Below are 44073 nucleotides of genomic sequence, written 5' to 3'. Positions count from 1 at the left end.
TGTTATAGGCGGCAAAGGTATCAAATGAAATCGTCGTGAAATCGTCGCGCTCGAAAAATCTCTGTAACTAACTAAATTTCAAACATTTCAAAGAACTATTTTGGATTTTAATGGGACAGCAATGACAATGTATAATCTATAAATGGGATATAAAACAAGGTGTATGAATTCATAGAACTCACTTTAAATAAAACTCTTTCGTCAATTCACGATACCACAGCGATCTCTCCCCTGCCGCATCACACAGGCACTCTTCAGCCGTCTCCACATTGCAGGGATGTTTTCTGAATGCCAACAAATAGCGGCGCGGCTGCTTGCGTGGTGTGGTCTTCACGGCACATATACGCGACACGGACAATCCGGACATCACGGCTGCCTGCTCGAACTTTTCACGACAGTCAAACGGTATTATGGCAGAGAACACGCCGTTGTCGTCGAGAAGGCGCGATACACCGGCAAACAAGTCGGCATATCCAAGCGTTGAGGCATGACGGGCAACACTGCGCGAAGCGTCGGGACACTCAAGTGCATCCACAAAGAAAGGGGGATTGCACACAATGGCATCATAGCTGCCGCGGGAAAACTGCTGCAACGGTTCGTGGAAGACGGACACCCGTTCGTTGAACACCGACCGTTGCACATTGCTTCGTGCCTGGTTGCATGCGCCTTCCTCTACGTCTATCGCCGTCACATCTGCCGAAAGAAACCTCTGCGCCATCATCATTGCGACAAGTCCCGTACCGGTACCGATATCCAATATACGCATGCCGCCCTCCGCCCATGCACCCAGCAAGACCCCGTCTGTACCAACCTTCATGGCACAGACATCCTGCCACACGGTGAACTGCTTGAATTTAAAAAAGCTGTTAGACATATTACATGCAAAAATAACCATTTATTTTCACATCGCACACCATATTATATAATTTTATCTGTCGTGCATCACACATTATCAATTTAATTACTTAACTTTGCATCTCAAAAACAAGAGACGACCATTATATGAAAAGAAATCAAAATAGTGCATTTTCGATGATAGCCGACTACGAGGGAGATGTTACGAAATTATTGGAAGAAAACCACGAAGGCAAACTGCCGATACTTGCTACACGCAACCTTATTTTATTTCCGGGCATAGTCTCGCCTATACTTATAGGCAGGGAGGCCAGCCTGAACCTGATAAACAAACTTAAGGAAAAGCCTAACGCCGTATTCGCAGTATTCTGCCAGAAAGATGCAGACAAAGAAGAACCCGGTAAAGACGACCTGTATGAATACGGTGTCTATGCCAGAATAATACGCATACTCGAAATTCCAGGCAGTGGAAACAATATCTCTGTAATTGTACAAGGACTCGGCAGATGCCGTCTTACGGAGATAAAGAAGACACGTCCTTACATGGAAGGAATGGTGGAAACGGCTGCAGAAGAGTTTCCGGACAACGGAGACAAGATATTCGAGGCTGCCATCGACGACTTGCGCAAATGTGCGGCAGGATACATCAAGCTGAACGAGGATATTCCGGACGAGGCACAATTTGCAATACAGAACATCACCAGCAGCATCATACTGCTGAACTTTATATGTTCGAGCATGCCGTTTGATATTACAGACAAGATCGAACTATTGGAAGTGAAATCTCTGAAAGACAGGGCTTTCGGCATATTAAGAATATTGAACCGCGAATTACAGCTATTGGAGCTGAAGCAAGACATACGCACGAAAACACGTGAGGACATAGACGAACAGCAGAGGGAGTATTTTCTGCAACAGCAGATAAAAAACATCAAGGAAGAACTTGGCAACGGTGACATGTCGCCCGAGCGCAAGGAGCTTATCGAAAAAGCCGAAGAAAAGATGTATAACGAAAACTTTGCAAAAGTATTCGGTAAGGAAATAGACAAGCTCGACATCCTGAACCCTCAGAGTCCGGAATACAGCATACAGCTCAACTATCTTCAGACACTTGTAAGTCTGCCGTGGGACGAATGCACTGAAGACGACCTGAACCTTAAAAGGGCTCAGAAAATACTGGACAAGGATCACTACGGCATGGAGAAAGTAAAGGAAAGAATTCTTGAGTATATGGCTGTCTTAAGCCTTCGTAAGGACCTTAAGTCGCCGATAATATGCCTTTACGGTCCTCCCGGAGTGGGAAAAACCAGTCTCGGAAAGAGCATAGCCAAATCCATGAAGCGAAAATACGTGAGGGTTTCGCTCGGAGGTGTGCATGATGAGGCTGAAATAAGGGGACATCGCCGGACATATATCGGTGCCATGCCGGGACGTATAATAAAGAGCATGCAGAAGGCAGGCTCGTCAAACCCCGTGTTCATACTTGACGAAATAGACAAGGTTACACAGAACACTGTCAACGGCGACCCGGCATCCGCCCTGTTGGAAGTGCTGGATCCGGAACAGAACAACGCCTTTCACGACAACTATCTTGACATGGACTACGACCTGTCGAAAGTGTTGTTCATAGCCACGGCAAACGACATAACAACCATTCCGCGACCGTTACTCGACCGTATGGAACTGATAGAGGTTAGCGGATATATAACCGAGGAGAAAATTGAGATTGCCAAACGTCACCTTATACCCAAAGAAAAGGAAAATACGGGTATGGACACAGACAAGGCACTGACGTTCAACAAGGCGGGAATAGAAAAGATAATCGAACAGTACACACGTGAAAGCGGAGTAAGGCAACTTGAAAAACAAATAAACAAGTTGCTGCGCAAGGCTGCTCTGATGAAAGTCAGGGACGGCAAGCTGCCTTTTACAAAAATAACACCTGCCGAAGTCGAAACGATGCTTGGCAAGGCTCCGTTCAGCCGCGATATATATCAGGGCAACGAATACGCCGGTATCGTTACAGGACTGGCATGGACAAGCGTAGGAGGCGAGATACTGTTCATCGAAACAAGCCTGAGCAAAGGCAAGGGAGGCAAACTTACACTGACGGGAAATCTGGGAGATGTCATGAAAGAGTCGGCTATGCTGGCACTGGAATATGTAAAGGCACATGCCGACGATCTGAACATAGATTACCGCATATTTGACAACTGGAACATACACATACATGTACCGGAGGGTGCCACGCCCAAAGACGGACCTTCTGCCGGCATCACAATTGCCACATCTATAGCATCCGCCATAACACAACGCAAAGTCCGCAAGAACACGGCAATGACAGGTGAGATAACTTTACGCGGGAAAGTGCTGCCGGTAGGTGGTATCAAGGAAAAGATACTGGCTGCAAAACGAGCAGGCATAACAGAGATTTTAATGTGCAAGGACAACAAGAAGGACATTGACGAAATACCTGACATATATCTCAAAGGTGTCAGTTTCCACTATGTGGAGAATGTGGGGGATGTATGGAACTTTGCACTCACGGATGAGAAAGTAAAGAATGCCGTTACATTTGAAATAGAAGAAAAGGAACAGAAACAGTAATCAATGAAATTCGAACTACAACATACCGACCCCGCAAGCGATGCACGCACAGGACTTATCACCACATGCCACGGGCAGATAAAGACACCTATATTCATGCCGGTGGGAACATGCGGCAGCGTAAAGGGTGTTCACTTCAACGAACTGCGCGAACAGGTAAAGGCACAGATAATACTTGGCAACACATACCACCTGTATCTCAGACCCGGACTTGACACGCTTCGTGCTGCAGGAGGACTGCATAAGTTCAATACATGGGATCGTCCGATACTGACAGACAGCGGAGGTTTTCAAGTCTTCTCGCTCACTGGCATACGCAAACTTAAAGAAGAAGGTTGCGAATTTCGCTCGCACATAGACGGTTCCAAGCATATCTTCACACCGGAAAACGTCATGGACACCGAACGTGTGATAGGTGCAGACATCATTATGGCATTCGACGAGTGTCCTCCGGGAGACAGTGACTACCAATATGCCAAAAGAAGTCTGGGACTTACAGAGAGATGGCTCGACCGTTGTATAAAGCGTTTCAACGAAACAGAACCTTTATACGGATACGACCAGAGCCTTTTTCCTATTGTACAAGGATGCACTTACAAGGACTTAAGACGTGAGGCGGCAAAGTTCGTTGCAGACAAAGGGGCAGACGGAAACGCCATCGGAGGGCTTGCCGTGGGCGAACCTACAGAAGTGATGTACGAGATGATAGAGGTGGTCAACGACATACTGCCAAAGGACAAGCCGCGTTATCTTATGGGTGTGGGAACTCCGCAGAACATTCTTGAGGCGATAGAGAGAGGGGTGGACATGTTCGACTGCGTGATGCCGACGAGAAACGGGCGCAATGCCATGCTCTTCACATACAACGGCACAATGAACATGCGCAACAAGAAATGGGAAAAAGATTTTTCTCCCATAGATCCGGACGGATGCGAGACAGACATCATATATACAAAGGCTTATCTTCATCATCTGTTCAAGGCACAGGAGCTGCTTGCCATGCAGATAGCAAGTATACACAACCTTGCTTTCTATCTGCGGCTGGTGACGGATGCAAGGCACCACATTGAACAAGGAGACTTCGTTACATGGAAAAAGTCTGTTATCGAACAACTTGGAAAAAGAATATAGTATAAACGACGATGAATATCAGGACGATAATAAACAAAGGCAAGAACAATGCGTCATACAGAAAGACAGCAGAGCTTGCCGGACGGCTGGGCAACAGACTCGGCTGGCTGGGATATGTCAATCCTAAAAGGTATGTAAAACTGCTCGACCTGTATATCATCAAGAAATTCATTGGTACATACTTCTATTCAATCGCCCTGATTATCTCAATATCCATTGTTTTCGACATCAACGAGAATCTGGCAAAGTTTACACAGTATCATGCGCCACTTAAGGCTATCGTTTTCGACTACTACATGAACTTCGTACCATACTTTGCCAATCTGTTCAGTCCTCTGTTCGTATTTATCGCCGTAATATTCTTCACATCAAAACTTGCAGGAAACTCCGAGATAATATCAATGCTCGCCGCCGGTGTAAGTTTCAAAAGGCTGATGCGTCCGTACATGATTTCGGCTGCAATCATTTCCATAATGACATATTATCTTGGCTCATACATCATACCTAAAGGAACAATCGTAAGACAGAACTTCGAGACGATGTATAAGAACAAGAAAAGAAACACATCGGCAGAGAATGTACAACTGCAGGTGGGCAAAGGTGTCATAGCATACATACAGCACTACGACAACAACCGCAAGAAGGGATATGGCTTTTGTCTTGACAAGTTTGAGAACAAAAAGCTTGTAAGCCACATGACTGCTTCAGAAATACAATACGACACAATATCCGATGCCAAATACCATTGGAAAGCCATAGGCTGGAGAATACGCCAGCTAAAAGGTCTCAGGGAGCATATTACAAGCGGAGCATCCAAAGATACGGTGATAATGATGGAGCCTACAGACCTGGTGTTTTCCAAGGGACAGCAAGAAACATTCACAAGTCCGCAGTTGCGCGAGTATATAGGCAAGCAGATAGACCGCGGTTCAAGCAACGTGGTACAATATGAGGTAGAGTATCACAAACGCATAGCCATGTCCTTCGCATCGTTCATCCTTACAACCATAGGACTGGCATTGTCTTCACGAAAGCGCAAAGGAGGCATGGGACTATACCTTGGTATCGGACTTGCACTAAGTTTCGGATATATACTTTTGCAGACGGTATCGGCGACATTTGCGATAAATGCCAATACTCCGCCTATATTGGCGGCATGGATACCAAATATTATATTTACATTTGTAGCATACTACTGCTACAGAAAAGCACCTAATTAAAAAATGGATTTTTACGATTTAGATTTGAACGACAATACATTGGATGCACTTGATGACATGAATTTCACCACGTGCACCCCAATACAGGAGAAATGTATACCAGCAATACTCGACAGAAAGGATGTGCTCGGAGTGGCACAGACCGGCACAGGAAAAACTGCGGCATATCTTCTGCCTATACTAAGCATACTCGATGACGGAGGTTTTCCGCAAGATGCTATCAACTGTGTCATAATGAGTCCGACACGAGAACTTGCCCAACAGATAGACCAGGCAATGCAAGGCTTCTCCTATTATATGCCTTCGATAAACAGCGTTGCCGTATATGGAGGCAACGACGGCAACAGGTATAATCAGGAACTTAAAGGCATGCAGCTCGGTGCCGACGTGATAATAGCAACACCGGGACGGCTGCTCAGCCACATAACCATGGGAAACGTCGACTTCAGCAAGGTTTCTTTCTTTGTTCTCGACGAGGCAGACAGGATGCTGGATATGGGATTTTCAGAGGATATCATGGCTATTGCGAAACTGTTGCCGGATACTTGTCAGACGATAATGTTCTCTGCAACAATGCCCGACAAGATTGAACAGCTTGCCAAAAGCATACTAAAAAATCCTGCTATAATAAAGATTGCCGTAAACAAGCCGGCTGAGAAAATAAAGCAGACGGCATACGTATGTCATGACAACCAGAAACAGAGGATACTGAAAGACATCTTCGGCAAAGAAAAGTTAAGCCGTGTAATAATATTCTCTTCGTCAAAGATAAAAGTAAAGGAAATAAACAGGACACTGAAACAGAACGGCATAAACAGTGATGAGATGCACTCGGATCTGGAACAGAGCCAGCGCGACGACGTGATGTACCGCTTCAAGAGCGGACAAGTAGACGTGCTCGTTGCAACAGACATTGTATCGAGAGGCATAGACATAGACGACATATCCATGGTGATAAACTATGACGTACCGCATGATGTGGAAGACTATGTGCACCGCATAGGTCGAACGGCACGCGCCGACCGCGACGGAAGGGCTATAACACTGATAAGAGGCAAGGAAATCGGAGCATTCATGAATATAGAGAAGTTTATCGGGCGCACCGTTGAAAAGATACCGCTGCCACAGGGTATAGGCGAATCACCGGAATACAAAGTCTATGCAAGGAATGAAAACAGAAAACGCAAACCGTATAACAAGAACAAGAAACAAGGATATAAAAAGAGAAACGGAAAAAGGTCAGAACGTAAACAGACCAATGTATAAAGTCTGAAAAACAGCCGGTAATTTATAATTGAAAGTCCGTTACCTTGCCCGACAGCAAGCAACCGTCAATCATAAATTACCGGCTTTGTATATAGCATAAGTAAGCATGAATTTGTCCGTCATATTATAATATATGTCAAATTCAACATTACGTTTAAGGTTCTCTGCTTTCACAACACCGGTATTTCCGTTTAAGTCACACGGAGAAATACGAATATCATGAAAACCAAGATTATCGGCAGAAAACAATTTATAAGCTGTCTCTTTTGCACACCAGCACAGCAATTGCCCGTGCAGGGACAAGGCATTTTCATCGTCTCTCAGGAATTTAGAGGCTACACGCCCCACCCTTTCACTTACATATTCTATGTCTACGGCAACACGTTTAACCGAAGAAACGATTACGGCAACATATCCACGCGTGTGGCTTATGCTTATTTCCGCACCGTTTGAAAGCAGGGGCTTGCCGTTTCCGTCATGAGATATCCGTATGTCATCCCCTTCCATGTGAGACAATAAAGCCCTGACGGCAAGATACTCCAGACAACGTGCTTCCGACTTGAAAGTATCAGTCACCGGTTTATGAACAAGTAAATGCGGATATAATTCAAAGAAAACGGACGTTGTTTCAGTTATATTCCACAACCCGAGGCAGACATCTGCGGAAATTTTTTCTATCCTAATCAGCGGCATTGCCTTCGATGTTTTCTTTCTTTTTGTCACCTATAGCCACTTTCACGCTTGATATACGACGCTCATCCATGTCCTGAATTTCAAAAGAATAATTCTTATATTCCAGTTTCTCGTTCATAACAGGGAAATCACCTTTAAGTTCAAGCAACAGTCCGGCAACGGTATCGGCATCGCCTTCTATATCTTCAAACTCGTCACCGTCAACATTCAGTATCTTATAGAAATCGCTCAGAAGAGTCTTTCCTTCAAATATATAAGTATTATGCCCTATACGCTTGTAGGTTTTCTCATCGTCATCATATTCATCGTTTATCTCGCCTACAATTTCTTCGAGTATATCCTCAAGCGTAACAATACCACTTGTTCCTCCGAACTCGTCCACAACAATGGCAATGTGCACCTTTCCTTTCTGAAACTCACGGAGAAGATCATCGATTTTCTTCGTATCCGGAACAAAATACGGCGGACGTATAAGGCTCTGCCAACGGAAATTGGCAGGTTTGTTTATATGCAACAGCAAGTCTTTTATATAAAGCACTCCGCGAATGTTGTCCGTATTGTCCTGATAGACGGGAATACGGCTGTAATTGTTTTCCACAATACATTTAAGAACGTCTGAGAACGAACTTTTTATATTAAGGTCTACAATATCCTGGCGGCTTGTCATTATCTCCTTTACAGTCTCCGCGCCAAATCTCACAATGCCTTTTAGCATGCTGCGCTCATCCTTTATGTCGTTTTTGTCGGTCAATTCAAGTGCCTGTCCCAGTTCATCCACACTCAGGACATGATTTTCCTTGGCAAAAATCTTCTCCGCCAAAACCCCACTCTTAATGAGAACTGTCCCCAAAGGCCAGAACAATTTGCGGAAAAACAGTATTCCGCCTATCGTACGCCTGCAGAACTTCAACGAAGACTGCCTTGCAAATATCTTCGGCATAATCTCTCCGAACAGAAGAAGAAAGAAAGTAAGCAGTACGGTTATACACACGAATTGCAGCCAATACGCATTTCCGAAGTCAATAATCTTGCCGAAAATATAGTTACATATCATGATTATCATGACATTGACAAAATTATTTGTTATAAGAATTGTAGCTAAAGTACGCTCACTGTCGTTACGCAGCAACTCTATGTTCTTGTCACTTTGATTATGTTCCGGCGACAATTCATTTAAATCGGATGGAGCCAGACTGAAGAAAGCTATTTCAGACCCGCTGGCAAAGCCCGAAACCAGAAGAAGGAATATTGCAAGCAATGAAGCTACAACAACTCCTGTGTCGGGAGCGTTAAGATGTACTTCCGACAAAGTAGTGCCCAAATACGATATTATGTCCAAAACCATTTTTTATTTCAAATATCACCTGACATCAGAATGGCAGATCTTGTGTTGTTTTATCCTGCTGCACCGAGGGTTCCGCCGACTTTCCGGCAGGCGATGATACAGCAGTCTGTTTAGGAGTAAGCATTTCCATATTCTCGGCAAGTATCTCCGTAACATAACGACGCATACCTTTCTGGTCGTCATAACTTCTGTAACGTATACGCCCTTCTATGTATAGCTTGTCGCCTTTATGAATATATTTCTCTGCCACTTTTGCCAGTCCGCGATACAGCACAATGTTATGCCAGTCTGTACGGTCGGGAACCTGTGTACCGTTTTGCAGAGTATATCCACGCTCGGTTGTGGCAAGAGGAAAACTTGCTACAGCCTGGTCTTGCTCATAATAGCGCACTTCCGGCTCTTTTCCTACATTTCCGATAAGCAGTACCTTATTCATAAGATTATTTCCAAAGTCCCAAATACTTGAACTTGAAGTTTTTTCCCTTTGCCGACGGGAACTGACTCCTGCCGTCAACCCTGCTTCTGAGATGCTCCACTATGCGATTGTAGCAGTCCATTCCCGAATGAGCCTTGCAATTGGCAACAAAATGCGTGTCACGATATTCATGCTTGCCCGTACCCGGTATCATTACAACACGCTTAAAGTCAAGAGTGCCCTCATACCACCCCGGACGTTCCTCGCCGAGACGCAGCAAAGAAGATGATGCATTCTCCTTGGGTTCATTGTGCACAGCTGTCCCCGATGAGCGCAAAGCCTTCTTCTGCTTGAAATCAAGCATTGTCGCAGCCTCGGTCTTTATCACTATAAAATAAACACGGGGACGTATTTTATAACGCTTAGGAAAATATACGTCGCTTGCTACGTATGAACGTATATCTGCCTCCAACTCGGGATTCATCCCTATTTCCTGTATCGAACCTAAAAAGAATATGGCATCATCGACATTATTTACTAATGTCTCTCTATCGAAATATCTTAAATATAAATTCATGATTTGTATTTTTCCTGTTCCTAAAAAACCGAGCGGAAAACGGGACTCGAACCCGCGACCCCAACCTTGGCAAGGTTGTGCTCTACCAACTGAGCTATTTCCGCAACAAAAAAGTGTGAAGAGGAGGAGACTCGAACTCCCACGTCGCAATTGACACTACCCCCTCAAAGTAGCGCGTCTACCTATTCCGCCACCTCTCCAACACAAAAAGCATTCTGAATAAAATTGTGCCCAGAACAGGACTCGAACCTGCACGCCGTTAAACACACGCACCTGAAACGTGCGCGTCTACCAATTCCGCCACCTGGGCAAAAAGGCGAAGATTGCTCTTCTTTTTTTATTCAGAATGTCCGAGCGGAAAACGGGACTCGAACCCGCGACCCCAACCTTGGCAAGGTTGTGCTCTACCAACTGAGCTATTTCCGCCTTTATCCTCTACCTTGACAGTAAAGAGCATTTCTCTAAATGCGGTTGCAAAGGTAGTATATTTTTTTTATACAGCAAACTTTTTCGGTATTTTTTTCACTTTTTTCTCTATTTTCAGTGCTGAACGCATGGTTAAACCGAAGCAGAACATGAACTTTCAAAAGCCGGTAGAAAACAGACAACTATATATGCACGCGAGTTCGGGATAACGGCATAGAGATGTGTTAAAATAATATTAATATGAAGGAAATGGTTGGATTGTAGCATAGAAAGCATGAGGAGAACACGAGTGAAGCTATTGTTTATTATCCCAAACTCACCGTATATGTTTACGCATCATAAAGCTATGAGTTACGTGTCATAAAGCTATGGGTTATGACAGTCAATACTTTGCAAACCAGCAACTTAAGATATTACGGCGTACGTCAGGATATATTATATGAAGCAGTGTAGGGTTGCAAGTTTTTAACGATAATCCCCTGACTGTATGTGTGTTGCATGCGTGGAATGTTTAAAACAAGGCTCCACATTTCCGGCATATCCTCTATATAACTAACGCTTTCTATGTTTAAATCCACATTAAACCGACAGCGATTGTAAGGCACGGTTATTGCTTTATCCTTATAACAATTTCATGGCAATAAAAGCACACGCTTCCGCATCGGACAAAGCATGGTGATGATGTTCCAGATCATAGCCAAGATATTCTGCCACGGTTTCAAGTCTATGATTGGGTATTTTGTTACGAAGCACCCGCCTCGACGCACGGCACGTGCAATAAAACTCATAGTCCGGATATTCCATTCCATATTCTTTAAAGACAGCTTTCAGACATCCTTCATCAAAAGGACTGTTATGGGCAACAAGCGGCAACCCTTTTATATAGCAGGATATCTCAGCCCATACATCCGGAAAAGCTCTCGCATCTTCAACATCTTCCATAGGAGACCATGTACTCGTGTTGTCCAATATGTAAAATAGTCAGGTCTGGGATAAATAAGGCTGTATGCCTCATCCTCTATCACCCCGTTTCTCACAACCACAATACCGACACTGCAGACACTGCTCATGTGTTGATTGGCTGTTTCAAAATCTATCGCCACAAAATCTTTCATCGCACTTCTTTATTAAGCTTTCAATTACGCAAAAGCAAAAAAGCCGGTATTATTTCATGATTTATCAAACCGTTTTCCTTGTCTCTTTCGCAAATCAATCATCTGCGTTTTCTGCTTTTTATCAAGGAATATGAATCGGAAACCATACGCTTAATCATCTCATCCGGCATATCTTCGTTGAACCGGATACTGATCCAATATCTACGATTCATATTATATGGCAAGCCAACAGCCATATAGCTTGCCTTCAATTCATCTATAATATCTGGACTGCACTTTATCGTGCATGCGTCAAATGTATCTATATCCAAGAAACAGAATATCTTTCCACACACATAGAATGCCAATATCGACTGTGCCGAACAAAAATCCTGAAACGGCATCTTCTCGCTACTGTCGGGCAGCGAAAGGCAAAAATCTCTGAATTCTTCTACATTCATACATCTATAATCGCAATATTCGAACTAATCCATGCGGCTTCTGTAGTCCTCATATCCGTATATACGGAGCATCTCGAGAGTGCCGTCGCTGTGTGCCATGGCTATCGAGGGATGGGTAATCCCGTTGAACATATTGGTCTTTACCGTGGTATAATGCAGCATATCCTCGAATATCACCTTATCTCCCACGACAAGCGGCTTTTCAAAACGCCACATTCCCATAAAGTCACCGGAAAGGCAGCTATTGCCCCCAAGCCTGTATACGTTATCATCAGACGAAGAAGCACAATCGTCCAGAACTTCCGCTCCACGCACAGCCGGCATGTAAGGCATTTCAAGACAATCAGGCATGTGACACGTAAAACTGACATTCAATATGGCTGTCTTTATTCCATGATCTTCCACAATGTCCACCACCTGCGACACAAGTGCTCCGGTCTGCCAGCCGAAAGCACTGCCTGGTTCAAGAATAATACGCAGATGGGGATAACGGCGGTGAATGTCGCGCATCATAGAAACAAGCAGTCCGGTGTCGTAACCTTCCCTCGTCATAAGATGACCTCCGCCAAAGTTTATCCACTTCAATTGCCCGAACCACTTTGAGAACTTTCCCGTTATGTGCTCCAACGTGCGCTGAAAGACATCCGCCCCACTCTCACAATGACAATGGCAGTGAAAGCCCTCGACATCTTCAGGCAGCACATCCGGAAGCTTGTCTGCCACAATACCAAACCTCGTGCCCGGCGCACACGGATTATAAAGGTCTGTTCCCACCTCCGAATACTCGGGATTGACACGCAGTCCTATACTTACCGCAGGATTTACAGCCTTGACTCTTGCATGAAGACGTGAATACTGGCTGGGCGAGTTGAACGTAAGATGACTTGAACAACGGGCAATATCGTCTATCTCATAGTCTGTATAAGCCGGAGAATAGGTATGTGCAAGGCTCCCGAATTCGTCTCTGGCAAGACGTGCCTCATACAACGAACTTGCCGTGGTGGCACTTATATACTCGCGAAACAAGGGAAACGTTTTCCACAGGGCAAACGCCTTGAAGGCAAGAATTATATCTATGTCTGCCTCGTCAGAGACTCTGCGTATAAGCTCAAGATTACGACGGAGGCGTTTCTCCTCTATAATATAAGTAGGTGTGGAAACGCTTTCGAATGTATTCAAATCTATCTTCATTACTGTAAATTATCAATTTTAAAGTGCAAAGATAAACTTTTATCATGGTTAAATTGTATGTTTAATAGAAAATTCATAATTTTGCATTTGCAAAAGAAAAAGCGATGAAACTCGTTATAATGACCAAGCCCACTTTTTTTGTGGAAGAAGACAAAATACTGGCGTCTCTTTTTGAAGAGGGCATGGAGTGCCTGCACTTGTACAAGCCGGACTCGTCCCCACTATATTCCGAACGGCTGCTGTCTTTACTGCCGGAGGAATATTACAGAAAAATCATCGTGCACAATCATTATTACCTCAAAAACGAGTACGATCTGGGAGGAATACACATCGACAGTCCTTCCACTCCCCTGCCCGACAAGTATAAAGGGCGTTTCACACGCACATGTTCAACGGTAGAAGAACTGAAAACAGCCAGGAAAAAGGCTGAATATGTCTTTCTCAAAGGTGTTTTTAACAGTTGTTCGGGACGTCATGCCACAGCATTTTCTGTCAATGAACTGCAAGCAGCGGCAAGACAGGGACTTATCGACAGACATGTATATGCACTTGGGGGTATATGTCCGGACAACATTAAAGCGGCGAAAGACCTCGGTTTCGGAGGCGTAGTGGCATGCGGAGACTTGTGGAACAAGTTTGACATTCACAACGAACCCGACTACAAAGAGCTGATAAGTCATTTTGACAAACTGAAAAAAGCAATATCATAAATTATAACTAATAATATAAACAATAAGAAAATGAGTGCGCAAAACTCTTTCATGGTATTTTCCGGTACGAATACAAGGTATCTTGCCGAGAAGATTTGCCAAAGTCTTGAATGTCCGCTGGGAAATCTGGTTATCACAAAGTTCTCTGACGGCGAGTTCTCCGTATCATACGAGGAGTCAATCCGTGGACGCGATGTGTTCCTTGTGCAAAGCACATTCCCTAATTCAGACAACTTTATGGAATTATTGCTCATGATAGATGCCGCAAAACGTGCATCGGCAAAGAGCATCAATGCCGTAATTCCATACTTCGGCTGGGCAAGACAAGACAGGAAAGACAAACCGCGTGTAAGCATCGGCGCAAAGCTCATCGCCGACATTCTCGGTGTTGCCGGCATAGACAGACTGATAACAATGGACCTGCACGCCGACCAGATACAGGGTTTTTTCGACGTACCGGTAGACCACCTGTACGCATCAGGCGTAATACTGCCATATCTGCAGAGCCTCAAACTTAAAGACATAGTAATAGCATCGCCGGATGTCGGCGGCAGCAAGCGTGCCAACACATACGCCAAATATCTTGGTTGCCCGCTCGTATTGTGCAACAAGACACGTGCAAGAGCCAACGTTGTTGAAAGCATGCAGATTATCGGTGATGTAAGAGACAAGAACGTTGTGATAATCGACGACATCGTGGACACGGCGGGAACAATCACCAAGGCTGCCGACATAATGAAAAACGCAGGTGCAAAGAGCGTGCGCGCGTGTGCATCGCACTGCGTAATGAGCGGTCCGGCAAGCGAACGTGTACAGGAGTCGGCATTAGAAGAGATTGTCTTCACAGACTCAATCCCATACACACAGCGTTGTGCCAAGGTAAAGCAGTTGTCAGTGGCAGACATGTTTGCCGAGACTATACGCCGAGTTCTCAACAACGAGAGTATAAGTTCGCAATACATTGTATAACATGAATATACGTAACATTATCGGACCGGCAGCAATAGCTCTGATGCTTGTTGCATGCCGGTCCAATTCTCAAAAGCCCGAAATGCCTGCTGCCCCGTCACAAGTGCAGACAGAAGAAGCATCGACATCCATTCCCGATTTCAGAATGAATGATATCGACGGCAATGAGGTATCGGCACTGGAAGAAGCTGCAAAGCACAAGATTACGGTAATAGACTTTTGGGCAAGCTGGTGCGGTCCGTGTCTTCGTGAAATGCCGGAAGTGGTGGGTATGTACAATAAATACAAGGACAAAGGACTGGGCATAATAGGCGTGTCGCTCGACAAGGATGCGACAAGTTGGAAAGAAGCCGTAAAGCGTATGGGCATGAAGTGGGTTCAGGTTTCCGACTTGCAGGGCTGGGACAATGCCGCAGCACAAATGTTCGGAGTACAGTCCATACCGTTTACAGTAATCATAGACCGGGAAGGAAAGCTCATCGATGCCGGACTAAGAGGCAGCGAGTTGGAACAGCGTGTGGGTGAGATATTAGAACATTAATATCTCACACGGTTCCGAAATAAAGACCGATGCTCCGTGCTCTTCAAGAAAAGCGCGGTCGCGAAATCCCCACAACACACTTATACAGGGCAAACCGCTATTTGCAGCCGTTGCAACGTCCACGTCGCTGTCGCCTATATATACTGCATTGTCGGAAGACACGCCAAGCAGACGCATAGCCTCTATAACTGTATCGGGTGCCGGTTTGCGCCTTATGTTTTCGCGTTCGCCTATTGCCACATCCACATAATCGCCGAAAAAATGCCGGCAAAGTTCTTGTGTGGCTGTATAGAACTTATTGCTGACAACGGCTATTTTCTTTCCTCTGCATTTCAATCCGTTGAGCATATCCGGTATGCCGGGATATGGTTTCGTGGTATCAAGCGAATGTTCCATATAATGTTCACGAAACGTTTTAAAAACTTCTTCAAATCGAGGATTAGCCATACCGTCGGGAACCGAACGCTCCATAAGCTTCTTTACACCGTTGCCGACAAACCAGCGTATGTCTTCTAATGTATGTTCCGGCATACTATATCGGTGCAAGGCATAGTTTACACTTGCAGCAAGATCGCCCAACGTATTAAGCAACGTACCGTCAAGGTCAAATATATACGTATCGTATTCTCTCATCTTTCCTTTTTATATTTCTGTTTTAATCAAAAGAGTGCAAGCCAAGCGCAACAATACTTGTTTCTTATTGCTGGTGTTCTGCTTGTCTTTGCACAAGTGCAAAGATACGAATAAGTCGAATACAAAACTAAACTTGTTTAAGTTTTGTTGAGCGTGAGTATCTTCGGCGAAGCCAAAAATACGGATAAGTCGAAAACAAAACAACAAATGCATTTGTTGTTTGCAGAGCGTGAGTATCTTCAGCAAAGTCCAAGATACGGAAAAACGAAATAACATATACCTGCTGTTACACATAAAGTTACTAATTATACAGCACGTATGTTATTTTTCCGTAACAACACACGTTATTTTGTCGGTTTTCCGTATCTTTGTAATAAGATAAAACAACTATGTCTATGAAAAAAATACTTATTTGTGCCGCCCTGCTGTCGGCATTTGTCGTAAACCCGGCAACGGCACAAAAGAAGAAGAAAAGGGTCAAAGCGCAACCCGTAATACAACTGTCCGAGGAAGAACTGATAAAACAGGCAAGACTCGAACAGATGACGGACGCCACACAAAAGATAATGTTTGTCGACAGCATTGTCGTGGACAAAGACATGTTTCTCGGCAAATATGCCATCAGTCCTGAAAGCGGAACACTTTGCAGATACAATGAAATGTTCAAGAACGGCAGTAAGCCCGAATCTTATCTGCACATAAACGAACTTGGCAACAAATGCTATTTCTCCGACAAGGATAAAGCCGGCAATATGAAACTTTACACCAGCGACCGTCTGGGCAATCAATGGACGGAACCTGCTGCCATTACCGTGCTTGACGATGACAACGAGCTTGAACAGATGAACTATCCGTATATAATGACTGATGGAACGACCCTCTATTTTGCTGCACAGGGCAGCGGAAGCATAGGAGGATATGATATATTCGAGACAAGATACGACTCGGAAACAGGAACATATCTCAAACCGGAAAATATAGGTATGCCTTTCAACTCCACGGCAAACGACTATATGTATGCCATAGACGAGACCGCCGGCATAGGTTGGTTTGCAACTGACCGCAATCAGCCCGAAGGCAAAGTGTGTGTATATATATTCGTTGCACCGGAAACAAGGCAGGTATATTCTGCCGAAAACTATACAAAAGAGCAGATTAAACAGTTTGCAGACATATCAAGCATTGCCGACACATGGGGAAAGGGCGGCGAAAGGAACAACGCATTGAACAAAGTCCGGGAAATAAGAAACGGTAACGGACATAAAGAAGATGCGAAAAACAAGATATCATTCGTCATTAACGACGATGTGACATACAACTCCATATCCGATTTCAAGGTTTCCGGAAACATGGAAAAGTTCAAACAACTGAACGAGATGAGAGCTTTGGCAAAGACATTGTCCGACAAAATAGAAAAAGCAAGGGAACAATATGCCAATGGAGACATGACCGTACGCAACAGGTTAAAAGCCACAATATTGGCAAACGAGAAAGAGAATGAGAAACTGGAAATGCAAATCAGACAACTGGAAAAAGATATCAGAAACTCTGAAAATATATTGTTGAACCAAAAAAGAGCAAATCATTATGAATAAACACTTTGCAGAATCAGAACTTATAATAAACGGAGACGGCAGTATATTCCATCTTCATGTAAAGCCGGAACAGCTTGCAGACAAAATAATACTTGTAGGCGACCCCGGACGTGTGGCGCTTGTCGCCTCTCATTTTGATACAAAAGAATGTGAGGTGGAGAGCCGCGAGTTCAAGACGGTGACCGGAACATACAAAGGCAAGCGCATAACCGTGACCTCAACAGGCATTGGATGTGACAACATAGACATTGTGATGAATGAGATAGATGCACTGGCAAACATCGACTTCAACACACGTATGGAAAAGGAACATACACGCCAACTGGAAATAGTACGTATTGGCACATGCGGAGGTCTGCAGACATACACACCCGAAGGGACGTTCATCTGTTCCGTAAAATCTGTCGGTTTTGACGGACTTCTGAATTTCTATCAAGGACGCAATGCCGTGTGCGACCTTGCCATGGAGCGTGCATTGCTCAACCATCTCGGGTGGTCCGGAAACATGTGCGCACCGGCACCATACATAATAGATGCGGACAGCGAACTTGTTGAGCGCATAGCCGGAGACGACATGGTACTCGGTGTAACCGTGGCATGCGGCGGTTTCTTCGGACCACAGGGCAGACAACTGCGCATACCGCTCGCCGACCCTAATCAGAACGAGAAGATAGAGAACTTCGAATATAACGGTATGAAAATCACCAACTTCGAAATGGAAAGTTCTGCCCTCGCCGGTCTGTCACGGTTAATGGGACATAAAGCCACCACCGTGTGCATGGTTATTGCCAACCGCAGGGCAGGAAGGGCAAACACCGGATACAAAAATCAGATTGACGACCTGATAACGCTTGTGCTGGAAAGGATTTGACAATACCTGTTGTAGTCTGGACATATAAAAGGATATGTCCATACATAGCGGATTCGGATGTCCTTATCCCAAGCTCGCGTAATCAATGTGACTAAAAACAAGGAAGATAAAAGACAGTGCCTTTGTACTTATCGACAAGACAAACGTCTTTTATCTTCCTCTGTTTTACCTTACTTTACTCTATATTCTTTTGACAAAGTCTATTCTTTATATCAAAAGAAACAAGAATATTATTATTTTGTCACTCTGAACCAATCGGCATCAATCCAGCCTCTGTTTGTCTTTCCCGCCGGTTCGATGGCAACAAAACCTATCTTGGCACCTATCCACTTGCCCTCGCGCATCTTGAACTCGTCGCCTACAGACTCGTATTTCTTACCGTTCTTACTGTAAGCGAAACGACATTTACCGTCATTGACGGTCATTCTGAGATAAATATCCTCGTGTATGGCAGGCTGATAGTCTATCTTGTCCACAGCCGTAGGTTTGAGAGTGGCAATCACCTTGACATCTTCCTTCTTGCCCTTGTCTGCACTGCGGCATGTTATCTGCTGCAACTGGAATTCGTCGCCCACTCTTTTCACCACCAATGCCGAATAGTCAAGTCCCATCATGATTATACCGCCCTGCTGATTCTGGTCTTTTGAAGTGAAACGTATCTTTGCCGTTGCAGTGAAGTTATCCGTGGGAGTCTTCTGCAACAGGAGATTGGGAACTTCCCACAGATTAACAAAGTTCTCGCTTACCTTGTGCGTATATATGCGGTATGTGCCGAAAGCCGTGGGCATTCCGAACTTCTGATCATAGTTTGCGTGCCATTGCCACTGCAATCCTAACTTTGGAGAATTGAACTCATCGCTCTCCACCGGGTTCATTACAACAGACTTGGCGGCAGTCTTGGGCTTACGGAACTTCAGAACAGGCTCACCGCAATAATCTCCGTCCTTGTCAACACCCATTACGGGCCAGTTGTCTTTCCATGTAACAGGCTGAAGATGAACCACACGACCGTAGCAACCCTTGTCCTGGAAGTGCAGGAACCAGTCTTCTCCCTGCGACGTATGCACCCAGCCGCCCTGATGAGGACCGTTTACACTTGTCTTGCCCTGTGCAAGCACGACCTTGCTTTCGTAGGGTCCGAAAGGACTCTTGCTGCGCATTGCCAACTGAAATCCTGTAGGCACGCCGCCGGCAGGGCACATTATCCAATACCAGCCGTCACGCTTGTAAAACTTAGGACCTTCAACGGTGCGGTTGGCGTTTCCGTTTCCGTCAAAAACAATTACAGGGTCACCAATCGCCTTTGTTCCCTCGGCATTAAGTTCACGCACGGTGAGCACCGATGCAAAGCGCGAACGGCTGTTTGCCCAACCGTTGGCAAGATAACAGCGACCGTCTTCGTCCCAAAGAGGCGTCGTGTCTATCATTCCCTCACCCGGTATGACACACACCGGCTCTTCCCATTCGCCAGCCGGGTCTTTGGTCTTTACCATAAACACGCCATGATCCGGGTCGCCCCAATATATGTAGAACTCGCCGTTGTGATAGCGTATGCACGGAGCCCACACACCGTTTCCATGCGAAGGCTTGTCAAATTTCTCTGCCGGCTCGAGCTTTTTCAAGGCATATCCGATAATCTCCCAATTGACAAGATCCTTGGAGTGAAGTATCGGCAACCCCGGAATACAGTTGAAAGAACTTGCCGTCATATAATAGTCATCACCGACAACACATACGTCGGGGTCACTATAGTCGGCATCTATTACGGGGTTGGTGTAGGTTCCGTCACCGTTGTCGGGACACCACACGTCAGAACGATACTGCGCACCGGACAGCAACGGCAGCATCATCAAGCATGACAATAATGTTTTTCTCATAAATCATTAATATTAATAGTTTTAATCATAAAGTCTTTACAAAATATTTATCCAGAGGAATCAACTTGAGACAATAGTTCACATCGTGGACAATGCGCATTGCATAAGAAGAGTCTTCTGCCAATGAGGACAGCGAAAGGGCGACATGCCCCATGGTACGACGCAGATTTACCTCAACACAAGGATGAACAACAAAGCCGTCCATATCCTTGCGTGCGACAATCATCATGTCCACCCCGAAAGGTCCTTCATACTTATTACGGAACAATCTCTCAAAATACTTTATACACCTTTGTTTTATAATATTTATTAACTCTTCCGTAACAAACCGTTGCAGAGCCTCGAGTTTGCGTTTGTCGTCGGCAATGATGTTCCCCATGTAGGCACCGTTCAATGTTTCAAAGAGAGAAATGCCGCAATACTCCACCCTGCCATCGCCATGAGAAAAGAACTCCATGCCAAAGTCTTTCACCTTATCATAATAAGGCTCTGCCATCACACCGCCCTGCGCGGATATAGTCCTGCCTATCCAGCCCGCCGTAGAGTCGCTGCAAGCACCGTGGACATATCTCAGTCCGCGACCGCTGCTGCTCCACGGAGCCTTTACCACAACATCGCCGACTGCATTTATAAATCCGGCTACATCCTCTGCCGTGGTAAAATAAAAACTTTCACCGCATGTGTCGTCTTCAATGTCTGCACGGATAAAATCGAGGGCACCGCCGGTATGCACCCTGCTTGAAAGCGAACGGATATGTTCCAAACCGTCTTCGGAAGGCAACAAGTCCGCCAACACACCGGCATCATGCAACTGAGTGGCGATACACCGGTCCCACCCCCACGGCTCAATCTTGTCAAAGGCAACACCTTTAAGCTGTTCTGCCGACAGAAACAGCACGTCGGCATGACCGCGTCCGAGCTTTGTCGCCGCCTTTACGGCATATTGGACATCATCTACAAGTATACAATCCCCGTCGTCTGCCCACAAACACGGGATAAAGCCTAAATTCATGCGCAGTTCCCTTGCCGCGTGAGGCACAACCAGATAGCGTTTGTCGTATGCCAGAGCTATATCATGCTCCGGATTAAAAATATGTAACTTCAAAACTTAAATATATTTATACCGATTAAACAACACCAAACCATTCATATCATATTGGATTATACATTCCGACAACGACCAGAACATGATAAAACAATGATTATTAGAACAAAGATAATGCAAGCCGAGAGCAATAAAACTTGTTTTAGATTGCTGAGGCGAAGCTTATCTTATGCAAAGGTAATAACAAAAAAAGTGAAACTAATAAAAAGGATTGAATATTTTTACGTTGCAGAAGGGACACCTTAAAACAAACATAATGGGTCTTTACAAAACTAACAAACCTCTAAAAAAAGATATCCACGACACTACAAATCACATTGTCACATATTACATCTTTTCCCTTTCTTTCTGATTTCCCATATCCTCTATATACGGAGAAGATTTGAAAATAAAATCTCGAAAAACCGTAAAGACGGGCAAAATCAGTATGCATAGATAATACACTATGTATCAATTCGTTATGTGACAAATCTCATATCTGTGCAACAAAACAGTGCTTTTCCGCCATGAAAAATGCCGGTTTTCAATGCAATATATGCCGTTTTAGGGGCTGAAGGTAGCTACTTTACGGTGCAATATGCCGCACTTTAGGATGCAAAACACGCCCTTTTGCACTGCAAAATGGCGCATATCGCAAACTTTTCCGCGCGGTTTTGGCAAGCGAAGCATCGTTTTAAGAAGCGTTAACATCTCTTTCAGAAAAAACCACGAACGTTTTCCTCATGACACATTGCAACCGTTCATACAACATGGCGTTACAATATGTTACATCATGAAAGCGCAGACACCTTTTGTTTCCCACTCCTTTCACTCCTTTACATCTTTTATCCCCCTGCTTCCTTTACTCCCGGAAGTATATGGAAATAACAACAATAAAAATGTTTTTTTGCAATGTATGGTTTGCAAATAAAGAATAAAATAGTATCTTTGCAATTGAAAAACTAATTAAATCGTAATGGACGCTTTCTTTCGCACGCACAAATATTTAGTCGAGCACACGAACGCTCCGGTTCATCGCATGCTTATGGATGAAATAAACTGGAACGACCGTATGATCGGCATCAAAGGGACGCGCGGAATTGGCAAGACAACATTCCTTCTTCAATATGCAAAGAAATACTTTCCGGCAAACGACGGGCAGTGTCTGTATATAAACATGAACAACTTCTATTTTCAAGGAAGGGGCATAGCCAACTTTGCAGGGGAGTTCTACAAGAGAGGGGGCAAAGTGCTGCTTATAGACCAGGTTTTCAAAGAACCAGAATGGAGCAAGGAGCTGAGAATGTGTTACGATTTGTACCCCTATCTTAAGATAGTATTCACGGGAAGCAGCGTAATGCGTCTGAAAGAGGAAAATCCGGAACTGAACGGAATAGTAAAGAGCTACAATCTGCGCGGCTTCTCTTTCCGCGAATTTATCAACCTTCAGACAGGAAAGAACTTTCCGGCATATTCTCTTGATGAAATATTGGGCAACCACGAACAGATTGTACGTACCATATTGCCCCACGTATCTCCTCTAAAATATTTCGAAGACTACCTGCATCATGGTTTTTACCCGTTCTTTCTTGAGCATCGCAACTTTTCGGAGAACCTGCTCAAGACAATGAATATGATGACAGAAGTGGACATTCTGCTGATAAAACAGATAGAACTGAAATATCTTACGAAAATAAAGAAACTGTTCTACCAGCTGGCGGTAAACGGATTGAAAGCCCCCAATATCAGCCAGTTGGCAATCGATATAGAAACAAGCCGTGCAACAGTGATGAACTATATCAAATATCTTGCCGATGCAAGACTGATAAACATCATATACCCCGAGGGACAGTCTTTTCCAAAAAAGCCGTCGAAGGTAATGATGCACAACACCAATCTCATGTATGCCATTTACCCCATACAGATTAAAAGACAGGATGTAATGGAGACTTTCTTCGTCAACTCCATGTGGAAAGACCACAAGGTAAATCAGGGGAGCAAGGACAACTTCTATGTAGTGGACGGCACAAAGAGATTTAAGATATGCGATGCAAACAATTCCGGCAAGACAAGAATAAGCCAGGACGTCATATATGCACGGTATAATACAGAAGTGGGAAAAGGAAACCAGATACCTTTATGGTTATTGGGATTTCTTTTTTAAACATAAAAACACAGTACACTAACATTAATATTTTATTAAAATGGCAAAAGAAAAAAAGTTTATTACTTGTGATGGCAACCAGGCCGCAGCACATATCTCGTATATGTTCTCGGAGGTTGCAGCCATCTACCCCATCACTCCGTCGTCTACAATGGCAGAGTATGTGGACGAATGGGCTGCTCAAGGTCGTAAGAACATCTTCGGCGAGACCGTTCTCGTACAGGAAATGCAGTCTGAAGGCGGTGCAGCAGGTGCCGTTCACGGTTCTCTGCAGGCAGGTGCCCTGACGTCAACCTACACAGCATCACAGGGTTTGTTGCTGATGATACCTAACATGTACAAGATTGCCGGCGAGTTCCTGCCCTGCGTGTTCCATGTATCGGCACGTACACTGGCTTCTCACTCACTGTGTATCTTCGGCGATCATCAGGACGTTATGTCAACCCGTCAGACAGGTTTTGCAATGTTGGCAGAGGGTTCCGTACAGGAAGTTATGGACTTGGCTGGTGTTGCACACCTCGCAACAATCAAGAGCCGCGTACCGTTCGTAAACTTCTTCGACGGTTTCCGCACATCTCATGAGATCCAGAAGATAGAGATGCTCGAGAACGACGACCTCGCTCCGCTGGTAGACCAGCAGGCACTGGCAGAGTTCCGCAGCCGCGCCCTCACACCCGAGCACCCTGTTGCACGCGGTATGGCAGAAAATCCGGATACATTCTTCACACACCGTGAGTCTTGCAATTCTTATTACGATGCAGTTCCTGCTATCGTAGAGGAATATATGGAGAAGATTTCGGAGATTACAGGTCGCAAGTACGGACTGTTCAACTATTACGGAGCAGAAGATGCAGACCGCGTTATCATCCTGATGGGTTCTGCTTCTGAGGCAGCACGCGAGGCTATTGACTACCTGACAGCCCAGGGCGAGAAGGTAGGTCTCGTTTCAGTACACCTCTACCGTCCGTTCTCTGTAAAGCACCTGCTCGCTGCAGTGCCCAAGACAACAAAGCGCATCGCCGTTCTCGACCGTACAAAAGAACCGGGAGCAAACGGAGAACCTCTGTATCTTGATGTCAAGGAAGCATTCTACGGCGTAGAAAACGCTCCTGTTATCGTTGGCGGACGCTACGGTCTCGGCTCAAACGACACGACACCTTCACAGATTATCTCAGTATACGAAAACCTTGCACTCAACGAACCGAAGAATCACTTCACTCTCGGTATCGTAGACGACGTGACATTCACATCACTTCCCAAGAAAGAAGAGATTGCTCTCGGCGGCGAAGGTATGTTCGAGGCTAAGTTCTACGGACTCGGTGCAGACGGTACTGTAGGTGCAAACAAGAACTCTGTGAAGATTATTGGCGACAACACAAACAAGCACTGCCAGGCATACTTCTCTTACGACTCGAAGAAGTCCGGAGGTTTCACATGCTCTCACCTGCGTTTCGGCGACACGCCTATCCGCTCTACATATCTGGTAAACACACCTAACTTCGTGGCTTGCCACGTACAGGCTTACCTCAACATGTACGACGTGACACGCGGTCTGCGCAAGAACGGTACATTCCTTCTCAACACAATATGGGAGGGCGACACACTTGTTGCAAACCTGCCGAACAAGGTAAAGAAGTATTTCGCAGACAATAATATTAAGGTATACTACATCAACGCCACCAAGATAGCACAGGAGATTGGTCTGGGCAACCGCACCAACACTATCCTCCAGAGTGCGTTCTTCCGCATTACAGGTGTTATTCCTGTAGACCTGGCTGTAGAACAGATGAAGAAGTTCATCGTCAAGTCTTACGGCAAGAAGGGTCAGGACGTTGTTGACAAGAACTATGCTGCTGTTGACCGCGGCGGCGAGTACAAGGAACTTGTTGTTGACGCTGCATGGTCTAACCTGCCTGCTGACGCAGTTAAGGAGAACAACGACCCTGCATTCATCAACGAGGTTGTACGTCCTATCAACGCACAGAACGGCGACTTGCTGCCCGTATCTGCATTCAAGGGCATCGAAGACGGCACATGGCCGCAGGGCACAGCCGCTTACGAGAAGCGCGGTGTGGCAGCATTCGTTCCTACATGGACACCCGAGAACTGTATCCAGTGTAACAAGTGTGCATACGTTTGTCCTCACGCTTGTATCCGTCCGTTCGTTATGGACGAGACAGAGGCTGCAGGTATCAACGCTACAACACTCGACATCAAGGCTCCGGCTGCACTCAAGGGCATGAAGTTCCGCATGCAGGTTGGCGTTATGGACTGTCTGGGTTGCGGCAACTGTGTTGACGTTTGTCCGGGTAATCCTAAGGCAGGTGGCAAGGCTCTTCAGATGGTTCCGCTGGAAGGCGAACTCGATGAGGCTGCCAACTGGGAATATTGCGTTAAGAATGTCAAGAGCAAGCAGGATCTGGTTGACATCAAGCAGAGCCCGAAGAACTCTCAGTTCGCAACTCCGCTCTTCGAATTCTCCGGCGCATGCTCCGGTTGTGGTGAGACTCCTTACGTTAAGCTGATTTCACAGCTCTTCGGCGACCGTGAGATTGTTGCAAACGCTACAGGTTGTTCTTCAATCTATTCAGGTTCAATACCTTCAACTCCTTATACAACAAACGAGAAGGGACAGGGTCCCGCATGGGCAAACTCACTGTTCGAGGACTTCTGCGAGTTCGGTCTCGGTATGACACTGGCAAACAAGAAGATGCGTGCACGCATTGCAGAACTGTTGAAAGACGCTACCGCACATCCTGAGTGCCCGGCTGAATACAAGGCTGCCGCTGAAGAGTGGCTGGCTGGCAAGGACGATGCAGATGCTTCAAAGGCTGCTGCTGCAAAACTTCGTCCGTTCATCGCTGCCGGTGCTGAGAAGGGTTGCGAGACATGTATGAAGCTCAAGGAGCTCGACCACTATCTCGTTAAGCGTTCACAGTGGATTATCGGTGGTGACGGTGCTTCTTATGACATCGGTTACGGCGGTCTCGACCACGTTATCGCTTCCGGCGAAGATGTAAACATCCTCGTACTCGATACAGAGGTTTACTCAAATACAGGTGGTCAGTCTTCTAAGGCTACTCCGCTCGGCGCTATCGCCAAGTTCGCAGCTTCAGGTAAGCGCGTTCGCAAGAAGGATCTCGGTATGATTGCAACAACCTACGGATATGTATACGTTGCACAGATTGCAATGGGTGCTGATCAGGCTCAGTGCCTTAAGGCAATCCGCGAGGCTGAGGCTTATCCCGGACCGTCAATCATCATCGCATACGCACCTTGTATCAACCACGGCTTGAAGAAGGGCATGGGCAAGGCACAGGCAGAAGAGGCAGCAGCCGTAGCTTGCGGTTACTGGCACCTGTGGCGCTTCAACCCGGCTCTCGAGGAGGAAGGCAAGAATCCGTTCACGCTCGACTCTAAGGCTCCGGCATGGGAGAACTTCCAGGATTATCTTAAGGGCGAGGTTCGCTTCCTCTCAGTTATGAAGCAGTTCCCCAACGAGGCTGCCGACCTGTTCAAGGCTTGCGAAGACATGGCTAAGAAGCGTTATCAGAGCTATGTACGCATGAGCAAGATGGATTGGAGCGAAGAAGCATAAGCTTTTAAATAACCAATAACAACAAGAGACTGTGTCGTGTATTTACGACGCAGTCTCTTTCTTTATGGAAATATTTGGCGTTATCCGCAGATACATTTCTCTTTTCCTTAAAATATTATTGAATGTTCCAGGCTTTTTGATTATTTTTGCCTTAATAATAAAACGTGCTTAGCATGAAAGACCTGTTATGCTCGTTGAAATAAACTTAATGTTTCATTTATAAGCAAACTATACAAGTAGATCTATGGAACAGCCCAAACTTATCGATAACATCCATGAATGCGTGGTAGATGACCTGAAAGTACGGTTATCCAAAGGGAGTCGCATATCTGTGGCTGCCGCCTCGTTTTCCATTTATGCGTTTGAAGCCTTGAAAAAAGAACTGGAAAATGTGGAAGGACTTCGTTTCATATTCACATCACCGACCTTTATCAAGGAGAAAACAAAGAAAGAGAAACGCGAATACTATATCCCGAAGCTCAATCGGGAACGCAATCTGTATGGAACGGACTTTGAAGTGCGGCTGCGCAATCAGCTGTCGCAAAAAGCCATTGCCAAAGAGTGTGCCGAATGGATTCGTAAGAAAGTCAAGTTCCGCTCCAATTCATCGCAAGAGCAAATGGGCGGCTTTCTTCATGTCCAAAAGGAAACGGAATATGTCTATCTGCCTTTCAATGAGTTTACAACAACCCAACTGGGATGCGAGCGAGGTAATGAAGTATACAACATGGTCAACGTGCTTCCTACCCCCACAGCCAAAGCCTATCTTGCCATCTTCAACGAACAATGGAACAACGATGAGAAGTTTTCGGATGTAACCGGTCGCATCCTTGAATACATCGAAACGGTTTATCAAGAGAATGCACCGGAATATATCTACTTCATTGCTCTTTATCATATCTTCAATGAGTTTCTGGAAGATATTTCGGAGGATGTTCTACCAAACGAACGTACCGGATTCAAGAACAGTATCATTTGGAACAAACTCTACAATTTCCAGCGCGATGCCGCTCTTGCCATCATCAACAAACTGGAGAAATACAACGGTTGTATCTTAGCGGACAGTGTAGGTTTGGGAAAGACATTCACCGCTCTCGCGGTCATTAAATATTACGAGAACCGCAATAAGTCCGTGCTTGTATTGTGCCCCAAGAAATTGAATGAAAACTGGCAGACTTTCCGAGCCAATTACAAGAATAACCCGATTGCTGCTGACCGCTTGCGCTACGACATTTTGTTCCATTCGGATTTGTCACGCGACCGAGGCATCAGCAACGGACTTGACTTGGAACACATCAATTGGGGTAATTATGATTTAATTGTCATTGACGAAAGCCACAACTTCCGCAATGGCGGCAATGTGGATGATAATGAAATCATAGACGAGGATTCCGACAAGAAAGAAAATCGCTATCAGCGTTTGATGAACCGTGTCATCCGACAAGGGGTTAAGACAAAGGTACTGATGCTAAGTGCCACCCCCGTAAACAACCGCTTCAACGACCTGAAAAATCAGTTGCAACTTGCTTACGAAGGCAAGGCGGAGAATATCAATGCCGAACTGGATATAGACCGCCACATTGACGATATATTCCGTAATGCCCAGACGGTGTATAACAGATGGGCAAAGCTGGAAGTGCAGGAACGGACTACGGAACGATTGTTGCACGACCTCAGTTTCGATTTCTTCCAACTATTGGACGCCGTTACCATTGCCCGTAGCCGCAGCCATATTGTGAAGTATTATGATACCAAAGACATCGGTGAGTTTCCCACACGATTGGCTCCGCTCTCACGTCGTCCCAAACTGACAGACCTCGACCATGCCATCAACTTCCGGGACATTGCCGAACAACTGAATGAGTTGAATTTAGCTATCTATACCCCCTCACTCTATCTTTTCGATAGTGTGAGGAACAACTACGTCATCGACTTTGACGGCGATGGCCTTTCCATCGACGGACGGGAAAAAGGATTGAGAAAACTAATGGCAACCAATCTGCTGAAACGATTGGAAAGTAGTGTCAATTCTTTCCGTCTGACATTGACTCGCATAAGTGAGTATATCCGGGAAACAATTGCCGCTATCGACCAATTTGAAGAAAAGCGTGGTAATGGCACCTTTGATGTAGCCTCTTTCACCGAGGACTTGGACTCGGCCGACAGCGAAACTGATGTATTCGCCACGCGCAAATCGAAAATCAATCTGCGCGACATGGACTATGTGTCCTGGCGCACCGACTTGAAGTCAGACCTTGAAAAGCTGGAACTTCTTCTCCTTTTATTGAAAGATATTACACCGGAACACGACAGTAAGTTACAGCGACTTATCGAAGATTTGAAACAGAAATTCGCACATCCCATCAACGGACAAAACAAGAAAGTGCTAATCTTTACCGCTTTTGCCGACACAGCGGATTATCTTTATACGGAATTGGCGGGTCGGATTAAAGAGGAATGCGGACTGCATACGGCACTTATCACCGGTACGACAGAAGGGCGTTGTACTCTCCACAAGTTTCCGCTCTCTTTCAACAATGTGCTGACTTGGTTCTCGCCATTGTCCAAAGACCGTGCCGCCCTTCATCCTCATGCCACTGAAGAGATTGACGTGTTGATAGCCACTGACTGCATTTCTGAAGGACAAAACTTGCAGGATTGCGACTATCTGATTAACTACGATATTCATTGGAACCCGGTGCGCATTATCCAACGCTTCGGGCGCATCGACCGTATCGGCTCTCGCAACAAGCAGATACAACTGGTCAACTACTGGCCGGATATGGAGCTGGACGAATACATCCAACTGAAAGGACGTGTGGAGAGCCGCATGAAGGCTACCGTACTCACAGCTACGGGCGATGATAACCTGCTTAGTGTAAACGAAAAGGGAGATTTGGAATACCGACGCAACCAGTTGCGACGGCTGCAAGAAGCGGTAGTGGATATTGAAGACATGGATACGGGTATCAACATCATGGACTTGGGACTCAATGAATTTCGATTGGACTTGCTATCTTACATGAAAGAGCATCCCGATATAGAACACGCCCCTATGGGCATGAGTGCTGTGGTCGAGAGTTGCCCAATGGTTCGTCCGGGTGTAATCTTTATTCTGAAGAACCGAAGCAATGCGGTGAACATCGACCGCAAGAACCTGTTGCATCCGTTTTACATGGTCTACCTCTCCGACAACGGCGAAGTTGTTTTCGACCATCTCCACCCCAAGCAGTTGCTTGATGTGATGCGCTATGCCTGTAAAAACAAAGCAGAGCATAATCCTGCACTCTGTGCCGCACTCAACAAAGAGACAGAGGACGGACGCAAGATGGAACGATACAGCAGTTTGCTTCAATCGGCAATTGAAAGCATTGTGGAGGTCAAGACAGAGAGCGACATTGAGAGTCTTTTCTCTTTGGGCGAAACTTCAGCTTTGCAGGGCGAAATAAAGGGGTTGGACGATTTTGAGTTAGTTTGTTTTCTAATAATTAAATAAAAATGAAAATATCAAATACCGAAATAGGAACATTCTTAAACTTCCTCAACAGAGATGGATATGTGTTGGAGTTCACAACAACAGATTTTGATACTTTTACATATGAAAGTATAGGAGTTCCTCTTTGTGCAACATATCATTTATCAAAAGGAAAATCACTGATTGCTTATGTAAAGCAAGCATCTGAACAAGATATAATCAAACTATTTAATGATTTGATTACACATTATGAATCATCATCTCAAAAAGAAAGCGATAAGCAATACAATAAACAATATGCTGTCGCTTACACTAAATGTCGTTCAATTCTAGACAGAATAAATGCAACTACTATAGTAGATGTTGAAGCTGTAAAACTCAAAGAAGTTTTCAATAGTGATTACATATCCACGCAAATAGATTTGATGGTAAAAATGCAGGATAAAAATCCAACAGATGCCATTGGAAAAGCAAAAGAATTAATCGAAAGTTGCTGTAAAACAATACTTGAAAAGGAAGAATGTATCACAGATAAGGATTGGGATATGCCAAGATTAGTTGATGAGACATTTAAACTATTTAGTATTATGCCCAAACAAATATCAGATGAAATAAAAGGTGCTAAATCCATAAAACAAGTTTTAGGGAACTTAAAAGCTATTGCCCAAGGTATATCCGAACTTAGAAATTTATACGGAAGTGGACATGGTAAAGCAAGTACTTTTACTGGACTTGAGCCAAGACATGCAAGCCTTGCCGTTGGAAGCAGTATAACTTTAGTTAGATTCTTATGGGATTCGTATGAACGCCATAGAAATAAAACTATATAAAATTGCACAAATATCATGCATAATATGCTTAGATTACCAGAAGCAACCCTCGTCAACAAGCCTGTTTCCAAAACGACTTTTTACCGGCACTTGGATGTCAATGCAAGGTTGAAAGCCCGCTTTGTGGAGGATATAGACCGTATCCTATGGTTAGCAAAGTTGGCACCTTCAACACTCCATGTAGAGGATGGAAAGACGGTGCATGAGATTACTGTCTTTCATGTCACGTTGAAATGCGAGGATGTGCCCGATGATGTGTTCCTCACCATCGACAAGCAGATGCCACGTCACATACTCTTTGTATTGCAGTTTGAAGAACGTTACCGCCTGTTGCTGAACTACAAAGAGTGGATAGACGAAAGCAAAGGTACGTTTCGCATCATTCGGTCGTTCCGAACAACTTGGACGGATTGCGAAGCACTGCAACTGACGATTGAGGGGGCAAACTTAGATCAGGTATATGAATCGTTTGCCGGACAGATTTCGGGCTTTGGCACAACCAATGCTGCCGACACCAAGCGCATCATAGAGTTGCAACAACAGTTAGCACAAAAGCAACAAACAGTAGAAGTTCTGCAAAAGAAGGTAAGAGCTGAGAAACAGTTCAACCGACAGATGCAGCTCAATGCAGAGGCGCGAAACTTGAAACGGGAGTTGGAAATGCTACAAAGAGAAATTGATAAAATCAAGCATACAATCAATAATAATCAAACATTTTAGTTTTAGAAATAGATATGCGAATATTTACAGAACAAGAAAATAAATGGATTGCAGAGTTAGTTGAAGCCAAGCAAAAAGGAAGGATTGCAATGCGAGATTTGCAAGTGGCCAAACTCTTGCGTGAAAAATTTGAGTTCTTTGCACTAAAATGGACTTATGGCAGTAAACCGCAAGTTTCATTGTACCATAGATGCGGTAAGTCTATGGAAGAAATAGCCAAAACAGAAAGATTATATTTGGATATTTGCGACTATATATATTTCATAAAGGAGCTGGAAACATTAGGATTTATTGCTATTCAACATTTTTCTTTAGAAGAAGAAAATCGTGAATTTAGTATTTTATATGACAGAACAAAATACACATATAAGGAAGATACGGATGAATTTGAGCCTAAGGAATATGAAGACTTAAGGGATATGATAAATTGTCAGTCTAATAAAAAAATCCCATTGGAGAAAATAGATGATAATATGTGGATACCCTTTCAAATAAATAGAATTCAAAATATAAATCTTGATTTTGCAAATGACCTACATAAATATGGAGAAGGCATAATTTACCCGTTGCCATTAGCTAAAGATTATGTCGAAAATGATTTCAAAACATTAGAAGAAAGAAAACATAAGGAAGAAATGGATATTGCATTAAAATCTGCAAGATTGAGCCAAAAATCTTTTATAATTGCATTTATTTCTCTTATTTTTTCTGTTGGCTTTGGTGCATATCAAAGATATTCATCTCAAAAAATAGATTCAGAGCAATTCAATATTATAAAAAATGCAATTTATAACAATCAGATAAAAGATCCATTGGAAATTAAAGATCCTTTGAATGTAAAAATCAAAGATGCCATTTGTACAAAAACAACAGGTATTAATCGTGGCAATATCCCAATAAAACAAAACGAGGGAACTGTAAAGTTAACACCTAACTCGTCAATCAAAAAGCAGGATTAACAAACTAATTGAAAATAAAACTATAACAATATGGAATTTAGTAAATTGGAATTACAATCAGCCGATGGTGCGCAGCTCAATATAGAGGCTCTTTACCAAATAGTCCCTTCGGTATTTACCGAAGCACGTGACCCGAAGACAGGCGAAGTAAGCCGAAAGGTAAACTTCGAGGCATTGCGTCGGCTCTTAGGAGATAATACGATAGAGAGTGATAGTGACGGAGAATGCTATCAGTTTACTTGGGTAGGCAAGAATGCTGCCAAAGCCGAAGCCGCACGCTCTACCGACAAGACATTGCGCCCTGTGCCGGAAGACTCCGTAGATTGGGAGAATACTAAGAATCTATACATTGAAGGTGATAATTTGGAAGTGTTGAAACTGCTCCAGCGTTCGTATATGGGTAAGGTGAAGATGATATACATTGACCCACCTTACAATACGGGTAATGATTTTGTGTACGATGATGACTTTGCTCGCACTGCTGCCGAAGAGGATTTGGAGGCTGGCAATGTGGATGAATTGGGACTTCGTTATCGTAAGAATACAGATTCAAATGGTAAGTTTCATTCGGATTGGTGTTCGATGATTTATCCTCGGCTTCTTGTGGCGAGGTTGTTACTTACAGAAGATGGAGTTATCTTTATTTCAATTGATGATAATGAGGTAAGGAATTTGCGGAATATTTGTGATGAAGTGTTTGGGGCGGGTAATTTTGTAGCAACCTTGGTTTGGGAAAGAGCTTTCTCTCCTAAAAATGATGCTAAATTTATATCCAATAGCCATGATTATATTGTGATGTACGCTAAAAATATAAATAACTTTACTATTGGAAGATTACCCAGAACAGAAGAAGCCAACGCTCGGTATTCTAATCCAGACAATGATCCAAGAGGTCCTTGGATGTCAAGTGACATTTCTGTTAAAACATATAATTCCGCTTGTGATTATCCGATCACGACCCCTTCGGGGCGTGTCGTAGAGCCTCCAGCAGGACGCTGCTGGAGTCTCTCACCGAAAGCTTTCGGTGAGAGACTCCGAGAAAATCGCATTTGGTTTGGACCCAATGGAGATAACACTCCCAGAATTAAACGATTTCTATCAGAATTGAAATTTGAAGGTATGGCACCCACTTCCATACTCTTTTACAAAGAAGTGGGACATAGTCAAGAAGGTGCTCAGGAGGTCGTTTCATTGTTCGGAGATAAAGGTGTATTTGATGGTCCTAAGCCTGTTAGACTTATGCAGCGTTTAATCACTTTAGCCAATTTGCAAGAGAATTCTATTGTACTTGATTTCTTTTCAGGTTCAGCATCTACAGCTCACGCTTTAATGAAAACGAATGCAGAAAAAAGCACTTGTTGCAAATTCATAATGGTACAACTACCAGAAGAAGTGAGTGAAAGCAAAAAGAATCAAGATTATGCAACCATTCCCGAAATCGGCAAAGAACGCATTCGTCGTGCCGGAAAGAAAATCAAAGAAGAATCCCCTTTGACAACCCAAGACCTTGATACCGGTTTCCGTGTATTCCGTCTGGACGAAAGCAACTACGAGGAAGTTTCAAAGTCACCCAAAGAGTACAACCAAGACCAGCTTGCCCTCTTTGCCGACAATATCAAGGCAGATCGCACCGACTTAGATTTGCTTTTCGGAGCAATGCTTGCTTGGGGTGTAGCACTCGACCTGCCAATGATCTCCGAAACGGTAGATGGATGCACCATTTACACCGTGAACGACGGTGACTTGGTAGCCTGCTTCTCCAAAGACATAACCGACAGTGTAGTAACAGCTATGGCAGGAAAGACACCGCTACGTGTACTCTTCCGTGACTCCTGCTTCACGCAAGACGCTCAAAAGATAAACATCTACGAGCAATTCAAGCAGTTGATGGATTGGACGGACGATGAAGCATTCAAGAACATCAAGGTGATTTAATTTTGCAGTTATGGAAGAAAACAAGATACTTATATACACCGATAGCAAAGGGCTTACCAAGATAGACGTAAAACTGGAAGAGGACACGTTATGGCTCACACAAGCACAGATGTGCGAGTTGTATCAAACGTCCAGAACAAATGTCGTCGAGCATATAAAGCATATCTATGAGGAAGGAGAGTTGCTTCAAGAAGCAACCTGTCGGAAATTCCGACAGGTTCGGGAAGAGGGAGAGAGGATAGTGGAAAGAGAAATGACTTTCTACAATCTGGATATGATTATCGCCCTTGGATACCGTGTGCGCTCCATCATTGCCACCCGTTTCCGCCAATGGGCAACCCAACGGTTAAAGGAGTATATGATTAAAGGATTCACTTTGGACGATGACCGTTTGAAACAACTGGGAGGTGGCGGCTATTGGAAGGAACTGTTGGAACGCATCCGGGATATACGTGCCACAGAAAAGGTGATATATCGTCAAGTGTTGGAAATCTATGCCACAAGCATCGACTACGATCCACGAGCTTCTGTGTCGCAAGAGTTCTTCAAGAAAGTACAGAACAAGATACACTATGCCATACACGGGCATACGGCGGCGGAATTGATTGTGGAACGTGCGGATGCGGAAAAGGACTTTATGGGACTTCTTACTTTCAAAGGCAATCAGCCTACATTGGTGGAAGCCCGTACCGCTAAGAATTATTTGGACGCAAAGGAACTTCGTGCCATGGGACAGTTGGTTTCCGGATATTTGGACTTTGCAGAACGACAAGCCGAACGGGAGCAACCGATGACCATGAACGACTGGGCGAACTACTTGGACCGGATTCTTACGATGTCGGGCGAACAACTCCTGCAAGGTTCCGGCAGTGTGTCGCACGCGGACGCTATGGAACACGCCACCAATGAATATCGGAAATACAAGCAACGCACTATTAGCGATGTAGAACGGGATTATCTGGATTCCATAAAACGCATAGGACATATGGGTAAGGAAGGAGGACAATATGAGAAAGAATGAATCATTAACCCCACAAGGCTATAACGAAGAGCAACTGTTTGCGCAAATCAAACAGATGTTGGATAAGGCACGGCGGCAAATAGCCCAAACGGTGAATGCTGCTACCGTAGAAGCTTATTGGCAAGTCGGTAAATACATAGTAGAATATGAGCAGGCAGGAAATGTAAAAGCAGAATATGGGAAGGGGATTATCGACTGCCTCTCCAAACGTTTGACGGCAGAATATGGTGGCGGTTTTTCTACTACTAACATTCGCTATATGAGACAGTTCTACTTGTATTATCCAATTCGCCACACAGTGTGTGATAAATTGAGTTGGTCGCACTACAGGCATTTAATAAGAGTGGAAAATGAAACAGCCCGAAACTATTATTTGTCTGAATGTGTAGCAGAAAACTGGAGTGTACGACAACTTCAACGCCAAATCAACACTATGTTTTATGAACGTATGCTTGCCAGCCGTGATAAGGACAAGGTGAAAGCAGAGATACAAACCTCCGCCCCGAAAACATGGACGCCACGAGAAATTATCCGTGACCCCTTCATCCTGGAGTTCTTAGGCATCAAACAAGGAGAACATTTCTTGGAAGGCGATTTGGAACAGATGCTTATCAGCAAATTGCAGCACTTTCTCTTGGAGTTGGGACGCGGATATAGTTTCGTGGCACGTCAAAAACGTATCACACTCGACGGGCAGCATTTCTACATCGACCTTGTGTTTTACAATATCCCGGCTCGTTGCTATATGTTGATTGACTTAAAAATAGATGCACTTACACACCAAGACATCGGACAAATGCAGATGTACGTCAATTACTATACCCGAGAACTGATGAACCCAGGAGATAATCCTCCTGTAGGCATTGTACTTTGTGCCGAGAAGAACGACACTGTGGTGAAATACACGTTGCCACAAGACGAGAAGCAGATTTTTGCCGCTAAATATATGACCTATTTACCAACCAAAGAAGAATTGAAGCAGTTACTTTATGGCAACAATGAAGATTAAATACAAGCACCAACGCTTTCAGGCGGAAGCAGCCAAGTGCGTGACGGATGTGTTTCAAGGACAGCTTAAAAGCGATGGGTTGAGCAACTTCCTTGTGGATCAAGGCAAGAACAGAGGATTCTATGAAGTGGAAGGCTTTGGCAATGCTCCACTGGTATTGAGCCGGGAAAGCATCGGCGAAAATGTACGCTCCATACAGATGGCACAAGGCTTGAAACCCATAGAACATTTGGAGGGCGAAGATCTGACTTTTACCATCGAAATGGAAACAGGTACCGGTAAGACATATACCTACATCAAAACCATGTACGAACTGAATCGACGCTACGGTTGGTCGAAGTTCATAATCGTAGTACCAAGCATCGCTATCCGGGAGGGTGTTTACAAGAGTTTCGAGAGTATGGCAGAACACTTTGCCGGTGAGTATGGCAAACGGATGCAATACTTCATCTACAATTCCAAACAACTTTCCAAGATTGACGGCTTTGCGCAGGATTGTGGCATTCACGTCATGATTATCAATACGCAAGCGTTCAACGCTTCGATGAACGAGGAAAAGAACAAGGAAGGACGTGGCGGAGATGCCGCGGCACGTATCATATTTTCCCGACGTGACGAATTCGGTTCGCGCCGCCCGATAGACATCTTGGCAAAGACCAATCCCATCATGATTATTGACGAGCCGCAAAGTGTATTGGGCACGGACAAAGGAAATGCTACCCGAAAAGGCATCCGGCTGTTCAATCCCCTTTTCAAGTTATTATATAGTGCCACACACCGCAAGAATGATGTATATAATATGGTGTTCCGCTTGGATGCCATTGATGCCTACAACAAGAAACTGGTGAAGAAAGTGGAAGTAAAAGGTGTGCATCAGATTGGCTCTACAGCCACGAACGGTTATGTCTATTTGGATGAGATTGTCATTACCAAAGGGAATCCGCAAGCCCGGATTGGCTTCGATATGAAAACGAACAGTGGTACCCGGCAAGTGATACGCCTGGTGGACGAACGTTTCAACCTGAAAGAACAGAGCGGCGGCTTGCAAGAGTATGATGACAACTATATTGTGGAGCGTATTGACGGTCTGACCGGTACTGTTCATTTCCTGAATGGCTTGACACTGCACGAGGGAGATATGTCAGGAGCCATCAACGAAGATGTAGTTCGCCGCCAACAAATCCGTGAGACTATCAAGACGCACTTGGAACGCGAACGCCAATTGTTCCCGAAACATATCAAGGTACTTTCTTTGTTCTTTATCGACCACGTGGACAACTACCGTCTTTACGACAAAGAGGGTGTGCGGAAAGGAAAATTCGCAGAAATGTTTGAGGAAGAATACCACAAAGCCGTACAAGAGTTGATGCCCACCTTTACCGATGGAGCCTACACACGTTTTCTTTCCGACCCCAAGAATGCGTGCGACCAAGTTCACGACGGCTATTTCTCAATAGACAAGAAAGGGGTCAGCGTAGAGTCTAAAGCAAAAGAAGGAGAAAACGAGGAACGTGGTTTCAACTTAATCATGAAGGATAAAGAGCGTCTGTTGAGCCAAGATTGTCCGGTACGTTTCATCTTCTCTCACTCGGCACTCAAGGAGGGGTGGGACAATCCGAATGTGTTCCAAATCTGTACGCTGAAAGATACTGCCAACGAAATCAAGAAGCGACAGGAGGTGGGACGCGGTATGCGCCTTTGTGTCAACGACAATGGAGAACGACAGGATGCCGATGTATTAGGCGATGCGGTATTTGATACCAACATTCTGACCGTTATTGCCAGTGAAAGCTACGATGACTTTGCAAAGAAATTGCAGAAAGAGATAGCCGAAGCCTGCGACAATCGCCCGGTAGTGGTAACTGCCACTCTGTTTACCGATGCAATGGCACAGACAGAAACTGGTGCTTTCGTAAAAATCTCCACCCAACAGGCGGTTGATATTCACGAGGAACTGATAGCGCAAGGATATGTAAAGAAAGGCAGACTCACCCAAAAGTATTTTGATGAGAAAAAAGCCGGTATACTCAACTTCGGGGAACAGAACTGTATGAAATCGTTTATCGTCAAGCAACTCGACAAAGTATTCAACCCTGATGACTACAAGCCTGCCAATGGTAGAGAGAAGAAAAAAGCGACATTCATTGCAAGCAAATTCTATAAAAAGGAGTGGCAAGAGTTGTGGAAACGCATCAATACACGCACTTACTACAACGTAAACTTTGATACTTCCAAACTTATCAAGAACGCCATTGAGGAAGTGGACAAGCACCTGAATGTAACAGAAATCCGCATCGTGGTAGAAAGCGGTTCGATGGAGGACATCCGCAATCGTGAGGAACTGGAAGCCGGTGCAGCCATGTCAGCCGCCAAAGTAAAGACCATTCGCGTGACCGAAGCCGTAGGTGGCAATGTGACCTACGACCTTATCGGTGAGCTGGTGCAGATAACAGGTTTGACCCGTCGGACTATTGTCAGTATCTTGCAAGGGATTGCTCCGGCAACCTTCCACCAATTCAAGCTCAATCCCGAGGAGTTTATTATCAAGACAGGAAGAATTATCAACGACTGTAAGGCTATTTCTTTGATACAGCACATTAAGTACGAAAAGCGCGACCACACTTTTGATAGCAACATCTTTGAAGAAGCAACTTTGCGTGGCACTTTAGGAAAAGATGCCATCGAAAGCCAAAAGTCGCTTTACGACCTTGTGGTAGTAGATAGTCAAGGGGTTGAGAAGTCTTTTGCCGAATCTCTGGAGAAGGAAAATGACGTAGTGGTTTATTCTAAACTGCCGAATGGCTTCTATATCAATACTCCTATGGGTAAATATAATCCGGACTGGGCGGTAGCTTTCCGCGAAGGAAGTGCAAAGCACATCTATTTTGTAGCAGAAACAAAAGGCAACGACATCGAAGTATCGCAATTAAGAAAAGCAGAAGACGCCAAGATAGAGTGTGCCCGCCGTCATTTTGCTACTATCAGTACTGGAGAAGTGATGTATAGTGTGGTGAAAACGTATCAGGATTTGTATAATGCAGTGATGAAGTAACCATTAATAGAAACAAACGTTCCGACCTACAACAAAAGATAGGCTGCAACATCCCCAAGAGGACATTGCAGCCTATTTTTATATCACATCAATACTGTTCTCTTATTCCACAGCAGCCTGCGCCGCAGCAAGGCGTGCGATAGGCACGCGGAACGGTGAGCATGAAGCGTAGTCCATGCCAACCTTTGCACAGAACTTAACGGAAGAAGGCTCGCCGCCATGCTCGCCGCAAATACCGGTACGCATTCCCGGACGAACGGCACGTCCCTTCTCAACAGCCATTTCGATGAGCTGTCCTACACCGTTTTGGTCAAGCACCTGGAACGGATCCACCTTCAATATCTTCTTGTCAAGATAAGCCGGCAGGAAGCTTGCGATGTCATCACGCGAATATCCGAATGTCATCTGGGTAAGATCGTTTGTTCCGAACGAGAAGTATTCGGCCTCAGAAGCTATACGGTCTGCTGTCAGTGCGGCACGCGGTATCTCTATCATCGTACCAACCTCAAACTCAACCTCTATACCCTCTTCTGCAAACACCTCGGCAGCTGTCTTCATGATAATCTCCTTCTGCTGCTTCAGCTCATAAAGGATACCGATAAGAGGAACCATTATTTCAGGTTTCGGATCTTTACCCTCTTTCTTCAGTTCACATGCAGCACCGAGGATTGCACGTGTCTGCATTGCCGTGATCTCGGGGAATGTGATACCAAGACGGCAACCGCGGTGACCCAGCATCGGGTTGTTCTCCGCAAGACTTGCAACACGCTTCTGTATTTCCTCAACACTTACACCCATTTCGTCTGCCATGGTCTGCTGTCCCTTCAAGTCGTGGGGAACAAACTCATGCAATGGCGGGTCGAGCAAGCGGATATTAACCGGACATCCGTCCATTGCGTCCAAAATGCCCTTGAAGTCAGCCTTCTGATAAGGCAACAGTTTTGCCAGTGCCTTCTCGCGTCCTTCCACATTATCGGCAAGAATCATCTCGCGCATGGCGACAATCTTCTGGTCTTCAAAGAACATGTGCTCTGTACGTGTCAGACCAATACCCTTTGCACCGAACGAGCGAGCAACCTGTGCATCGTGCGGAGTGTCCGCATTTGTACGCACCTGCAGTTTCGTATATTTGTCGCAAAGATCCATAAGAGCCTTGAAGTCTCCCGACAGTTCGGCTGCCTTTGTAGGAATCTCGCCTGCATAAACCTGTCCGGTAGAACCGTTCAGCGACAGATAGTCACCTTCCTTGTATACAACGCCCTCAACCTCTACGGTCTTGTTCTTATAGTTCACATTGATAGCACCTGCACCTGACACACAGCACTTACCCATACCGCGGGCAACAACGGCTGCATGCGATGTCATACCGCCACGAGCGGTGAGGATACCCTCTGCAGCAGACATACCGGCAAGGTCTTCGGGAGAAGTCTCAATACGCACCATTATCACACGATGACCGTCTTCACGCCATTTCTGTGCATCGTCTGCATGGAACACAATCTGTCCGCATGCCGCACCCGGAGAAGCGGGCAAGCCCTGTGTGATTACCTTTGCCTTCTTCAAAGCATCCTTGTCGAATACGGGATGAAGCAGTTCGTCCAACTTCTGCGGTTCGCAGCGCAACAGTGCTGTCTTCTCGTCAATCTCGCCTTCACGAAGAAGATCCATAGCTATCTTCACCATTGCCGTACCGGTACGTTTGCCGTTACGTGTCTGGAGGAACCACAGTTTGCCTTCCTGTACGGTGAACTCCATGTCCTGCATATCGTGATAATGCTTCTCCAGCTTGTTCTGAAGAGCATCGAGAGTTGCATATATCTCGGGCATAGCCTCTTCCATTGACGGATATTTGGAAGCACGCTCCTCTTCCGTGACACCCTGCAACTTTGCCCAGCGGCGCGAACCTTCTTTTGTTATCTGCTGCGGAGTGCGTATACCGGCAACAACGTCCTCGCCCTGTGCATTTACAAGATACTCTCCGTTAAAGAGATTTTCTCCCGTTGCCGCATCACGGCTGAAGCATACGCCCGTAGCCGAAGTGTCGCCCATGTTTCCAAAGACCATTGCCTGTACATTGACAGCCGTACCCCACTCTGCAGGTATGCCTTCCATCTTGCGGTAGAGTATCGCACGGTCGTTCATCCACGAGTCGAACACAGCACATATTGCACCCCAAAGCTGTTCCATGGGGTCTGTCGGGAAGTCCTTGCCCGTCTGCTCCTTAATGGCAGCCTTAAACTCTGCCACCAACTGCTTGAGTTCGTCTACAGTCAGCTCGTTGTCAAGCTTTATGCCACGCTGTGCCTTCACCTTCTCGATTATCGCCTCAAACGGGTCGATATCTTCCTTGTTGACAGGTTTCATGCCAAGAACCACATCACCGTACATCTGCACGAAACGGCGGTAGCTGTCATATACAAAACGGTCGTTGCCTGTTTTCTTTACCATGCCGGCAGCAACCTCGTCGTTAAGTCCGAGGTTAAGGATAGTATCCATCATACCGGGCATAGAAGCACGGGCACCCGAGCGCACGCTCACCAACAGTGGATTGTCCACATCGCCGAACTTACTGTTCATCAGGTTTTCAATATGATGAACCGAGGCATGTACATCGTCCTTAAGCAGGGCTACAACCTCGTCCTTGCCTTTTTCAAAATATTCGTTACAAACATCCGTAGTGATTGTAAATCCGGGAGGAACAGGGACACCAATGTGGTTCATCTCTGCAAGATTGGCTCCTTTTCCGCCAAGCAGATTTCTCATGTCTGCTCTTCCCTCGGCATTACCGTTGCCGAAAGTGTAAACTCTTTTTTCGCTCATAATTAATTTATGATTTTCACGTATATTTAGTTAGAAAAATGTTTCTTGCAAATATAATACAAAAAAGTTCCAAATGCAAATTTTTTCAAAAAAAATGAAAGACATCCTCCCAAATCATATAACAAATCACACCGTCACCTTCACGTTAAACATAGTATTGAAGTCATCTCAACTTTTATGACGAATAAAAATCTTTAACTTTTATATCTTCTAAATCCAATCTTCACCTTTCTTTTTGGTCTGTTTTTACCCTTTCATCGGTCGAGTAGCCCGCTACACTCCCTCTTCAAGTGCAAAAACAACCTCAAAAAATAAAAGCAAATATTGAATCTCATAAAAGTTTAGATGACTTCATAAAGTTTAGATGACTTCATTAAGTATATGTCCAGAATTAAACGTATATAATATTATAATAATTAACTTCGGACATCTACTTAGATGAATTATATCAGATATAGAAGACCGGACTGCATAATATTATCTTATCGCCTGCTACAACAACATACTAACTTGCATCTTCGCAAGGTGAAGCTTTGTTCTCCCCCCTAATACGTAGTACCCCTAAAGGGGTACGTAGTATGTATGAGGGGCGGAGGAAACAAAGAGGCTTCACCGGCGACATGTACCGTCGCACTAACAAGCAGGGACTGTACGTCTGCAAAATTAATAAGAAATATAAGCCATCATATAACAAAATCACTTACTGTGTGACAGATGTTGACAGCAGTTTTATAAAATACGCGAGAATTAAAAAAATAGGTGTCCTTTAAAGGAAGGGTATTTTTTTAATTTATAGAAATGTTCATTGCTGTCCCATTAAAATCCAAAATAGTTCTTTGAAATGTTTGAAATTTAGTTAGTTACAGAGATTTTTCGAGCGCGACGATTTCACGACGATTTCATTTGATACCTTTGCCGCCTATAACAAA

The 44073-nt window shown here is 44.8% G+C and carries 29 protein-coding genes, 4 tRNA genes and 2 pseudogenes; 19 read left to right on the top strand and 16 right to left on the bottom strand.

Going from position 1 to position 44073, the window contains the following annotated elements:
- Positions 1 to 178: 178 nt before the first annotated feature.
- Positions 179 to 874 carry a tRNA1(Val) (adenine(37)-N6)-methyltransferase gene (locus HPS54_RS10605; RefSeq protein WP_172345426.1) on the bottom strand — a complete coding sequence of 232 codons (696 nt, stop codon included), beginning with the start codon at positions 872 to 874 and terminating at the stop codon, positions 179 to 181.
- Positions 875 to 1002: 128 nt separating this feature from the next.
- Between HPS54_RS10605 and lon the strand changes: the two genes are divergently transcribed.
- The 4 genes and pseudogenes from lon to HPS54_RS10585 form a co-directional block, all read left to right on the top strand.
- The gene (gene lon, locus HPS54_RS10600; RefSeq protein ID WP_172345425.1) at positions 1003 to 3462 is read left to right on the top strand and encodes an endopeptidase La; all 2460 of its coding nucleotides are present in this window, start codon (positions 1003 to 1005) and stop codon (positions 3460 to 3462) included.
- Between the two features lie 3 nt (positions 3463 to 3465).
- On the top strand, positions 3466 to 4593 hold the full coding sequence (tgt, locus tag HPS54_RS10595; protein ID WP_172345424.1) for a tRNA guanosine(34) transglycosylase Tgt: 1128 nt from the start codon (positions 3466 to 3468) through the stop codon (positions 4591 to 4593).
- 11 nt (positions 4594 to 4604) lie between these two features.
- Positions 4605 to 5813, top strand: coding sequence for an LptF/LptG family permease (locus HPS54_RS10590; RefSeq protein ID WP_172345422.1), 1209 nt, complete (start codon positions 4605 to 4607; stop codon positions 5811 to 5813).
- Between the two features lie 3 nt (positions 5814 to 5816).
- Positions 5817 to 6969 (top strand): annotated as a pseudogene (locus HPS54_RS10585) (DEAD/DEAH box helicase); the annotation flags it as partial.
- A 179-nt stretch (positions 6970 to 7148) separates the two neighbouring features.
- Here HPS54_RS10585 and HPS54_RS10580 read toward each other — a convergent pair.
- From HPS54_RS10580 to nspC, 11 genes and pseudogenes are all read right to left on the bottom strand, one after another.
- A complete protein-coding gene (locus HPS54_RS10580; RefSeq protein ID WP_172345419.1) occupies positions 7149 to 7655 on the bottom strand; it encodes a 4'-phosphopantetheinyl transferase family protein in 507 nt (168 codons plus the stop codon).
- Positions 7656 to 7758: 103 nt separating this feature from the next.
- The gene (gene gldE, locus HPS54_RS10575; protein WP_172345417.1) at positions 7759 to 9117 is read right to left on the bottom strand and encodes a gliding motility-associated protein GldE; all 1359 of its coding nucleotides are present in this window, start codon (positions 9115 to 9117) and stop codon (positions 7759 to 7761) included.
- A 25-nt stretch (positions 9118 to 9142) separates the two neighbouring features.
- Entirely contained in the window at positions 9143 to 9553 is a 411-nt protein-coding gene (locus tag HPS54_RS10570) for a single-stranded DNA-binding protein (protein WP_172345416.1), read from the bottom strand.
- 4 nt (positions 9554 to 9557) lie between these two features.
- Complete coding sequence (locus HPS54_RS10565) at positions 9558 to 10109, bottom strand: hypothetical protein (RefSeq protein WP_172345415.1); 552 nt, start codon at positions 10107 to 10109, stop codon at positions 9558 to 9560.
- A gap of 31 nt (positions 10110 to 10140) precedes the next feature.
- Positions 10141 to 10213: transfer RNA gene (locus tag HPS54_RS10560), tRNA-Gly, on the bottom strand.
- A gap of 12 nt (positions 10214 to 10225) precedes the next feature.
- Positions 10226 to 10309: transfer RNA gene (locus HPS54_RS10555), tRNA-Leu, on the bottom strand.
- Positions 10310 to 10337: 28 nt separating this feature from the next.
- A tRNA-Leu gene (locus HPS54_RS10550) sits at positions 10338 to 10419 on the bottom strand.
- A gap of 43 nt (positions 10420 to 10462) precedes the next feature.
- Positions 10463 to 10535, bottom strand: a tRNA-Gly gene (locus HPS54_RS10545).
- A gap of 621 nt (positions 10536 to 11156) precedes the next feature.
- Positions 11157 to 11650 (bottom strand): annotated as a pseudogene (locus HPS54_RS10540) (3'-5' exonuclease).
- Positions 11651 to 11748: 98 nt separating this feature from the next.
- Positions 11749 to 12090 carry an MmcQ/YjbR family DNA-binding protein gene (locus tag HPS54_RS10535; protein WP_172345414.1) on the bottom strand — a complete coding sequence of 114 codons (342 nt, stop codon included), beginning with the start codon at positions 12088 to 12090 and terminating at the stop codon, positions 11749 to 11751.
- Between the two features lie 24 nt (positions 12091 to 12114).
- On the bottom strand, positions 12115 to 13281 hold the full coding sequence (gene nspC / locus HPS54_RS10530; protein ID WP_172345413.1) for a carboxynorspermidine decarboxylase: 1167 nt from the start codon (positions 13279 to 13281) through the stop codon (positions 12115 to 12117).
- A 104-nt stretch (positions 13282 to 13385) separates the two neighbouring features.
- Here nspC and HPS54_RS10525 point away from each other — a divergent pair, with 104 nt between their 5' ends.
- From HPS54_RS10525 to HPS54_RS10515, 3 genes are read left to right on the top strand one after another with little or no spacing between them, the layout of a single operon-like run.
- A complete protein-coding gene (locus HPS54_RS10525; RefSeq protein ID WP_172345411.1) occupies positions 13386 to 13991 on the top strand; it encodes a thiamine phosphate synthase in 606 nt (201 codons plus the stop codon).
- A 30-nt stretch (positions 13992 to 14021) separates the two neighbouring features.
- On the top strand, positions 14022 to 14960 hold the full coding sequence (locus tag HPS54_RS10520) for a ribose-phosphate pyrophosphokinase (RefSeq protein ID WP_172345410.1): 939 nt from the start codon (positions 14022 to 14024) through the stop codon (positions 14958 to 14960).
- A 1-nt stretch (position 14961) separates the two neighbouring features.
- The gene (locus HPS54_RS10515) at positions 14962 to 15501 is read left to right on the top strand and encodes a peroxiredoxin family protein (protein ID WP_253951992.1); all 540 of its coding nucleotides are present in this window, start codon (positions 14962 to 14964) and stop codon (positions 15499 to 15501) included.
- Here the strand turns inward: HPS54_RS10515 and HPS54_RS10510 are convergent.
- On the bottom strand, positions 15490 to 16134 hold the full coding sequence (locus tag HPS54_RS10510; RefSeq protein WP_172345409.1) for an HAD family hydrolase: 645 nt from the start codon (positions 16132 to 16134) through the stop codon (positions 15490 to 15492). The genes HPS54_RS10515 and HPS54_RS10510 overlap by 12 nt on opposite strands.
- Positions 16135 to 16529: 395 nt before the next feature.
- On the opposite strand from HPS54_RS10510, the gene HPS54_RS10505 reads away from it, so the two are divergent.
- Together HPS54_RS10505 and HPS54_RS10500 are read left to right on the top strand one after the other, a co-directional pair.
- Positions 16530 to 17729, top strand: coding sequence for a TolB-like translocation protein (locus HPS54_RS10505; protein WP_172345408.1), 1200 nt, complete (start codon positions 16530 to 16532; stop codon positions 17727 to 17729).
- Positions 17722 to 18600 (top strand): nucleoside phosphorylase, encoded by an 879-nt coding sequence (locus tag HPS54_RS10500; protein ID WP_172345407.1) that lies wholly within the window; start codon positions 17722 to 17724, stop codon positions 18598 to 18600. The genes HPS54_RS10505 and HPS54_RS10500 overlap by 8 nt, the downstream gene beginning before the upstream one ends.
- 233 nt (positions 18601 to 18833) lie before the next feature.
- Here the strand turns inward: HPS54_RS10500 and HPS54_RS10495 are convergent, their stop codons facing one another.
- Entirely contained in the window at positions 18834 to 20477 is a 1644-nt protein-coding gene (locus tag HPS54_RS10495; RefSeq protein ID WP_172345406.1) for a glycoside hydrolase family 43 protein, read from the bottom strand.
- Between the two features lie 25 nt (positions 20478 to 20502).
- Positions 20503 to 21582, bottom strand: a complete 1080-nt coding sequence (locus HPS54_RS10490; protein ID WP_172345405.1) for a hypothetical protein — start codon at positions 21580 to 21582, stop codon at positions 20503 to 20505.
- 955 nt (positions 21583 to 22537) lie between these two features.
- On the opposite strand from HPS54_RS10490, the gene HPS54_RS10485 reads away from it, so the two are divergent.
- From HPS54_RS10485 to HPS54_RS10440, 10 genes are all read left to right on the top strand, one after another.
- A complete protein-coding gene (locus HPS54_RS10485; RefSeq protein WP_172345404.1) occupies positions 22538 to 23725 on the top strand; it encodes an ATP-binding protein in 1188 nt (395 codons plus the stop codon).
- 40 nt (positions 23726 to 23765) lie between these two features.
- On the top strand, positions 23766 to 27323 hold the full coding sequence (gene nifJ, locus HPS54_RS10480; protein WP_172345403.1) for a pyruvate:ferredoxin (flavodoxin) oxidoreductase: 3558 nt from the start codon (positions 23766 to 23768) through the stop codon (positions 27321 to 27323).
- A 244-nt stretch (positions 27324 to 27567) separates the two neighbouring features.
- On the top strand, positions 27568 to 30819 hold the full coding sequence (locus HPS54_RS10475; RefSeq protein WP_172345402.1) for a helicase-related protein: 3252 nt from the start codon (positions 27568 to 27570) through the stop codon (positions 30817 to 30819).
- A gap of 2 nt (positions 30820 to 30821) precedes the next feature.
- Positions 30822 to 31628: an abortive infection family protein gene (locus HPS54_RS10470; protein WP_172345401.1), complete on the top strand. Its 807-nt coding sequence runs from the start codon at positions 30822 to 30824 to the stop codon at positions 31626 to 31628.
- Positions 31629 to 31652: 24 nt separating this feature from the next.
- Positions 31653 to 32348, top strand: a complete 696-nt coding sequence (locus tag HPS54_RS10465; protein WP_253951991.1) for a DUF4391 domain-containing protein — start codon at positions 31653 to 31655, stop codon at positions 32346 to 32348.
- Between the two features lie 14 nt (positions 32349 to 32362).
- Entirely contained in the window at positions 32363 to 33307 is a 945-nt protein-coding gene (locus HPS54_RS10460) for a hypothetical protein (protein WP_172345399.1), read from the top strand.
- Positions 33308 to 33337: 30 nt separating this feature from the next.
- A complete protein-coding gene (locus tag HPS54_RS10455) occupies positions 33338 to 35242 on the top strand; it encodes a site-specific DNA-methyltransferase (RefSeq protein ID WP_172345398.1) in 1905 nt (634 codons plus the stop codon).
- A gap of 10 nt (positions 35243 to 35252) precedes the next feature.
- Positions 35253 to 36263, top strand: a complete 1011-nt coding sequence (locus HPS54_RS10450; protein WP_172345397.1) for a virulence RhuM family protein — start codon at positions 35253 to 35255, stop codon at positions 36261 to 36263.
- Entirely contained in the window at positions 36250 to 37272 is a 1023-nt protein-coding gene (locus tag HPS54_RS10445; protein ID WP_172345396.1) for a PDDEXK nuclease domain-containing protein, read from the top strand. Before HPS54_RS10450 ends, HPS54_RS10445 begins: the two co-directional genes overlap by 14 nt.
- Complete coding sequence (locus HPS54_RS10440; RefSeq protein ID WP_172345427.1) at positions 37262 to 40324, top strand: restriction endonuclease; 3063 nt, start codon at positions 37262 to 37264, stop codon at positions 40322 to 40324. The genes HPS54_RS10445 and HPS54_RS10440 overlap by 11 nt, the downstream gene beginning before the upstream one ends.
- A gap of 102 nt (positions 40325 to 40426) precedes the next feature.
- On the opposite strand, the gene ppdK is transcribed toward HPS54_RS10440, so the two are convergent.
- Positions 40427 to 43144 carry a pyruvate, phosphate dikinase gene (gene ppdK, locus HPS54_RS10435; RefSeq protein WP_172345395.1) on the bottom strand — a complete coding sequence of 906 codons (2718 nt, stop codon included), beginning with the start codon at positions 43142 to 43144 and terminating at the stop codon, positions 40427 to 40429.
- Positions 43145 to 44073 lie beyond the last annotated feature (929 nt).

Source organism: Xylanibacter caecicola (assembly GCF_013166515.1).
Classification (GTDB): Bacteria; Bacteroidota; Bacteroidia; order Bacteroidales; family Bacteroidaceae; genus Prevotella; species Prevotella caecicola.
This window is presented reverse-complemented; position numbering and strand designations above follow the sequence as displayed.

Bases quoted from the DNA above. Each gene is read 5' to 3' on its own strand.
- HPS54_RS10445 (WP_172345396.1), top strand. From the start codon at position 36,250: ATGAGAAAGAATGAATCATTAACCCCACAAGGCTATAACGAAGAGCAA.
- HPS54_RS10485 (WP_172345404.1), top strand. From the start codon at position 22,538: ATGGACGCTTTCTTTCGCACGCACAAATATTTAGTCGAGCACACGAAC.
- HPS54_RS10460 (WP_172345399.1), top strand. From the start codon at position 32,363: ATGCGAATATTTACAGAACAAGAAAATAAATGGATTGCAGAGTTAGTT.
- HPS54_RS10590 (WP_172345422.1), top strand. From the start codon at position 4,605: ATGAATATCAGGACGATAATAAACAAAGGCAAGAACAATGCGTCATAC.
- HPS54_RS10525 (WP_172345411.1), top strand. From the start codon at position 13,386: ATGAAACTCGTTATAATGACCAAGCCCACTTTTTTTGTGGAAGAAGAC.
- HPS54_RS10450 (WP_172345397.1), top strand. From the start codon at position 35,253: ATGGAAGAAAACAAGATACTTATATACACCGATAGCAAAGGGCTTACC.
- nspC (WP_172345413.1), bottom strand. From the start codon at position 13,281: ATGAAGATAGATTTGAATACATTCGAAAGCGTTTCCACACCTACTTAT.
- HPS54_RS10565 (WP_172345415.1), bottom strand. From the start codon at position 10,109: ATGAATTTATATTTAAGATATTTCGATAGAGAGACATTAGTAAATAAT.
- HPS54_RS10510 (WP_172345409.1), bottom strand. From the start codon at position 16,134: ATGAGAGAATACGATACGTATATATTTGACCTTGACGGTACGTTGCTT.
- HPS54_RS10475 (WP_172345402.1), top strand. From the start codon at position 27,568: ATGGAACAGCCCAAACTTATCGATAACATCCATGAATGCGTGGTAGAT.
- ppdK (WP_172345395.1), bottom strand. From the start codon at position 43,144: ATGAGCGAAAAAAGAGTTTACACTTTCGGCAACGGTAATGCCGAGGGA.
- tgt (WP_172345424.1), top strand. From the start codon at position 3,466: ATGAAATTCGAACTACAACATACCGACCCCGCAAGCGATGCACGCACA.
- gldE (WP_172345417.1), bottom strand. From the start codon at position 9,117: ATGGTTTTGGACATAATATCGTATTTGGGCACTACTTTGTCGGAAGTA.
- HPS54_RS10520 (WP_172345410.1), top strand. From the start codon at position 14,022: ATGAGTGCGCAAAACTCTTTCATGGTATTTTCCGGTACGAATACAAGG.
- HPS54_RS10505 (WP_172345408.1), top strand. From the start codon at position 16,530: ATGAAAAAAATACTTATTTGTGCCGCCCTGCTGTCGGCATTTGTCGTA.
- HPS54_RS10570 (WP_172345416.1), bottom strand. From the start codon at position 9,553: ATGAATAAGGTACTGCTTATCGGAAATGTAGGAAAAGAGCCGGAAGTG.
- HPS54_RS10515 (WP_253951992.1), top strand. From the start codon at position 14,962: ATGAATATACGTAACATTATCGGACCGGCAGCAATAGCTCTGATGCTT.
- HPS54_RS10455 (WP_172345398.1), top strand. From the start codon at position 33,338: ATGGAATTTAGTAAATTGGAATTACAATCAGCCGATGGTGCGCAGCTC.
- HPS54_RS10535 (WP_172345414.1), bottom strand. From the start codon at position 12,090: ATGAATGTAGAAGAATTCAGAGATTTTTGCCTTTCGCTGCCCGACAGT.
- HPS54_RS10605 (WP_172345426.1), bottom strand. From the start codon at position 874: ATGTCTAACAGCTTTTTTAAATTCAAGCAGTTCACCGTGTGGCAGGAT.
- HPS54_RS10495 (WP_172345406.1), bottom strand. From the start codon at position 20,477: ATGAGAAAAACATTATTGTCATGCTTGATGATGCTGCCGTTGCTGTCC.
- HPS54_RS10465 (WP_253951991.1), top strand. From the start codon at position 31,653: ATGCTTAGATTACCAGAAGCAACCCTCGTCAACAAGCCTGTTTCCAAA.
- HPS54_RS10470 (WP_172345401.1), top strand. From the start codon at position 30,822: ATGAAAATATCAAATACCGAAATAGGAACATTCTTAAACTTCCTCAAC.
- HPS54_RS10440 (WP_172345427.1), top strand. From the start codon at position 37,262: ATGAAGATTAAATACAAGCACCAACGCTTTCAGGCGGAAGCAGCCAAG.
- nifJ (WP_172345403.1), top strand. From the start codon at position 23,766: ATGGCAAAAGAAAAAAAGTTTATTACTTGTGATGGCAACCAGGCCGCA.
- HPS54_RS10500 (WP_172345407.1), top strand. From the start codon at position 17,722: ATGAATAAACACTTTGCAGAATCAGAACTTATAATAAACGGAGACGGC.
- lon (WP_172345425.1), top strand. From the start codon at position 1,003: ATGAAAAGAAATCAAAATAGTGCATTTTCGATGATAGCCGACTACGAG.